Origin of the sequence: Pandoraea commovens (assembly GCF_902459615.1) — a bacterium.
Lineage (GTDB): Bacteria > Pseudomonadota > Gammaproteobacteria > Burkholderiales > Burkholderiaceae > Pandoraea > Pandoraea commovens.
Map to the genome: position 1 here is coordinate 54,989 of NZ_CABPSA010000004.1, position 55,338 is coordinate 110,326.

Sequence of the window (55,338 nt, forward strand, 5' to 3'; positions counted from 1 at the left end):
CGGCGCAAGCGGGGCTTTCTCGCCGGAGGCCTTGCCCGGTGGCGGGAATGCGCTGAGCTGCGCGTTGAGTTGCGCGCGGTCCATCGGTGTCTTGATCGCCGTTTGCGCGCCCCACGGCATGTACATCGCCATCAAGGTGACGAGGCCGGTGTAGGTGATCATCAGATGGAAAGGCAGGCCGAAGACCGATAACGCGTTGTGTGCGTCGAGCCACGAGCGCTGCCCCTTGCCCCATCGGAAGGTGAAGAAGTCGATGAAGATTTTCTTGTGCGTGATCACGCCGCTGACGATCGCCACCAGCATGAACATCGCGCAGAAACCCGCGAGCCAGCGTCCCCACAGGACGGGCAGCGGGTGGAACTGGAAGTGGAATCGGTAGAAGAAGTCGCCGCCGAGGGTTTCGCGCGCTTTGAGCGTCTGACCGGTCGAGGGATCGAACGTCGCTTCTTCGAAGGTGCGGCGCGGGGCGTTCGTGTCACCTTTGGCAGCGCCTTTGGGCGCAGGCGGATTGCGCCAGAAGACGCCCGCGACCGGATTGCGCTCGGTGGGCAGATAAATGCTCCACTGCGGGCTGCCCGCAGCGAGCGTCACGAGTTGATTGCCGACGTTCTGTGCGACCACGGCCGGATCGGGCAACGACTGCTGATGCGGCACCTCGGGGCGCATCCATTGCGACAGTTCGTCCTTGAAGTAACTCACGGTGCCGGTGAGGAACATGGCGTACAGCAGCCAGCCGACGAGCAGGCCGGACCACGTATGCAGATCCGACATCGTCTGGCGGATGCCGCGTGCCTGCGGCCTCGTTTTCGGTGTGGGCGTGGACGTCATGCCGCACCTCCCATTGCAAGGCTCGTCATGTGACCGGACGCCACCGCCCACGCGGCCAGCGCGAGCGGTGCGGCAACGATCAGCAGACCGGCCCAGGCGCGCCACGCACTGCGCACAGCGAACACCCAGACGACCGCACCGGCATAGATGGCGAAGCTCGCCAACTCGCCGGTGATGACCGCCTGGGCCTTGTTCATCGGCAGTGCGAGTACGGCAACGCTTGCGAGGGCAGCCACGGCATAACCGCCGCCGATGGCCGCCACGATGCGTGAGATGAGCGCCCCGATGTTGACGATGCGTTCAGAGAGTCCAGCGTTGCCGACCTTGTCGGTCGGGGCGCGACGAGCCTGAGCCATGATGCGTGTCGCTTACTTGTTGGGCGTGGCGGCCGGGCCAGCCGGGAGCGGTTCGATGCCATCGGCTTGCATGACGGTCGTCGTCGTCACATAGCTCACGCCCTGATAGCGCTCGGCACCCTTGGCACCCGGGCGCTCACCCGGCGTCATGTCCTTGTGACTGACTTCGGCGACATACACACCCTTCCACGGCATATCGAACGTCACGAGTCCCTGTTCGTTCGTATGCGCTTCCTTCGCCCAGCCCGACTGCGTGACGAGCGAGACCTTCGTCTTGGGCAGCGGCTTGCCCTGGAAGAACAACTGGAACTCGCCCTGCTTGCCTGCGGGCACGAGGTCGAGCGTCAGTTGCGGCTTCTGCTTCGAGAAGTCGGTCGCCAGACGCGCCGCAGGGCGGTACCAGTTCGTGACTTCCTGACCATCGCGCTTGAACGTGAAGAGCGGGTATTTCGCTTCTTCGGCGATCAACGATTCACCGGCGGTCGCCTTGAACGGGAGCGCGAAGCCGTTGGCCGTCTTGGTCGCGGCGGCCGTCTTCTCGCCCTGTGCCGAGCTGAGCGTGCCGGTGGGGGCGACGAACTTGTCGAGCAGGCCCGGCGACGCTTCACGCAGGTTCTCGCCGAATTCGCCGAAGCGGATCACGGCGTTCTGACCGGCAGGCTGCTCGATCCAGATCTGGTGTGCTTGCGCAGCACCTGCGAAGGCGATGAGGGCACCGGCGGTGAGCTTGACCAACTGGGGCAGTCGCGTCGTACGGTGGTTGACAGTCGTCTTCATTGCGGTCTCCTTGGAGAGGTGGCGGAACGGATGGAATCGGTGGAGGCGCATCGGCATTTCGTTCGTCATCAGAAGTCGATTTGCGCGGAGAGCAGGAACGTGCGTGGTGCAGCCACGGTGGCGTAGGTGCCGCTCATCAACCAGTAGTTCGAGTTGAAGAGGTTCTCGATGTTGGCGCGGAACACGACCGACTTGCCTGCGACATGCGTGCGATAACGTGCGCCGATGTCGTAGCGTGTCCACGCGGGCAATTCGAGCGTGTTGGCAGCGTTGAAGTACATGCGCGACGTATTGATGATGCGGCCGTTGAGCGAGAGTCCCGGCACCCACGGCGTATCCCAGTCGACGCCAAGGTTGAACGCGCGCTTGGGCACGCCGTTCGCATCGTTGCCGTCGTTGGTGCCGCCGGCGGTCTTGGTGAGCTTGGCGTCGTAGAACGTGGCGCTGGCCATCAGGCGCAGACCCTTGACCACTTCGCCGTACGCCGACAGTTCGATGCCGCGATTACGCTGTTCGCCGTCGAAGCTGTAGAGGTTGGTCGACGGATCGGTCACGGCGTTCGGGCGCTGCACCTGGAACACCGACACCGTCGTCGTCACCGGACCCCAGTCGGTCTTCACACCGGCTTCGTACTGCTTCGATTTGTACGGCGGGAACACTTGTCCGGCGTTGACGGTGCCGACGGGCGCGGTGCTGCCACGAGACAGACCCGAGGTGAAGTTCGCGTACACCGACACGTTCTGGAGCGGCTTGACGACGATGCCCGCGAGCGGCGAGACGGCGCTCTGGTTGTAGGTTCCGGTCAGCGCGCCGGTGGCGGTGCTGTAGTTGTCGAGCGCAACGCGCTGGTGACGCAGACCGCCGGTGAGCAGCACTCGGTCGTTGAAGAACGAGAGGGTGTCGGTTACGGCGATACTTGTCAATGCCGATTCCGACGCCTTCTTGGCTTCGGTGCGCGCCGCGCTGATACCGGGCAGCGGCGACGGGTTGTAGATGTTCGAGGCGACCGACGTCGAGCCAGGCACATAGGCATTGCCCGAGTCCTGTTCCAGACGCGATGCCTGCACCGTCACTGTGTGACCGACGTCGAACGTCTTGAAGTTCACACGCGCGCCTACTTCGCCCGTGCGCGAGCGCGTGTACGAGTCGTAATACGAATTCATGACGGTGAAGTTGCCGAGCGCATCGGCGGGGCCGCTCGGGAACGTCTGATAGGCCGTGGCGTAGTGATAGCCCACGGCACCCCACACCGTCACGTTGCGCAGCACGTCGTATTCGAGGCGCGTGGTCACGGCCGAGTCATGCAGATGCAGCTCGCTGCCGGGGTAGAAGTTGCGGTAGCCCGAGGGGGCGTCCGGAATCTTCTTGACGGAGGACTGGAAGCCGATCTGCGGACGGAAGTTGTCGTCGCCTTCGTGTTGCGTGTAGGCGTCGAGCGTCCAGCGTAGCCGTTGCGTGGTGTAGTCGAGGCCGACCGAGCCGAAGCCGATGCTCTGCTTGCCGTTGTCGAGCGTGGTGTTGCCGTCACGGAACACGCCGTTCAGACGCACGCCCCATTCCTGGTTCTCGCCGAAGCGACGACCCACGTCGGCTTCGACGCCGAGTTGCGATTTGCTCTGGAAGGTGGTCGTCAGGCGCGTGATCGGCTCGCTCGTGGCGCGCTTGGTCACCACGTTGATCGCGCCGCCGATACTGCCGCTCGGGCCGATGCCGTTCATCAGCGTGCCCGGTCCCTTGAGGACTTCGATGCGCTCGACGATGGCCGCAGGCACCCGGCTTGCGGACGCCATGCCGTACAGACCGTTCAGCCCTACGTCGCTGCTGGAGACGGTGTAGCCGCGAATCTGGAAGTCCTCGCCGAAGCCGCCGCTGGAAGTCAGCATGCGCACCGACGATTCGTTGACGACGACGTCGGCTAGCGTGCGCGCCTGCTGGTCGCGCACCATCTGCCCGGTGTAGTTCATCGTGCTGAACGGCACGTCCATGGCATCGGCCGAGCCGAGCATGCCGAGGCTGCCGCCGCGCGCGATCTGGCCGCCCGCGTAGGCCGGTTGCAGACCGTTGTCGTACGTGGCGGTGACGTGGGTCGTGGGCAGGGCGACTGCGTCGTCCGTGCTCGCGGCGCCGCTTGCAGGCGTGATCAGAAAGCTGCCATTCGATTGCGGGACGACTTCCACTCCTGTGCCTGCGACGAGGGCGTCGAGGCCATTACGCGGCGTGTAGGTGCCCTTGAGGCCGTTGCTGTGACGCCCGGCTGTGACTTCGGGCTTGAACGACAGCATGATGCCCGCGTCGCGACCGAAGCGGCTCAGTGCGTCTTCGAGCGAGCCTGCGGGAATGTCGAAGGCGCGCGCGCCCGGTGCGGCTGCGTTCTGGGCCTGTGCTGCGAGCGGCGTGAGGACGACTGCAAGGACCGCGCCCGTGGGGGCGGCAACGGCTGCGCCAAGGGCGATGCGGCCCAGTGCGCAGGCCATCCGCGTGCGGCGATGGACCCAATTTGGTTGGCTGGGGCGCTGTTGCTGCCCACGGACGTGACCCATGATCTGACCTTTCGTGTGGAAGTAGAGCGGTGGTGCTCGACTTCCATGACCCGCGAAAAACAGAAACGGATCACCTTTTTCAAAAAATTTGTTGAGCCGCCTTAATGAGGCTTGAGTGCGGCTGGATTCGGTCGCGCTGTCCTTGCTTCAGGCCGGGACGAGCCGGATTTCCCGGGTGCCCCAGAAGCGGGTGACCGCCTCGGTGCGCACCGCGAGCGTGGTGCCGAGTGTGTCGAGAACCTTGCCGACGTCGTCGAGCGGAAACGTGCCCGACACGCGCAAGTTGGCCACGCTGGCGTCGCACGAGAGAGATGCGTTGCTGTATCGCGCCAACTCGGCTACGAAATCGGCAAGGCGCATGCTGCGCGCAACGATGAAGCCTTCGGCCCACGTCGCGTCGTCCGTGGGCATTTCTGTGGCTTCGGAGATGCTGTCCGTTGTGTAGCGCGCATGGTGCCCGGCCTGCACGATCAGCGACTTGTCGGATGTGGCGCGCGGACGAATCTCCACGGCGCCCTTGAATACGCTGACATGCGTGCCGTCGTCGAACTGACGTACGGTGTAACGCGTACCGAGCGCGCGTGCCGTGCCCTGCGAGGTTTCGATAAGGAACGGGCGCGGCGGCACATGGTTGTCAGGCGCGGTCGTGACCAGCACTTCGCCGCCGATCAGCCTGACGCGACGTTCGTCGTCGTGATAGACGATGTCGATGGCGCTATCGGTGTTGAGCACGAGTTGTGTGCCGTCATCCAGTTGCAACTTGCGACGCTCGCCCACGGCGGTGTGCACGTCAGCCGACCAGTGCTGCCACGGCGACGAATGCAAGACACTCCATGTCCCCGCGCCAGCGAAGAGCAGCACCGCCAGCGACTTCACTGCGCGGCGGCGCTGAGGTGAGGCGGGCGGCGCCAGCGCGGCCTGTGCGACGCCCGCTTCCACGGGCGCGGCGAGCGGTGCGAGCTTGCCTTTGACGGACTCGATGCGTAGCCACGCACTTTCGTGATCGGGGTGCGCGTTGCGCCATGCGTGCCAGTCGGCGACGGTCTGCGGCGAGACGTCGTCGCCTTGCAACTCAATGAGCCACTCGATTGCGCGCTCGGCCACGTCAGCCGGTAGATTGGCGGCGTCGGTGGTGGCGTCGTACCAGCTCGAGCGAATGGCAGGCATGGCGATGTCGGGTTGTCGGGACGGCCGTGTTCGACGTGTCGGCATCAGTCGAGAAACGACAAGTCGGCGAAATAGCAGCGCTGCAAGGCTTTCGCGAGATAACGCTTGACCGTCGGAATCGAGATGCCGAGCGTGGCCGCGATCTGGGCGTGCGTTTGTCCGTCGAGCTGCGAATACAGAAACGCCTGCCGCACCATGGTCGGCAGGCCGTCCAGGAGTCGATCCAGTTCCAGCAGCGTCTCAAGCATGATGGCGCGCGTTTCGGGCGACCATTCGACGTCGCGCGGCACTTGCGCGAGCGCTTCGAGATACGCGCGTTCGAGCTTCTGACGTCGCCAGTGATTCGAGACGAGATTCTGTGCAACCGTCGTGAGATACGCGCGGGGTTCGTCGAACGAGGCGGGGACCCGCTCGCTGCCGAGCAATCGTACGAAGGTGTCGTGCGCGATGTCGGCCGCTTGTTCGGCACTGCCCAGACGTCGATGCAACCAGCCCTTCAACCAGGAATGGTGATGGCTGTACAACATCTCGACGGTAGAGGGGAGGGTGCCCGGGGTTTGCATGATCCAGCCTGATGCTCGGTCTACTCACGACGCTCAGGACCGGCGCGAACGCCGACAACGGTCATGCAGCAGGTGAGACAAATGCCAATAATTTGTTAATGATAATCATTATTAATAACGTATGGGAAATATCCCTGTCAATCGGAAGTGCTTTTGGCGTAGACGATACGTTGGAGTGCCGAATTCGGGGCATCGTCGCTCAGGGCCGTGGGGTGGGCGTGAGCGGTCAGTGCAGGTGTTGTATTAAGGAGAATTCCGAAGATGTTTGCGATGCAGCATTTAATGCTTGACGCTCCAAATTGGCCTCAGTTACCATCCGCCCTGTCTTCAGTTTAAGGGGTTAGTCCGTGAATTCCGATGCCAGTAGTCCTCGATCTTTGATCGATTGATTGCCTGAGGATCCACAGCCTTCCCTGTGCCGCGTCCTCATGCAGGATGCGGTGTCTCGCGCCACTTGAACGCTCGCCCTGAGCGTATGTTTCCGGCGTCATTCCCGCAAAAGTTTCCACTGTCGTGCCTGTGATGGGCGCTGTCGTCTTGCGCATGCGTTTTGTGCCGTGCGTTGCGACGATGCGTTCTCGCGAGCCGGCCGTTCGTGCCGCGCGCTCACATGCGGTACGGACACTTCGCAGCCATGCGAGGAAATCATGCGAGCTTTTCAAACCTTCCAGGCTTTCCAGAGCCAACCGACGCGCACCACACCGGTGTCGCATCTGACCATCGTTTGCCTGGCCGAGGCCCTCGGGGCCTTGCGCAAGCAGATGTTCATCGATCTCACCGCGCTCGGCCTGCGCGCCACGCACGTCAGCATTACCCGCTGGAGCGACCGCGACGAGGCGTCTGCCACCGTCACGCTCGACTGCCCGCAAGGTTCGCGCGCTTCGCTCACGTCGCTCGTCATGCGGCTGTCGGGCGAGCGCAGCGTGCGCCGCGTGTTCTGGTCCGACGACGCCTCGCGTCGCGCGGCCACCACGGGCATGCCCGCGCACGCCTAGTGCCGCGCGGCTGACCGATTCGACCCATCACTGCCGGATGACGCAACGCGCGTTTTCCTGCGTATCGAATCAACGAACCTAAGGAGTCCGAAATGGAAGACGGAAGTAGTCGAATGTGGCCCGTCGGGACCGTACCTTTGACGTATGGCTTCCCGGCGGGCGACCCGATGCCAGAACCCCATACACGTATTTTTGCTTTCACCGACCGCGCGCTGCGCGGCGCGGCTGGGTGCGTTCGCGCTTTTTTCCGGAGAGCTGATCTTCGGTAGCGACTGACGAGACCGGCCGGCCGCCTCGCCCATCAGGGCAAGCGTCAGTTGCGCCAGGAAATCGTCATGACAAATAACCACCGCTCCCGCCATAAGCAGCGCGGCTTCGTCGACAACGCCACAGCGTCCGACCTGCCGCTCTCGGGCCCCGAAGTCGTCGCACGTCTCGCGACCGAACCGCTGCACCAGGTCCTGCACACGCTCGGCACCGATGTCAGCGGCCTGCCGCTGGCCGACGTCGGCCAGCGCCAGACGCGCTACGGGCCCAACGAGATCGCCCACGACAAGCCGCCGCACTGGACGCGCCAGCTCGTCAGTGCCTTCAACAATCCGTTTGTCTTCGTGTTGCTCGCGCTCGTCACGATCAGCTTCTTTACCGACGTCTACTTCGCCGATCCGGGCGATCAGGATTACAAGGGCATCATCATCCTGTCGACGATGGTGACGATCAGCGGCCTGCTGCGCTTCTTCTCCGAGTTCCGGTCGCTTCAGGCGGCCGAAAAGCTCAAGGCGATGGTGCGCACCACCGCCAGCGTGCGCCGCCGTTTGTCGGCGTCGGGCAAGTCTGAGCGTCACGAGGTCGCCATGCGCGAGTTGGTCGTGGGCGACATCGTGACGCTTCAGGCAGGGGACATGATCCCGGCCGATCTGCGTCTGATCGAATCGCGCGACCTGTTCATCAGTCAGGCGGTGCTCACCGGCGAGGCGCTGCCCGTCGAGAAGTACGACACGCTGGGTGCTGTCGCACAGAAATCGGCGTCCATCGCAGCGGGCGAGGGCAATGCGAACCTGCTCGATCTGTCCAACGTCTGCTTCATGGGGACGAACGTCGTGAGCGGCACGGCCGTGGGCGTGGTCGTCGCGACCGGTGGCGACACGTATTTCGGCGCGCTGGCAAAGAATGTCGTCAGCCACAAGCGCGTGGAGACGAGCTTCGACCGTGGCGTGAACAGCGTGAGCTGGCTGCTGATCCGCTTCATGCTGGTGATGGTGCCGATCGTCTTCATGATCAACGGCCTCACCAAGGGCGACTGGGTCAGCGCTTTGACGTTTGCGCTGGCTGTGGCTGTGGGGCTGACGCCTGAAATGCTGCCGATGATCGTGAGCGCCAACCTCGCACGCGGCGCATTGGCGATGTCGCGCCGCAAGGTGGTGGTCAAGCGCCTGAACTCGGTGCAGAACTTCGGTGCGATGGACGTGCTGTGCACCGACAAGACCGGCACGCTCACGCAGGACCGCATCATTCTCGAACAGCATCTGGATGTGGCGGGCGACGAGCAGGAAGACGTGCTGCGTCTGGGCTGGCTCAACAGCTATCACCAGAGCGGCCAGCGCAATCTGATCGACGTGGCGATTATCCGTCGCGCCAATGAGATCGGCGAGTCGGTGCAGCCGCGCGCGTTTGCCAAGATCGATGAACTGCCGTTCGATTTCGTGCGTCGCCGCCTGTCCGTCGTGGTCGCGAACGATCGCGGTGAGCATCAGATGATCACGAAGGGTGCCGTCGAAGAAATGCTGTCCGTCGCCACGCACGTGAAGACCCCGCAGGGTGTGCGTGCGCTCGACAACACGGCTCGCGCCATGCTGATTGCGCGCGCCGAGGCTTACAACGAGGACGGCTTCCGCGTGCTGGTCGTGGCCACCCGCGACATTCCGGCGGGCGAGGCGAAGACGCAGTACAAGACGTCCGACGAACGTGAGCTGACGGTGTGCGGCTTCCTCACCTTCCTCGATCCGCCCAAGGATTCCGCCGCCCCGGCGATTGCCGCACTGCGCGAGCATGGCGTGACGGTCAAGGTGCTCACGGGCGACAACCCTATCGTCACGATCAAGGTGTGCCGTCAGGTCGGACTGGAACCGGGCACGCCGCTGCTCGGCGCCGACATCGAGCCGATGGACGACGCCACGCTGCGCGAAGTCGTGGGCCGCACGACCGTGTTCGCCAAGCTCGCCCCGCTGCACAAGGCGCGTGTGGTCAAGGCGTTGCAGGCCAACGGCCACACGGTGGGCTTCCTCGGCGACGGCATCAACGACGCTCCTGCGCTGCGCGATGCCGACGTGGGCATCTCGGTGGACACCGGTGCGGATATCGCCAAGGAGACTGCCGACATCATCCTGCTTGAAAAGAGCCTGATGGTGCTCGAAGCGGGCGTGATCAAGGGGCGCGAGACGTTCGGCAACATCCTCAAGTACTTGAACATGACGGCCAGCTCGAACTTCGGCAACGTGTTCTCCGTGCTGGTGGCGAGCGCGTTTCTGCCGTGGGAGCCGATGCTGGCGATGCAGTTGCTCATCCAGAACCTGATCTACGACATCTCGCAGATGTTCCTGCCGTGGGACCGCATGGATCCGGAGTTCCTGAAGAAGCCGCGCAAGTGGGACGCCAGCAACATCCGCCGCTTCATGCTGTGGATCGGGCCGACCTCTTCGGTGTTCGACATCACGACCTATGCGCTGATGTGGACGGTCTTCGGTGCGGGTGCGCTGTATCACGCTCATGGCGGCGACGCCGGTCAGGTCATCATGAATTCAGGCTGGTTCATCGAAGGGCTCGTCTCGCAGACGCTGGTCGTGCACTTGCTGCGCACGCAGAAGATTCCGTTCCTGCAAAGCACGCCGGCGCTGCCGATCATGCTCTCGACGTCCGTCGCCATCGCGATCGCTTGCTGGCTGCCGTACTCGCCGTTCGCCGGGGCGCTCGGCTTCGTCAGCCTGCCGTTCTCGTACTTCTACTGGCTCGTGGCAACGATGCTTGGGTACATCGCGCTGGCGCAAATGGTGAAGACGGTCTATATCCGCCGCTTCGGCCGCTGGTTCTGATTCATGAGCGAAGTCTGAAAGCTCGCCTCACACATTGCAGTTGCAATGCCACCCGCCCCGCTGGGGCGGGGGCACTGCCCCCACACACTTTCGTCCTGGCGCGTGCGTTGGCGTGCGGCCCGGGACGGCACACGAAAAAAGAGAACGACTCATGAAGAAGCAACTGATGTATCTCGCGCTGTTCTGCCCGCTCAGCGCGTTCGCAGCACACCCGTTGACCTCCGACGACACGGGCACGCAGGGTGACGGCAACTGGCAGTTCGAGACGAACGGCGAAGTCACGTCGAAGCAGGAGGACATCGGCCGTCAGACGCTTTGGAACAGCACGCTTACGCGCGGTTTCGGCGAAGCGCTCGATCTGTACGTCAATGTGCCTTACACGAATATCCAGAACCGCTCCGAGAGCGCAGGCAGCGGCGTTGGCGACGTGGAGACGGGCGCCAAGTGGCGCATGTACGACGACGGCGCGTTCAGCATCGGCCTCAAGCCGTACCTGACCTTTCCGTCCGGCAACGATCAGCGCGGGCTGGGGACGGGCCGGGTCAATGCCGGAGCGACGCTGCTCGCGCAGTATCAGATCGACGACTGGACCTTCCTGGCCAACGCCGGCGGCGCCTATCAGGCGAACCGTCAGGGGCAGCGGCAGGGGGTGTGGAAGGCGTCGGCAGCGGTGTTGTATCGCGTGTTGCCGTCGACGCAACTGATTCTGGACGTGGGCACGTCGCAAAACCCCGATTTTGCGCAGAAGACGAACCCGGCTTTCATGATTCTCGGGGCCATCTACAGCCCGACATCGTGGATGGATCTTGACGTCGGCTATCGGCGCGGTCTGAACCCGCAAACCTACGACTATTCGTGGATGGGCGGGCTGACGATGCGCTGGTAAGCGTTTGATGGTAAGTCCTTATCGCGAAAAGAAAATTCTCGCGCCGTACGCGCTCGAGCGTTCTGCAAAAAATCGGGGGCGTACGGCATGCACGGGACATAAGATGCATGCCGGGGCCATGTTAAACTGACTCGCAAAATCATCAGAGGCGGCGCGCCGTGCGCCGCCTGATTCGTTCCCGCTTCCAATCCGCTTTTCGCCTACGTCCGCCGTCGATGCGACTTACCGACCATACCGATTACAGTCTGCGCACCCTGATCTACGTCGCGGTTCATCCCGACGAGCTTGTGCATGTGCAGTCCGTGGCGGACGCCTTCGACATTCCCAAGAATCACCTTGTGAAGATCGTGCAGAAGCTCGGCCAGCTGGGCTTTCTGCATACCGTGCGCGGACGCTCGGGCGGGATTCGTCTGGGTCGCGCGCCGGAGCGCATCGGACTAGGGGAAGTCGTGCGTGCGATGGAACCCGATTTCGCGATGGTGGAGTGCTTCCATCAGGGAGACAACGCTTGCGTCATCACGTCGGCGTGCCATCTGCGCGGCGTGCTGGGCGAGGCGCTGCGCTCGTATTTCGCGGTGCTCGACCGCTACACGCTGGCCGATCTCGTCAACCAGCCCAATGTGTTGCGTCGTCTTCTTGGGGATGCGGCGGCTGCCGTGATCCCGGTCGCCGACATCAAAGTGAAGCGGCGCACCGCCGGGGCGTAAGCGGGCGTCGGGCGCTCGAAAAACCGCCGCAATCTCCCCTTTTTCGGCCATCCGATCAGCGTTCGCTATCGACGTCATAGCGCGCGCCAATCACGTTCGTCAGAACTGGACGAATGGTCGCATCTTGCAGACGTCCTGCCGTGCAAGCCGCGCTGTCCTTTCGTAATCTCTAGTCATGCCCGCTAGCGTTCTTCCGGTGAAACGGATGGACGCACAAGGGAAAACGACACACGGCACACGCTGCCGAACGAAAGGAGTTTGATCATGAACGCTCGTATTTTCGCCGCCGCTCTTATCGCCACTGCATCGCTGGCTTCCGCTTCGGCTTTCGCCGAGACGCAAACGGCCGACGCTGGTCAATCCGTCGCGTCGCAAGGTGTGAGCCGCGCGCAAGTGCTTGAAGAATTGCGTGTAGCACGTGCATCGGGCCAGTTGGATCAATCGCTGCAAACGTATCCGTCGCTGCTGCAACAAGGTGCATCGGTTGGCCGCTCGCGCGCTGAAGTGCGTTCGGAAATCGGGACGGCCACGCCGGTGGCTGCTGCCGCCGATAACCGCGCCTGAGCGCGTGTCGGGTGAATGCGTTAGTTGAGCTTCTGCCCAGGCATGGCAAGGGCAAGGAGAGTGGTAAGAAGCGGGGCGAAGGGCGGTCCAAGCAAGGGTTGCGTAAATCCTCCATAATCGGCGCACCGGGTTTTTTCGACGAGTGCGCCATGGACCGGCTCTCCACCCTGATTTCGAATTTCGGCGTTCGCGCCGGTGTGTTTCATAGCGGCGGCATGTGCGGTATCGCCAGCTATGGTGTCGACGCCCACGATGGCGGTCACCTGCACTTGCTGCGCTCGGGCGAAGTTGCACTGGTGACGGAAGATGGTGTGCGGCAACAGATCGCCGAACCGTCGCTGATTTTCTTCCCGCGCCGTAATCATCATCAATTGCTCTCGGGCGAAGCGGACCGCACAGAACTGGTGTGCGGGTCGTTATCGTTCGACGGCGGCCACAACAATCCGCTGGTCGCCGCATTGCCCGAGTTTCTCGTTCTGCCGACGAAATCGCTCTCCACGCTCGAACTCACACTGAACTGGCTGTTCGCGGAAGCGTTCGGGCAGAGCTGCGGACGTCTGGCCGTCATGGACCGCCTGTTCGAGTTGCTCGTGATTCAGTTGCTGCGCCACGTGCTTGAGCATCGTCTGGTGAGCTTCGGCATGCTGGCCGGGCTGGGTGATCCGCGTCTCGCGCGCGCACTGAACGTCATCCACAATCAACCCGGCGAAGCGTGGACGGTCGAGTCGCTGGCGAGCACTGCCAACATGTCGCGCGCGAATTTCGCCGCGCAGTTTCGCGAAGTGGTTGGCCAGTCGCCTGCGGACTATCTGCTGGACTGGCGCATCGGGCTGGCACAAAAGCGTCTGCGCGACGGTCAGCCGATCGCTCGCGTGGCGGAGGAGGTCGGGTACGACAGCGCGTCGGCGCTCGCGCGCGCTTTCCGTCGCAAGACCGGCAGCAGTCCGCGCGACTGGCTGCGGGCGCAGATGCACGCGGTCACGACGTTGCCGCGTCCGCGCGTAGAGATTGTCCCGGCGCTGCCTGCGCAGGCAGCGTAGTCCGATGCCATACGGCATGCGCAGCAACGGCCCGTGAGGGCCGTTGTTCGTATTGCGCCCCTGTTTTAGAACACGTGGCTGACGCCCAATCGCACCACCGTCTGCGAGTTGGTGGCGGACGACATGCCGTTCGCGGCGTCACCGACCGAAGCCGTCGCGTCGATCACGTTACCGAAAGCGTCGAGCGTGCTGCCCGAGGCCTTCTGGTAGCCCGCCAGCGCATACAACTCCGTACGTTTCGACAGGTTGTAAAACGCCGCCAGGTTGAATTGGTGGTACTTCGCACCTGAGACGTTTGCCGCTGGGGCGTTCACCTTCGTGAAGCTATAGCCGCCACCCAGACGGAAGGCGTTCGTGAAGCGATACATCCCCAGCACGCCGACCGTGTCGAACTTCGCCGTGCGCGTGAAGCGCGAGTACGTGCCCGCCGAGTATTCGGTGTGGCTGTAATTCGCGCCCAGCGTCGCGTCGCCGATCTGGTAGGTCATCGATGTGGCGATCACGTCGCGTGCCTTGGCGCTGGCGTAACCGGCGTTGATCGACGAGGCGAATGCCGACTCGGATGAACCCGCCCAGCTACCGATGGTCGTGTCCGTGGCGCTCGCCTTGTCGTTGTTGGCGTGCGAGAAGCCGACGCCCCACGTGAGCGGGCCGTTCGCGTACTGTCCGGCGAGGCCCCAGGTGTTCTGACGTCCCATCGTGCCCGGCTGCCCGCCGAAGCCGTACATTGCCCCGAACGTGAAGCCGCCCCACGTCGGCGAGCGATACTTGACGCTGTTGTTCACGCGCGAGCTGTGGTCGAGATTGTCGACGTCGCCCGGGTGTGCGGCAACGCCCGAGAGCAGCGCGGTGCCACCGACGGAGCCGACGAGATCGATCAGCGGGTCGTACTGACGGCCGAGCGTAACGGTGCCGTACGTTTTGTCCTGCAAGCCGACATACGCATGACGGCCGAACTCTGCGCCCCCCTGACTGGCCGTGCCGTTGCCGAGGTTGAAGCCGTTCTCGAGGCGGAACAACGCCTTCAGGCCACCGCCGAGATCTTCCGTGCCCTGCATGCCCCAGCGGCTGCCTTGCCACGTTCCGCTCTGGAACGCGTAGTTCGACGCGCCGGTCATGGTGGCCGGGCGGCCCGCCGCACCTGCGCGGGTCACGCTGGCGACGTTGCTGGCGTAGCCGACGCCGCCGTCGACAATGCCGTAAAGCGTGATGTTGGACTGGGCGTGCGCGAGCGTAGCGGCGCCGCAGCCGATGACCAGTGCAACGGCACGGGCGAGAGGCGAGTGGACGAAAACCTTCATGGCGTGTTTCCTGAGCGAGGTGAGGCTAAAGGGTGATGCGCGTCCCGGTGTCGTTTCCCGGGATTTCGCGTCACATGAGAAATTAGGAATCCTAAAAATATGAAACTCGACTTCCCGAATGTCTGAGACGAAGGATCGGCGGGAAGTCGGGGGGTGCGTCTGTTATCGACGCGCGTCCCGGGCGCTACGTGGTTACGTTGCTCTGTCGTTAGTGCGCGTATTACTTCGCGGCGTCTTTCCCCTGATTCGCCAGCGCGGCGCGCAAACGCGCCGGAGAGTCCGTCATCACGGCGTCGAAGCCCAGTTGCGACGCGGCTTCGAAGTCCTGCGGCGTTTCGACGCCGAAGGCGACGAGGTGCACGTCGCCGCGCGACTTGAAGCACTGCACGGCGGCCGGTGTCCACCAGTTCGCGACGATCTTCGACACGCCTTCGCCGAGCGTGAAGCGCTCCACCACCTCTACCTGGCGATGGAATTCGATGCCCGCCCACGTGCCCGGGGCGGGCGGCGCGGCGCACTGGCCCGCGAGGGCGGCGGCCACCAGACGGTTGCGTGTGGCGTCGCGCGATTCGAAGAGTTGTGCTTGCGGACGACGGGCGCGCATGCGGTCCGTCGCCTCTGCTTCCGTCGAGTAGAGGCGCACGCGCGACCAGGCGTTCGTGTCGTCGAGCACCTTGATGACGGCCTCGACCAGCGGCGCGGCAGGCGTTTGCTTCATGTCGAGCAGCACGGGCACGTTGGCGGGCACGGCGGCCAGCGCTTCGCGCAGCGTGGGGATCGGCAACGGGTGGTCGCGGAAGGGGTGGACGGTCTGGCCGTTGGCGTCCTTGCGGGAGAAGGCGTAACCGGCGTTCAGCTTCTTCACGTCGGCATAGTCGAGATCGGCGAGCTTGCCACGACCGTCGGTCAGTGCCGAGACATCGGCTGGACGGTACATCACGGGCACACCGTCACGCGTGACCTGCACCGTCATCCACAGCGCCTGGGCGCCGTTTTGCAGCGCGTTGGTGAAGGCTTGCACGGTGTTTTCGGGGGTGTCGCCCGTGCCGCCGCGATGCGCAACGATCAACGGGGCGGCGCTGGCGGCAGACGACGCAAGCGTTCCGAAGACGCAGGCGAAGGCGGCCACGCTAATGGCTGCGAGGCGGACGGTGGAAGCGCGAAACGAAGCGGATGACATGATGTGCGGTCTCTGTCGTGGGCGTGAGCGATGAGTGTCGGAGCGTTCGAAGCGGTCTGATCAAACAACGAGAATTTCGGGCGAGTCCCCGCGAATGCGATTGTTCAGCGAGGCAGGCAGTGGGGCGTCGGTAATGACGAGATCTTGCTCGTCGAGTTGCCCGCCGCGCACGCTGGGCTTGCGGGTGAACTTGTAGGCATCCGCAACAAGAATGCGGTAGCGGCTGGCGTCGCGCAGCGCTTCGCGTGAGGCCGCTTCAACGCGGTCGTAATCGAGGAGCGTGCCGTCGTCGTCGATGCCGCCCACGCTGTACACGCCCACGTCGGCACGGTAAGCGCGAAACAGTCGGTCGGCTTCGTCGCCCAGAATCTCGGGGTTGGGCGAGCGCAGTTCGCCGCCGGGGACGATGACGCGATGTTCCGGGTTGCTCGCGAGCACCAGTGCTGCACGCAGATTGTTCGTGATGACGCACAGACGTTTGCGATGCACGAGTGCCACGGCCACCTGTTCCGGCGTGGTGCCGATGCCGAGCAGAACGGTTGCACCGTCCGGAATGCGTTCAGCCGCAGCGTGACCGATGCGCAGTTTGCCTTCGAGGTTGCGGACCCGCCGCACTTCATAGGGCTGGTTGGCGCCCGGCGTCATCAGACGCGCACCGCCGTGATAACGGCGCAGTACATTCGCGTCGCACAGTGCATTGACGTCGCGACGAATCGTCTGCGTGGCAACGCTGAAGTGCTCGGCGAGGGCGTCGACACTCATTTCGCCGTGCTGGCGGAAGAGGGCGACGATGCGGGTCTGGCGGTCTGAAAGGTCCATCGGACGGTCGTGATGTGCACATTCGTTCTGGAATGGGCGCCACTTTGACAGCCGAGAGTGACATTCAAATGACGATGTCGAATGTTCAAATGAACATTTTCATTTAGCGAGAAGTGTTCGGATGAACTGGCGTGACAGGGGCATTCGCTTCGAACTTCGCGCGACGCGTGGAAAAGAAGGTGCGCACGTTGCGAATGTTGGCCGAGCTTTTGAAGAGCCGTCGTGCAAGTTCGTCATAGGCGGCCATGTCGGGGACTTCGGCGATGACGACGAAGTCAGGCCCCGGCGAGACGCGATAGCACTGCGTGACGGACGGTTCGTCGCAGATGTAGGTCTCGAAGGTGTCGTAATCCTCGGCGGTCTGCCGGTCGAGGCTCACTTCTACGACGGCTGTCAGTGTCGGGCCGAGCTTCGCGGCGTCGACGATGGCGATCTGGCGGGCGATCACACCCGCCTCCCGTAGCGCGCGCACACGTCGCAAGCAGGTCGGGGCTGAGGCGTGCACCCGTCGCGACAGTTCGAGGTTCGAGATCGATGCGTCCAGTTGCAGCGCGCCGAGGATTCGTAAGTCCAGATCGTCGAGGGTGAGGCTTGGCATGGGGTTTCCGGGCAGGCATCCGATGGTGTGAAATTTTATTTCACAATGATGGCTGTGTGAATTTAAATTTCATGAATATAAGAAAATTGATGATTAATTTCAATGCGTCAACTCTACCATCGCTTCACTGGCTGGCAACGACTCATTTCGGAGAAGCGTTATGTGTGGAATCATCGGCGCGGTCGCGCAGCGGGACATCGTTCCCAATCTGGTCGACGGTCTGAAGCGTTTGGAGTATCGCGGGTACGACTCGTGCGGCGTCGCGCTGTATCGCGAGCGTGAGCTGGTGCGTGCGCGCAGTGTCGAGCGCGTGGCGAATCTTCAAGAGGAGGTCGGACGTCTTGGCTTGACGGGTTACACCGGTATTGCCCACACGCGTTGGGCAACGCACGGCAAGCCGGTCACGGACAACGCACATCCGCACTTCTCGCCGAATGCCGAGACTCCGCGTATCGCGCTTTCGCACAACGGCATCATCGAGAACCACGAGGAACTGCACTCGGCGCTTGAGGCGCAAGGCTATGTTTTCGCGAGCCAGACGGACAGCGAAGTCATCGCGCATCTGATCGACCATCTGTACGACGGCGACTTGTTCGAGGCGGTGAAGTCGGCAGCGGCGCGACTGCGCGGCAGCTACGCGATTGCGGTGATCTGTCGCGACGAGCCGCATCGTCTCGTCGGCGCGCGCGATGGCATGCCCTTGATTCTCGGTGTGGGTGACGGCGAGAACTTCATCGCGTCCGACGCGATTGCGCTCGCCAACGTCACCGACCGCATCGTCTATCTGGAGAACGGCGACGTTGCGGACGTGCAACTGCATCGCTATTGGGTCGTGGACGCTCAGGGACAGCGCGTGGAGCGTGCGGTGAACCGGGTGGCAGCGCACAGCGGTGCGGCGGATCTCGGACCGTATCGCTATTACATGCAGAAGGAAATCTTCGAGCAGCCGCGAGCCGTCGCCGACACGCTGCTGGACGTCACGTCGATCATGCCGGAGTTGTTCGGCGATAACGCGTGGCGCGTGTTCAACGCGGTGGACTCTGTGTTGTTGCTCGCTTGCGGCGGCAGCTATCACGCAGCGCTCACGGCGAAGTACTGGATCGAGAGTCTCGCGCAGGTGCCGGTGAATGTGGAGATCGCGAGCGAGTATCGCTACCGCGACAGCGTGGCGAATCCGAAGACGCTGGTCGTCGCGGTCTCGCAGAGCGGGGAGACGGCGGACGTGCTCGGCGCGGTCCACGTCGCCAAGCAACGCGGGATGTTGCACACGCTGGCGATCTGCAACGTGGCGACGAGTGCACTGGCGCGCGAGTGTGCGCTGACGTTTTTCACACGGGCAGGGGTGGAGATCGGTGTGGCGTCGACCAAGGCATTCACGACGCAACTGGTGTCGCTGTTCATTCTGGCGCTGACGCTGGCGCAGAGCCGCAACCGATTGTCGGACGAGGACGAGCAGCAGCATCTGAAAGCGTTGCGTCACTTGCCGGATGCGATTGCCAAGGTGCTCGCGCTGGAGCCGCAGATCATTGCGTGGGCGGAGCAACTGACACGGCGTCAGGACATTCTCTTCCTCGGACGCGGCCTGCACTTTCCGGTGGCGATGGAAGGCGCGCTGAAGATGAAAGAGATCTCGTACATACACGCAGAAGCGTATCCGGCGGGGGAGCTCAAGCACGGGCCGCTGGCGCTGGTGAGCGATGAGATGCCGGTGGTGGCGGTTGCACCGAACGACCGTCTGCTGGAGAAGCTGAAATCGAACATGCACGAAGTGAGCGCGCGCAACGGCAAGCTGTACGTTTTTGCGGACAGCGATTGCGGGTTATCGCCGGGGCCGGATATTGAAGTGATTCGGCTGACCGAACATTACGGTCTGCTGTCCCCGATTCTTCACACCATCCCGATGCAGTTGCTCGCGTATCACGCCGCCGTTGCGCGTGGCACAGACGTGGATAAGCCTCGAAATTTGGCAAAGTCGGTGACGGTGGAGTAGTCATGTGGGGCGTAGCGCCGGGTCCTCACCAAGCAGTTGCCGAGCCCCCAATTGCGAACCCACGTGCGGCTATGCCAGAGCGCTGGAACTCCTATCGATGACAAAAAGCTCATTCACGAATTCACGCGTGCCTGCGGAAGCGGCCAGACTGAGGACGCTCGTTGGCGCGCTTGCCTTGGCCGGTGTCGCATCCTCCCCGACGGTCACATTGACGATTGCCTTCCCCGAAGTGGGGAATGTCGGAAACACGCCTGTAATCTGAGAGTCGCTGACGATGGTGAAGCTGCTCGCAGGGATCTTCCTGGATGCGGAATCGACGAAGTACACCTGTACCGCTTTCGAAAATCCCGTTCCAGTGATGGCGAACTGGGTGCCGCCCGCGCGGTCAACCTGGGTGTTGGAGAGGTTGGTGATGGTCGCCATAATGTCTCTCGATCAGGGATGTGCAAATGACGCTCGCCAAACGACGGTAAGCGTTTCGGACCTGCCGCCGGACGACAAGCTGGCGGCGCTTTCAATCTAGGTGACGCTGGCCAATTGCGCACCTGTCAACCCTGACAGTGGCGCTCAGAAACGACAAAGCCCCGCGCTTGGCGGGGCTTTGTATGATGGCTCGGTCAAACGTGGTCAGTGAGCGCGTTTCCCGACCAACCGTAATCCACTCGCCAGACACCCGGCCGCCGAAAACGCTGCACCCCATGCCAGCGCCCACGTCGAACCGTGCGTGCCGAACAGGCCCAGTGCCAGTGCGACGAGTGCGGCACCCGTCGCCTGCCCCAGTAGGCGTGACGTCCCGACCATCCCGCTCGCGCCACCGCTGCGCTCCGGCGGTGCGCTGTGCATGAATGCCTTCAGGTTCGGCGACTGAAAGAAACCGAAGCCCAGCCCGCACAATCCCATACGCCAGCCGATATCCCATAACTGCGCATGCTCGGGCATGATCGCCAGCAACGCCATGCCCGCACTCAGCATGGCCAGCCCGATCGCACCCAGTGCGCCCGGGGGATATTTGTCCGACAGACGTCCGGCCACTGGCGCAATCGCGGCCACGAAGAACGGCCACGGCGTCATCAGGAAACCCGTTTCGATAGGGCTGCGATGCAGCACGTTCTCGAAGTAGAAGGGCAGCGAGACCAGTCCCAACCCTTGCGTCGCGAAGGCGCAGATGGCTGTGAGCGTCGACAACGCGAACGCGGGCAGACGCATCAGATCGACCGGCAGCATCGGCGCACGATGGCCGCGCTCGCGTCGGATCAACGCCCAGCCGAAGACGAGCGCGCCGATGAAGCAGGCCAGCGTCAGATGCCAGTCGGCCTGCTGCGCACTTTGGCTAAGCGCAAAGATCAGCAGCGAGAACGTCAGCACGTTGAGCAACGCCGCAATCATGTCCGGCTTGTGCTCGCTGCGCGGCGTGTCGGGCAAGTTGCGACGCGAGAATGCCAGCGCCAGCAACGCCGTCGGCACGTTGATCAGGAACAGCCACGGCCAGCTCGCGAATGCCAGCACGAGCGACGCGACCGTCGGCCCGATGGCGAACGAGATGCCGACGATCAGGGCGTTCAGCCCGACACCACGTCCCAACTGCGCCGCCGGATACAGGAAGCGGATCAGCGCAATGTTCACGCTCATGACCGCTGCGGCGCCCACGCCTTGCAGCACACGCGCCCCCGCAAGGAAGCCGAGCGACGGCGAGAGCGCGCACAGCAGCGACGCGGCGAGAAACACCGCCACGCCCCACATGAACACACGCTTGTGGCCAACGCGCTCACCCAGCGATGCGAAGGGCAGCAGCGTTGCGACCATCGCCAACTGGTAGGCGTTGACGATCCAGACAGAGGCGGACGGCGTCGTATTCAGATCGAGCGCCATCTGCGGCAAGGCCGTGTTGGCGATGGCGGTATCGAGACTGGCGAGCGAGACGGCGAGCAAAATCGCCGTCATGGCGAGCCCGCGTCCGGTGGCAGGGAGCTCGTGCAATTGCGCCGCGGCAGGGGCGGGCGGCGCGCTTGCCGCCGATGTGTCGGCGGTCGGAGGCAGCGACGACATGACGGATCAGCCCTCGGCCAGAATCTGACGGATGGCTTGCTCGAAGACTTCCGGCGGCTGTCCGCCGCTCACGAGATGTCGGTTGTTGAAGATGATCGCCGGTACCGAGCTGATGCCGAGATTCTGATAGTGGCGCTCCAGCGCACGCACCTGATCGGCATACTCGTGCGTCGACAGAATCTCGCGCGCGCGAGTGGTGTCGAGACCGGCCTGTTGCGCGGCGTCGACGAGCACTTCGGGATCGCTCGTGCGCTTGCCGTCGACAAAGTACGCGCGGAACAGGGCTTCCTTGAGGGCGAGCTGTTTGTCGTTACCCACGGTCTGCGCCCAGTGCAGCAGTCGATGCGCGTCGAACGTGTTGTAAGCGTGCGTGCGCAACTCCATGCGCATCGGGAAACCTTCGGCGGCAGCACGGGCACTGATGTTCGCCCGGTTCTGCGCCATCTGCTCCGGCGAGAGACCGTACTTGCGCGACATGTAGTCGGCAAGCGGCACGCCCTCGACCGGCATGTCGGGGTTCAACTCGAACGGGCTGAAGTGCAGGTCGGCTTCGACCTCGTTGCCCAGACGGGCGAGCGCGGTCTTCAATGAGGCGAGACCGATGGCGCACCACGGGCAGGCGACATCGGAGACAAAGTCAATCTTGAGAGTGGCAGGCATGATCTGACGGCGCCAAAGCGGCGCGTGCAATGAAAAACGCGTCGCCTTGCGCGACGCAACATGGCAATCGTCGCACAAATCGATAAATCTCGCCGATTCCCACGCCGTCATGTCCGGAACCCTTTGCCCCTGCGCATTTTGGGCTAAGGTGACGGAGCTGCGCGATGCCGATGGATGTTTTGATGACCGGAATCAATGTTTCGTCTGATGAATCGCTTCGCGGATGCCTCCGTTGTCTTCCCCCCAGACTGACCTACAAGGAGTCCGATATGCTGTCTGTTGCCGATCTCGTCGCCTCGCTGGGGCTGATGCCACACCCTGAGGGCGGGCATTACCGCGAGACGTACCGCGCCGCCGGAACGGTCGCCGCCGACGCGCTGTCCGGTGTTTTTTCCGGGCCACGCAGCATTTCCACTGCGATTCTCTATTTGCTCGAAGCAAACGACTTTTCCGCGTTTCATCGCATTCGTAGCGACGAAGTCTGGCACTTTCATCTCGGCGGCACGCTCTGGATTCACGAGATCGATCCGTCCGGCCACCTCACCACAACATATCTCGGACACGATGTCGGGAACGGCGAGCAGTTGCAGCATGTGGTGCCCGCAGGTCACTGGTTCGCCGCGCAGCCCGCACCGTCGACAAGTTTTGCGCTGGTCGGATGCACCGTCGCGCCGGGCTTCGCCTTCGAAGACTTCGAGATGGCCGACCCGGCGGCGCTCGCCGCGCAGTGGCCGTCGCATGGTGAGCTGATCGCGCGACTGGGGCGCGGCGCGTCTGCGTGATCACGGGCTTGAACGCGTTGAAGCGGTCGACGGACGCAACCTCGCAGAGTGCGATAGCATCGACGCAATCCCGCAACACAGCTGATGACTGACGCTATGTCCCATCCCGATGACGTTCACTTCTATGACCCGGCCAAAGGCCACGGCCTGTCTCACGACCCGTTCAAGGCGATTGTCGCGCCGCGCGTGATCGGCTGGATTTCGAGCCGTGACGCGCAAGGTCGCGTCAACCTCGCGCCGTATAGCTTCTTCGGCGCCTTCGCGTCGTTCCCGGCCATCATCGGTTTTTGCAGCGAGGGTTACAAGGACTCGATCGCGAACATCGAAGCCACGCGTGAGTTCGTTTGGAACCTGACGAGCAAGTCGCTCGTCGAGCAAATGAACCGGACGTCTGCCCCCGTGCCGCATGAGGTCGACGAGTTCGAACTGGCTGGCTTGACCAAAGCGCCTGGCGTCAATGTGGACGTGCCGCACGTGGCCGAGTCGCCCGCATCGCTCGAATGCAAGCTGCTGCAAATCGTGCGCATGCACGATCTCGACGGCAAACCGATGAACAACTGGCTTGCGCTGGGGCAGGTGGTCGGCGTGCACATCCGTCGCGAGTTCCTGCGAGAGGACGGTCTCTTCGACACGGCCAAAGCACATCCGGTCATGCGCGCGGGTTATCTCGGCGACTATGCCGAGATCGGTCCGATGTTCGATCTGCGTCGTCCGAAGGCCTGAGCAACGCGCCGCACTGTCCTCAAATTCCACAATGCGTTATTGACGAAATCGGCGCACGCATCGATTGACTTTGTCATGCGTGTGCGCGTTCGGACTGCGGCCCATTGTCGCGCGGCGTTTTCGTCGACGCGACAAGCGCCGACCGGCCGGTCGGACATGATGCTCGCAATCATTTGTAAAATTTGCTGCGATGCAAAATGTATTTCGGACGCGTATGCTTGCCACCTTCGTTGACGCCTCTGCGCCCGGCGTCCCCTCCCGTAGGCATTGAACAGCCTTGATTTGCGCGTTTCGCTCTCGCGATGCGCGCGGGGTAGGTTCGTCCCTGGCGCCGTCAACGTAGCGCATTTGCGCTCGTTTTTTGTTGCGGCACACCAGGACCCCCAATGTTTCCCATCCTGTCCCTTCTGATCTGGCTTCCCATCGTGGCTGGCGCGCTCGTCATGCTGCTCGGCCAGGATCGATTCCCCAATACCGTTCGCTGGGCGTCGCTCGCCGCCGCCGTAATCTCGGCGGCGCCGCTCGTGCCGCTCGTGCGCGGATTCCGGACCAGTGTGTCCAGTTTGCAATTCGTCGAGCGCTTCCGATGGATCGACTCGTTCGACGCGTCGTGGCATGTGGGCATCGACGGCATCTCGCTGTGGCTCGTGGCGCTGACCGGTGTGACGACGATCATCGTTGTGCTCGCGTCGTGGCGCGCCGTGACCACGCGCATGAGTTCGTACTTCGGCAGCTTCCTCGTGCTCTCCGGCCTGATGCAGGGCGTGTTCACGGCGCAGGACGGCATGCTGTTCTTCGTGTTCTTCGAAGCCACGCTGCTGCCGCTGTACTTGCTGATCGGCGTCTACGGCCGGGCTAACAGCACGCGTGCAGCTGTGAAGTTCTTCTTCTTTTCGCTGACCGGTTCGCTAATGATGCTGGTCTCGATGCTCTATCTGTACATGCAGACGCAGAGCTTCGACATCGCACGCTGGCAGGCGCTGCATCTGCCGCTCGTGATACAGGTGATGTTGTTTATCGGCTTTCTCGGGGCGTTCTCGGTCAAGGTGCCGATGTGGCCGGTCCACACGTGGCTGCCCGAGGTGCACCTCGACGGACCGACCGGTGCGGCCGTCATGCTCGGCATGCTGAAGCTGGGCGGTTACGGGCTGCTGCGCTTTAACCTGCCGCTGTTGCCGGACGCCAGCCATTTCCTCGCGCCGCTCATGGTGGTGCTCTCGCTGGTCGCGGTGATCTACGCGAGTCTGGTGGCGCTGGTGCAGACCGATTTGCGCAAGCTGCTGGCGTACTCGGCGGTGGCGCACATGGGGCTGGTGACGCTGGGCCTGTTCCTCTTCTCCGAGATGGGGACCGACGGCGCCGTGATGCAGATGATTTCTTACGGCATCGTGTCGGGCGCCATGCTGTTGTGCACGGGCATGTTGTATGACCGCACCGGTAGCTCGTCCATCGATGCCTATGGCGGTGTGGCCGCAACGATGCCGCGTTTTGCGACCTTCGCAATGCTGTTCTCGATGGCAAACGTCGGTATGCCGGGCACGTCGGGCTTCGTCGGCGAGTTTCTCGTACTGATGGGCGCGATCAAGGCGAACTTCTGGATCGGCGCGCTCGCGTCGCTCACGCTGGTACTGAGCGCGGCTTACACGCTGTGGATGTACAAGCGCGTGATCTTCGGTCGTGTGGGCAACGCCCGTGTGGCGTCGCTCAAGGACGTCAGCCGCCGCGAGTTCGCGCTGCTTGGTGCGATGGCCGTGATGGTGCTGGGTATCGGCCTCGATCCGAAGCCGCTGACCGATGGCATCGACGCTACGGCGATTCAGGTCGTGCAGGACATCGAAAATCACCGTCTGCCCGCTGGCGATCCGGGCAGCAGCGAGATGGCGGGGCGTCGTCACGGCGACGCAGCCGGACACGCAGCGGTCGTGGTGAAGGGCGCGCGTCCGGATGCCTGATCCGTCGTGACGTAATGAAAATGGGCGCTGTGATGCGCCCATTTTCATTTGCCTGCTAGCGAATGAATCGATGAATCATCGTTTGCTACAAACCGCATCGCCGACCGCCGATGCGACCGATTTGCCGTTCAGCGCGATGTCCCACTTGTCGGAAACGCCACCGTCGAAATTCAGTTCGTACAGCGTGCCGTAACCGCGTTCGCAATCCGCCGACGCAATGATGACTTCGTTGTAATCGAAGGTGTTTTCGCGCAGATTGTCGAAGCGCGACAGAATCGACACGGACGGCTTGCCCTTATAGGCGCGCTTACGCGCCGTATCGTTCTTCAGATAAACCTTGTTACCCGAATCCTTGACCGAGGCGATGAACTCCCACGCGTCTTTCTTCTCGGCCAGCGAGATCTGACCTGTCTCGTTGTCCCAGCTCAGGCAGGCCAACGTGCCGATATTGTCAGCGACCGTCGGGCCGAAGCGCACGAACTGATCCTTGCTCACGTACTGACCTTCCATGCCGTTGTAGTACACGAATCCATAACCTTTGCGGCACGATTCGAGCAACACCAGGGCCTGACCGTAGTCGTAAGTGTTGTTGGTCTTATTCTTCTTTTGATAGAGGTACTTGTAGCCGTTGTTCTTCTTGCCATCGACATTGGTTATCGTGCCGCTGCCGCGCTTTCCCTGCCAGACGGACTTCGACGTTTCCGCTGCCGTGATCCAGTCCCCTGCGTCTTCGGCATGCGCCGCGTGCATCATCACCACACCGGCAAGTGTGCCCAGCACTACTTTCACCAACATATAATTTTTCTCCTCGACATCTGACTTGCAAGGCATACCGCTGCCTTCCCCGTGTACCCCGAAGTCGGCTATTCCATCGCCAATCGTTGTTCGCACGACGTCAATGCTCAACTTTTCGGGGTATGAAATCTTTCTTCGGCACCTGAGCCGAAAACTTTAGCGAGTCCGGGCGTCTCGCTTGCCACAATTCTTTAACGATCCCTCGCCAGAATGACGGTCATGCCATGCAAGTGGCATTTTTCAGTGATGAATTTGCACACGTGTGCAAACAAAGCTCGATGCCATCGTCAACCCAGTGAGAGATCGCATGAAACTGTCTATCCGTCTGCGCGCTTTGTCAGCCGCTGTTGCCGCCGCCGTTGGTCTGTTCGTCGTGGCGACGAGCGTGAGCGCGGCCGATCTCGTGATCGCCGGGCGTGACGATATTTACGGCAAGGGCCTCGTCGAAGCCGTCGCTGGCTTCAAGAAGTCGCATCCGTCCGCAGACATCGAGCTGCTGAAGCTGCCGAACGCGAACCTCTATCAGAAGCTGAAACTGTCGATGCGCGAGGGCACGGGCGCCTACGATCTCGTGATGATGGACGACACGTGGTCGCCCGAATTCATGGCCAACGGCTGGCTCAAGCCGCTGCCTGCGACGCTGGTCGACGCCGACATGGTAGCGTCGACCGTGGCGCTCGGCCGCGCGCCGAACGGCAATCTGTACGCGCTGCCGGTGGTCGGCAACGTCGAGATGTTTGCGTATCGTCGCGATCTGCTCGCGAAGCACAAGCTGCAAGCACCGCGCAACTGGGACGACGTGCTGAAGATCGCCCAGACGACCGGCACCGACGCCACCGTGTCCGGCGTGGTGTTTCGCGGCACCAAGGGCAATCCGGTGGTCACGGGGTTTCTTCCGATTCTGTGGGCGTATGGCGGCGACGTGATCGATGCAAACGGTCGCGCCGCCATCGATTCGCCACAGGCGCTCGCGGCATTGAAGATGTTCGTCGCGCTCAAGGCGCATGCGCCGAAGGACGTTGCGGTCTATGGCGCGGCCGAAGTGCGCGATGCCTTGCAAAAGGGCGCGGCGGCGCAAGCCATTGAAGTGTGGCCGGCGTGGGTGCCCGCGCTGGACGATCCGAAGCAGTCGCGCGTGGTGGGCGAGGTCGCCTTGCAGGCGCCACCGGGGCAGGTCAAGGGACCGGCGCCGATGCTCGGTATCTGGCAGATGGCCATTCCGAAGGACGCGCAGCATGCGGCGCTCGCACAGGAATTTCTGGCGTATCTGACGTCGCGCGACACGCAGACGCGTCTGGCCGTCATGGGAATTCCGCCCACGCGCAAGAGCGTGTTCGAAGATCCCACGCTGGTGAAGCAATTCCGCTGGTATCCGGATCAGTTGAAGGCGCTTGAAGCCGGGCGTGCGCGCCCCCGTGTGAAGAACTGGGAGCAGATCGAGAGCTTGTTGGGCGACGCCCTGCAACTCGTGATTACGGGGCAACTCACGCCGGAAGCTGCGCTGCGTCAGGCGTCGCAGAAGATCGCGCCGGTGCTGACGACCGCGGCCAACTAACGTCCCGACGATTCCATGCGTGCTGCACGTCGCTGGTGGCCCCTGATCTGGCTGGTGTGGCCTGCCTTTCTCGTTATCGCTGTGCTGGCGCTGTATCCGGTGCTGCAAGTGCTGTTCGATTCGTTCTTCCAGGTCGACTACGCGTCGGGGCATCGGGCGTTCACCGGGCTGAAGAACTATCGGACGGTGCTCGCCGACGACAACTTCGCCGCGAGTTTCTTCAACACGGTGCATTTCACGATCGTGGCGTCGGTGTGCGAGGTGGTGCTCGGCGCAGCGCTGGCGCTGCTGTTCTCCCGCGCGTTTCGCGGGCGGCGCTTCGTCATGCCGCTGCTGATCCTGCCGATGATGCTCTCTACGCTGGTGTGCTCGGCCATCTGGCGCAACTGGCTGAATTTCAGCGGGTTCCTAAACGCGCTGCTCGCGAAGTTCGGTCTGCCGGGCGTGCAATGGTTGTCCGATCCGGGACTGGCGATCTGGTCGCTGATCCTTGTGGACGTCTGGCAATGGACGCCCATGGCGTTCCTGATCGTGCTCGCGGGTATTCAGTCCATCGATCCGGCGTTGTTCGAAGCGGCGCGCACCGACGGCGCGAGCGAGTGGCAATGTCTGCGCGACATCACGCTGCCGCTGCTCGTGCCCCAGTTCGTGCTGGCCATGCTGTTGCGCTCGATCGATACGTTCAAGCTGTTCGACAAGGTCTATGCGCTGACCGGCGGTGGCCCCGGCAACGCAACGCAGACACTGTCGACATACGTCTACGACACCGGATTTCGCTTTTTCAGTGTGGGCCCCGCGAGTGCGGCGTCGGTGCTGATGTTGCTCGTCGCGTCCGCACTCGTCTCGGTCAATGTCTGGATGTCGATTCGTAAGCCGGGGGCGCGATGAATGCAGGTACGTCGTCCCTCACGTTCCGTCGGTCGGGGCAGAAAGCGTTGCTCTGGACGTTGCGCATCGCTGCGCTGGCGATGTTGCTGTTGCCGTGTGTCTGGATGCTCGGTGCGGCGTTCACGCCGACGCTGGAGCGTCTCGACCATCCGCTGGCGCTGTGGCCGCAGACACCGACCTTGCAGCACTTCCAGACCGTTTGGGAGAGCGGCATCGGGCGTCAGGTGCTCAATTCTCTGCTGGTGAGCTGTGGCACGACATTGCTGTCGCTGACGCTGGCGTTCCCGGCGGCCTACGCGCTAGTGCGCCTGCGCTTTCCGGGGCGGCTCGACGTGGTGTTTCTGATGCTTGTACTGGCGGTCAAGCTGATGCCGCCGATTACCGTCGCGGTGCCGCTGTTTTCGCTGGCGAAGACGTTGCATCTGCTCGACTCGGAAGTCGGGCTGATGCTCGCCTATCAGGTGTACACGCTGCCGCTATCGATCTGGATGCTGCTGTCGTTCGTCCGTGAGATTCCCGTCGATTACGACGAAGCGGCTTGCATCGATGGCGCAGGGCTATTCCGTCGGCTGGTAGACATCATGTTGCCGCTGTGCGCACCGGGATTGGTTGCGACGGCGATCTTCGTGCTGATTGCCGCGTGGAACGAGTTTCTGCTTGCGCTGCTGTTCGTCTCGTCGCCGAGCAAGTTCACGTTGCCGCTCGCGGTGGCGGGCTACGTCACGGAGAACGGCATCGATTGGGGCGATCTGATGAGCGTGGGCATGATCGCGTCGCTGCCGACGTTGGCCGTCGCGGGATACGTGCAGCGTTATTTGCTGCACGGGTTTTCCGGCGGACTCAAGTGATGGGCGAGGTCGAGGTCGAGGTCGTCAGGCGCAAGTTCTGCGCACGACGCTCGTGACCGGGACGATGCGCGTTCGCGAGGCGCCCGAGAACGCGTTCATGCGGTCGATGAGCAGTTCGATGGCGGTGTCCGCCAGCGCATGCGTGTTCTGAACGATGGTCGTGAGCTGGTAGTTGTCGTAGTTCGCGGCGGGGATGTCGTCGAAGCCGACGACGCGCACGTCCTCCGGCACGCGCATGCCGAAGTGCAGACGTGCCGTATCGATGAAGCCGAGCGCGAGCAGATCGGACGAGCAGAACACGCCGTCGGGGCACGGGGCTTGCCCTGGCCGGTTCTGCGGCGAGAGCAGGGCGTGTGCAGCCGCGACGCCGCATTCGTAGGTGTCGCCGGGGGTGCTGTGGGTTTCGACCGGGTGAGCGAGCGTCGGGTTTTCCCTGGCGATGTGTTGCGTCGCACGAAGGAAGCCAGCGCAGCGGGCGCGACCGTTGTAACTGGGTTTGGTCGGACCGACGAAGGCGAGGTGCGTCGCGCCGGCGTCGATCAGGAGCCGGGCCGCGAGTGCGGCGCCTTCGGCGTTGTCGCTCACTGCCACGTCTGCGCCGGGCAGGTTCGACGCGCGGTTGATCATCACGACGGGAATCTCGCCTTCAAGGTACTGGCGGGCGAGTCCGAGCGGAGGAGAGGCCGAGGTCATGATGATGCCGCCGATCCGGTAGCTCAGCAGCATGTCGAGCGACTGCTGAATTTGCACGGGATCTTCCGCGTTCACCACGATGGGGGTGAGTTTGTGACGACCGAGGGCAGCAATGATTTGTGCGAGGAGTTTCGCGCGGAACGGGTTTTCGAAGCCAGCGGTGACAACGCCGACCATGCTGCTGCGCTGCATGATCATCTCGCGGGCGATCAGGTTGACCTGATAGCCGAGCGAGCGTGCGGCTTCCATGACGCGTTCCCGGGTCTCCGGGGCGATGCTGGCGGTCGGCGAGAACGCGCGCGAGACGGCGGAGCGCGACACACCCGCGCGGCGGGCGACATCGGCGGCGGTGACCCAGGACGTTTGTTTCTTCGGCATGGCGTGGCGAGTAAGGGGACGCAAAGCTTGCTTCGCGCAGCGTGCACGACGAAAAGGGCAAGAAGATGACGAACGAACAAGATGCAACGGTAGCACGTGTCGCGAAGGCCGCCTGGATGACGGATCTGCCGGACGACATCCCACTCAACTGCCTGACGTTGCCCGGCAGTCACGACACGTGTGCCTACACCGTGGACGACGCGCTCGCCCGGACGCAGCGTGCGAGTCTGGCTGTTCAACTGGCGCATGGCGTGCGGGTACTCGATATTCGCTGTCGTCACGAGGACGATGTCTTTCACATCAATCATCAGCGCATTGCGTTGGGGCTGATGTTCGACGACGTCATCGCGACGTGTGCGGCGTTTTTCGTGCGCCATCCGGGCGAGTGCATCGTGATGTCGGTGAAGGACGAGTGTGGCGACCGGCACTGCTCGCAGAGCTTCGCGCGGACCTTTGCGTCGTACGTCCAGCGCTATGCGGCGCATGTCCGCTGGTATCTGGGTGACACGATTCCTCGTCTGGGAGATGTGCGCGGGGCGATTGTGTTGTGGCGGCGTTTTGCTTATGCGCCGACGGCGATTGCCCCGATGGGGATCGATCTCGCGGCGTGGCCGGACAACGCCACGTTCGATATTGAGCGCGCCGGTGCGTCGTTCACGATTCAGGATGAGTACCGTGTGCCGGTGGAAGCGTCCATCGATTTCAAGTGGCGGCGGATCGATGCACTGCTCGCTCGCAGCGATGCGCTTGCTGCTGAGCGCTGGGTGGTCAACTTTTGCAGTGGCACCGGCATGGGCGCGAATCCGCATCGTGTGGCATGTGGCGGTGTCAGGCCCGATCAACGCGGCATCAACGACATGCTGAGCGCGCGGCTGACCGCGTTCGAGGGGCCGTGCGGCACGATGATGGTCGACTTTTGCGAGCACGCGGATTGGGCGCTGGTGCGCGAGCTGGCGGCGCGAAATGCGCGCTGGCGGCGCGGCTCGTCCGATGCCGACGATGCTCCGCGTTCAATGGAGACGTGATGCGCCGTCACGCACGCTTGTGTTTCGTTTCATCCCCCGAGCGGCGGTTGTCGTCGCTTTTCATCAGGATTTCGTTCCATGCATCCCATGCTTAATGTCGCGATCCATGCCGCCCTCGGCGCGGCACAGATCATCCATCGCGCTTCGGGCGATCTCAGTCGGCTGACCGTCAGCAAGAAGCAGCACAACGATTTCGTGACGGAGGTGGACAAGGCGTCGGAGGCGTCGATTATCGAGATGCTTCGGCGGGCCTATCCGGATCACGCGATTCTGGCGGAAGAGTCGGGACGGGAGGCTGGCGGTTCCGATTTCGAATGGATCATCGACCCGCTGGACGGGACGACGAACTTCATCCACGGCTTTCCCTATTACTGCGTGTCGATTGCGCTGGCGTATCGGGGCGAGGTGGTTCAGGCGGTGGTCTACGACCCGAACGCGAACGAGTTGTTCACGGCGACGCGTGGTGGCGGGGCGTTTCTGAACGAGCGTCCGATTCGGGTGGGCGCGCGGGCGCAACTGGCCGATGGGCTGATTGGCACTGGCTTCCCATTCCGGGAGACGGACGATGTAGAGACCTACACGCGCTTGTTCGTCGAGATGAGCGGTGCATGTGCGGGGTTGCGACGCCCGGGGGCATGCGCGCTGGATCTCGCGAACGTCGCCGCCGGACGGCTCGACGGTTTCTTCGAGCAGGGCGTGAACGCATGGGACATGGCCGCCGGGAGTCTGCTGATCACCGAGGCCGGTGGCCGGGTGGGCGATTACGCGGGCGGCGGCGATTACTTGCGCCTTGGCGAAATCGTCGCTGGCAACCCGGCGGTGTATGCGCAGATGGTGCCGAAGCTGGCGGGGTATAGCCGAACGGTGCAGTGATTGATGGCGAACCGTCACCGTCGGGACCGTGGGCGACGAAATAGCTTTGGATCGTAGTGGGTCTGAACAGCATCGAAGCGTTGTGACGGCTTCTGAAAGGGACGCTTCGGTCGTTCGGATTCTCCTGAAAGCTCCGAGACCGGTGTCGCTGCAATGATGGGTATGGATCGTCACCAAGTGCATCTGTTGACGCACGTTAATTAATGCCCATACAATAAATCAATGCGAATCGAGTTTGATCCGGTGAAAGACGAAGCCAACCGGAGAAAGCATGGACTGTCGCTGGCTTTTGCAGAGTGGTTCGACTTTGAGTGCGCGATGCTGCAGGCGGACATTCGCCACGAGTACAACGACAAGCGTTTCGTAGCGACCGGCCCGATCGACGAACGTATTCACGTGATGGTGTTCACCGTCAGAAGCGGGGTGATTCGCGTGATAAGCCTCCGCAAAGCCAACAGACGTGAGGTAAGAGTGTATGACGAAGCGTAAGCGTCACCCGATGACCGACGCCGAAGATGCCGCTATCACCAGGGCAGCGAAAGCGGATCCGGATAACCCCCCTTTAACAGAAGCGCAATTGCGCAATATGCGACCCGCGCGCGAGGCGCTCTCCGAAGCGTTGGGGCCAGCCGAGGCCGCCGCGATTCTCAAGCGCCGTGGTCGTCCCGTACTCCCGGAGAATCAGCGAAAAGTCACGCTGAACATGCGAGCGGACCGTGAGGTCATTGACGCTTTCAAGGCCACTGGGACCGGTTGGCAAACGCGAATTAACGAAGTGTTGCGAGCCTATGCCGAGTCACATCACATGATTTCCACATGCTGACTCCAGCTCCGCGTCATTTCTTTTAAGCGAGCCGTCACCATGTCATTCATTTCTGTTGCCGTTGCAGCATTGCGGTCGTCGCCGAAGCCGTTTGTCGGCAGCTTCTTGAAGCGGGGTGTTCAGTTTAGCGCCAGTGCCATCATAGGCGTGCTGGGTTGTGCACATCCCGTCCAGGCGGCGACGTCCAGCGAGCGGGCGCGTCTTGAGGCCCCTGTTAAGGCGGTCGCCGATCAGCGCATTGCCGTCGACACGCCGCACGGCAGCGCTGTGCTGCCTGTCTTTGCTGACCATCCGCTGAATCAGCCTGCGCCTGACGTTACGCGTGTGTTCATCGTCATTCACGGCACACTGCGCAATGCCGATGTGTACTACGCCTCGGGGCTGCAGGTTGTCGAGAAGGCTGACGAGGACCGCAAGAGTACGATGGTCGTAGCACCCCAGTTTCTGACGCCCGCCGATACGCGGGCGTTTTCGTTGTCACCATCGACGCTGGCGTGGTCGCAGGAAGGATGGAAGGGCGGGGAGCCTGCGCGTAAGCCGGGGCCGATCAGCTCGTTCGAGGCGCTCGACGCGTTGCTCGCACATTTCGCCAATCGCAGTTTGTATCCGTCGTTGTCGACGGTGGTCATGATGGGGCACTCGGCCGGCGCGCAGTTGTTGCAACGTTACGCCGTGACGGGGCGCGAAGGCGATGCACTCGCGCGTGCGGGCATTGCGGTGCGTTACGTGGTTGCGAATCCGTCGAGCTATTTGTATTTCGACGACGAGCGGCCGAATGCGCAGGCCATCGCGGACGGCACGTGTCCGCGTGCGACGCAATGGAAGTACGGCCTGAAGTCCGCACCGCCCTACGTGGCCTCGCAGGATGCACGTGACCTCGAAGCGCATTACGTCGCGCGCGATGTCGTGTACCTGCTCGGGCAGGCCGACACGAATCCGTACACGCACTTCATCGATCGGTCATGTGGGGGAATGGCGCAGGGGCCGTACCGGCTCGCGCGTGGGCTGGCGTATTTCGACTACCTGAAAAAGCGCCATCCGGACGGTCTCGCACAGCAGGTCGTAGAAGTCCCGGGCATCGGACATGACGGACTCGGCATGTTCACATCCGCGTGCGGACTCGCCGTACTGTTCGGGCGGGCGTTGCCTCCATCGTGTCCGGTGATCGCGGGCACCGCGCCGAAGGCTCGATGAATTGAATGCCATTCGGTTGGGGAGATATGCGTGGTACCCCCCAACCGAAGCTCACATCACGTCGACACTGTCTCGAGTTGAGATCCCCTGGTTTCTACGCCGAAGCACCAGACACATGCCGCAGCGATGCCGAAGCAGGTCGCCGAAAAGAGAAACACCGCATCGCTCGTCGACCAGGTAACGATGGCGCCCACGAGTGTCGGTCCAAGCAAAGCACCGATTCGACCGCAGAGCGATGCATATCCACAACCGGTGGCGCGCGCTCTGGAGGGAAACAGCTCCGGCGTATAAGCATACAAAACGGCCCACATGCCAAAAGAGAAAAACTGCATGCATGCCCCGGCCGCATAAATTGCCCATTCGGCAGCGGCAATCTGCAACAGTTGCCCGAAGACGTATGTCGCGATTGCACCGCCCACGAGGGTGGCGACGCACGTCAACTTTCGTCCGATCCGCTCCACCGCCCAGGCTGCGGCGAGGAACCCGGGAATGCCACCCAGCGATATGTAGACCGTAAACAACACGGACTTCGTTACCGCGATGCCAGCGGCTTGTTGCAGCGCGCCCAGCCATGTGTTCAACCCATAAAATCCCAGTAGCGCGAAGAACCATAATCCCCCGACCACAAGGGTGCGCACCCGATAGTTTGCCGACCAGATGACGCGTAGGCCGCGCCCGCCTGCGACGGGTTCTACCGGCGTAGGTGAAATCGACGGCAAAGTGTCCAAACCGAGCCTGCGCATCACAGAGCGCTCAATGTTGGCTACGACTTCGTCGGCTTCGGCATATCGCCCCTGAGATTCGAGCCAGCGTGCCGACTCGGGCACATATCGACGAACCGCGAAGAGAAACAGGGCTGGTGCGGCTTCCAGGGCGAACAGGACACGCCAGCTGTGTTGGGCGAGTATCGCGTAGGAAAGGAGGCCTGCGCAGATGAATGCGAGCGGCCAGTTTCCATCCATCAGCGCGAGGTATTTACCGCGCTTTTTGGTCGGAATGAATTCGGACAACAGGGTCTGTGCAAGGGGCAACTCCATCCCCATGCCAATGCCAAGCAAGACCCGGCAAGCGCCGAGCGCTACCGGTCCCGGTGCCAGCGCGCACAGCGCACTTCCGGCACCCCAGACCAGCATGCTGATCTGAAACACCGGCTTTCGTCCGAAGCGGTCAGCGGCAACACCCGAGCAGATGGCGCCGATAGCCATGCCAACGAAGCTCGCGCTACCGATCATGCCTGCCTGCACGTTTGTGAGTGCGAAGTCGGCTTTGATCGAGCCGAGCAGGAACGCCATGGTTGCGAGATCAATGTTGTCGAAGAAAAATGCCAGCGATATCACCAGAAATAACCATCGGTGATATCCACACACTGGCAATCGTTCCAAACGTTGTGCTGCCGAAACTCTGCTCACTTCAATCGATTGCATTTGCATACGACTCTCTCCATTTGCGCGTCTCGTTGAATTCGTCAGCACCGAATTTCGATGCTGGCGGTATCAATGTCGTGCGCCAAAACTCGGGCGGCGCGCTGGAAAATGTCGTGAGCAATCGAAGTTACGCCAATGTGAGTTGTGATACTCCTTTCAAATTTCAGCCGGGCGTGGCTGGTGTTCGTTCGGCTCGTGTGGGAAGACTATTGACTGCGACCGAAACGATGAGGATCGAAGGCTTCCTCGGGTAAGCCGGATACGCACGCACCTCGCTCGAACGCATAGCGAAGATACGGTGCTTTCGGTTGACCGGGCGGTGAGTGCTGGCCGTCGGCCAGAATGCGCTTTTTCGCGCTGAGGCTCTCGATGCGGCAACGGATGGCCATTATCTGATTCGCGGCGGCAGGCTCTATCGCGGTGTAGTCGTTTTCCGGGCGGAACTTCGCCAGCGCTTCATTCTGGTGCGCGATCACGTGATGCGTGTCGAGACTGGTCATCGCCCGACACCGCGCGATAACGCTGTAGTACTCAAGGCTGGTGTTTTGGCCTTTGGGGGCTTTCAGCAGAGCCACGGGACGATCGATAGCGATGACTACGTGAGGATCTTGTTGAATGAGCCTGGAGAATGTCCCGAATCGCGAGCAGTGGATCAGAAACGCGTCACCCGTGAAAGTGAAACTCTGTGGCACCACGTAAGGAAACGGGGTGTCGTTGACTGCCGCACGGCAAATCAGTTCGTCTTGCAAGAAGGCTTCGATGGCGGGCCAGTCGCTCCACGCGAGATCGGTCCGTCGCATTTCAGTGTCGAGGTAATCAGGTGTCATGGCTGAGGTCTCCTTCAGTGATAGGAAGTAGCTGCTCACGGCCGGGTCCAAGGCCGATGCCGACGATGCGGCATGCGGTGAACGCTTGAATTGTCTGGAGCAGTGTCTGCAAGGGGCGCGGAAGCTCATCGAAAGCGCTTGGCGTTGGAGGCAGTGTGTCGAAAGCAGGAAAGTGCCGGAGCTCGGGCGCTGGTGTGCCGTCACTGGCAGCATTCACGAGTACGGGGATCTGGCCGTCGCGTGTCTTCGAGAAAAGGGATAGGCAGTCACATTTGTTCAGATAGAGCTCGTCCACGCCATGTCGCTTCACGACGTCCGCCAACTGGGCAAGATCCAGCCGTCCAAGGCGACGCGGGCGTCCGCTGCCAGTGCCGTACTCGCGCGTCAGAATGCGAAGCGCGGTGCCGACGGAAAAATCGTCGTCTGAACTGAGCAGGGCGTCGGCGTCGAACCGATCCATTTCCTCTCGCCAGCCGATGCCCCGTAGCGCGGCGTCGGCGCAGTATCGCGCGGACCGTGCGCCCCCGAACTCCGAGCGAAACGGACCCGAGCCGACGCGAGAAACGATCGCTTTCGCGACGCCGATCGTCTTGCGGTGATACTTGCAGGGAAGGTCGCCCCCGACAAAAGCAAACGAGGGCGACGTGTGACTGGACGTGACGTAGGGTTGCGCTCCTGCAGTAACATCGAGCATGACTGACTGCGCCCCCTCGAAAAGCACTCTCGCGCCGTTCATGACCTTGCGAGTGATCCACTGGGAGTCCACCACAGTGATCGTGTCTCGCAAGCGCTGCCAGGCTTCGCGCATGGTGGCGATTGTCAATGCCCTGGCCGTCTCGTCTTCCGGGGCGTTTCCGCTCAGGGACGCATACTGCGCCATCTGCGTGAACGTCCAGGCTTCATCCGCAACCAGATCGCGAAGCTGAAGCGCAGTTCGTACACCACGATGCGAACGAAGGGCCAGACCTGCGTAACACGGCCCGACGCCGTTGCCGGTCGTACCGATGTCCGCGCCGTTCCCCGCATCGAATTCCAGATGAGCGGGTTGAATCAGTGCGCATTCCTCGCTGACAAACAGACGGTCATGGAGCCCAATGCCGATGTTGGTCAGCGTATCGATCTCATCAGACAGCTTAGTCAGATTGACCACGCATCCCGATCCGATGTAAAGCAACGTCTTCGGATGAAACACGCCGGAAGGCACTTGGGCAAGTCGGGCACGGCCCTGTGGTGAATCCACTGTATGACCAGCATTTGCGCCGCCATTAAAGCGAGCGAGGATGTCGTAATCGCTGGCAAGTTTGTCGACGATTTTTGCTTTTCCCTCGTCACCATATTGCAGTCCGACGAGTACGTCGGCGTAACCGGTGGTGGGGTTCATGGGGCGAGCACGAACGTGGCCTCGATTTCCACGGGCGCGTTGAACGGAAGGCTTGCGACGCCGATGGCGATCCGTGCATGCTCACCGGCCTCGCCGAAGAGTTGTGTCAGCAGCTCCGATGCTGCGTTCACGATTGACGGTGCATCTGCAAATCCTTCCGACGTCGCGACAAAGCCGCCAACGCGCAGCACATGCTTCACGCGATCCAATTGCCCGTCCGTGGCAACGTGGACCCATCCGAGTACGTTCATGACGCAAAGTCTCGCGGCGTTGCGTGCGTCATCGGTGGACACGTCGGCGGGCACCTTGCCGGTCCAGACAGGTGCGCCATCGCGCACCGGTAATTGTCCCGATACGATCAGTGTGTTTTCGTGCAGCTTGAAAGGTTTGAAGGGCGCGGATGTCACCGAGAGTTGCGGTAGGGTGAGTCCCGCTTCGGCGATGCGTTTGTAGATGCTCATTTGATCTCCAGAAAGGTGCCGCCGCTGCGGCTGTCCATTAATTCTGGAGGATTCAAAAAGGAGAAAATGTGGCGGTGGTGCAGACGTGTGTCGCGATTACGCCAATTCGCATCAGGAGCCGCCGGTTTTGAAAAACTCGGTCGGTGTGCATCCGAGCGCTTTACGGAACATCGCGCTGAACGCGCTTGTGCTGTCATAGCCGAGCGACGATGCAATGTCCGTCACCGAGCGTTGTGCACTGAGCATCTGAACCGCGGCGAGCAGTCGGGCTTGCTGTCGCCATCGTGTGAATGTCATGCCGGTTTGCTCCGGAAACAAGCGAATGATCGTGCGCTCGCTTGCGCCGACGACTTGGCTCCATGCGGCGACGGACGTTTCTTCGGCAGGGTTCGACAGAATCCACCGGCAGATACGGGCAATACGTTCGTCCGATGGCATCGGAAGGTGCAGAGGCTCGATGCGCAACGGTCTGATCTCGTGATACAGCAGCTTCACAACGGCTGCGTCTCTTCCCTCCATATCGTAGTCGACTGGAATTCTTGTGACGGCTTCGATGAGTTCGCGTAGCAGCGGCGAAACCGATATCACACAACAATCGCTGGCGCGAAGCGGTACGTGATCGGCGTCGAAATACAGCGTACGCATCTCGATAGGGCCCACGGCCTGCATGCAGTGCCTCACTTTCGGCGGAACCCAGACCGCGCGCAGTGGAGGGACGACCCAGTTGCCTTGTGCGGTGGTCACGATGATGGAGCCCGAACATGCATAGATCAATTGACCTCGGACATGCTCGTGATGGTCGATGAAGTACCGATCGGGCAGGTCGCGCGCCATGCCCCCCACAGGGCGTTTGATGAGCTGGTAGTCCTCTCGATTTTCACTCTTCCCGAACATGGCGTGACCTCGGCATAGATTGACACTTACTCGCGTGCAGCTGTGGCGCATCCGTCTTAGATTCGCTTTTCGCGCCGGAGAAACGCGGCGGAAGATCAACTTCAATTTCGAATAGTGAGGCTAGCATGACGGTTTACCGTTCATTTGATCAAGAGGCGCTGGATCGTCAATACAACGTTCGCGCAGGCATTCCCGATCATCTCGAAATCTTCTCTCGATGGGCCGGCACCAGTGAAGCATTTCGCCGAGCAAATGCGGTCCGTGAGGATGTGGCGTACGGACCCGACGAGAAGCAGACCTACGACTTGTTCCCTGCCCAACGTACGGGTAGACCCACCCTGGTGTTCATTCATGGCGGCTACTGGCAATCGCTGGATAAGTCGGATTTCAGCGCGCTCGCCGGTCTCTATCAGGCCAACGACATCAACTTCGTGGTCGTGAACTACCGTCTGGCGCCCGCCGTTCGTATGGGGGATATCGTTGAGGACAATCGACAGGCTGTGTTGCACCTGTATAGAAATGCGGCGGACCTTGGGGTCGATGGTGACGCGATCTTTGTATGCGGCAGCTCGGCCGGGGGTCATCTGACGGCGGCATTGGCCGGCACCGACTGGACGTCTTACGATGCGCCGCTCGATTTGATCAAGGGGGCGTGTGCCATTAGCGGACTCTACGATCTCGAGCCGATTCGCCTGTGCTATCTGAACAAGGCGGTGCAACTCGACGAACGCGAAGTCGCCGACTTCAGCCCGATCCGACATCTTCCGCGTGTGCCGTTGCCTTACATTCTCAGCGTGGGCGGAGACGAGTCAGACGAGTTTCATCGGTTGCAAGCGCAGTTTCAGACGCTTCTGGACGATCATGGGCTGGATGTTCAGATCGTGCGTCAGCGTGACGGTCACCACTTCGATGCAGTGGATCGTGTGGGCATCGAAGGGAACGACCTGTCGAACGCGATACTCGCGATGATCAAGCATCGATAATCGATGGTGTGGCGATTATGATGCCTCTGATATTGGATAGAGGCATCGCCTGCACCGAAGCGATGGAAAGTGCGGCGAAGGCAGAAAAGCCCACGCGAGCAAAAAAGAAAAGGGGTTGCGATGACTCGCAACCCCTTGAATTCGTTTGGTAGGCCGTGCGGGATTCGAACCTGCGACCAACGGATTAAAAGTCCGCTGCTCTACCAGCTGAGCTAACGACCCAACGAAGAAAAAGATTATAGCGTCGCGGTCGTTATAGTGTCAAGACTTCTGTGACGCGGATGTGTCCATTTCGAGGCTGTTTCTCGCAGTTGCACGCGAATTACGCTCAAACGCTGCGCTCAATGCGCCACATCTGATACTTGAACGCACAGACGCCGCCCACCAGAATCGCCGCGATGGCGACGAACGAGCCGACCGCCAGCGTCGACACACCCGAGAGCCCCTGTCCGACCGTGCAACCCAGCGCCGTCACGCCACCGAATCCCATCAACGCACCGCCGACCATGTGATTCGCCGTATCTTCCGTCCCGTGGAAACCTTCCCAGCGGAAGTTGCGCGATACGAGTGCGTACACGAACGAACCGGCGATCACGCCCAGCACGCTCGAAATCCCCAGCGTGATGACGTTGCTGGTGTCGCTCCACATCATCAGCCAGTACAGCGTGTAAGCGAGCGGGGAGACGAACGATAGTGCTTCCATCTTGCCGGAGTTCGTCGCAACGAAACTCTCTTCAAGCGTGTTCGGATTCTCGGCGACGTAACCGATCTTGCCCGAGACGTACCAGAGCGCCACGATGATCGTGCCCACCACGAGCCCGCCGAGCAGATTGTCGAACGTCCAGAATTCGCGTCGGGCAACGGCGGCAATCACGAATGCGCCACCGACGATCACGCCGAGCACGAGTTGCGCACGGTGCACGTCGCCACCGAACAGACCGCCAAGGAGCGTGGGCAGATCCTGTGACGTTGCAAACGTCGTCTGCACGCTATCGAGCGCGGCCACGCGCAAGACAGCGAACAAGCCCTTGAGCGTCATGTATGCCGACACGCCGATCATCACGAAGACGAGCAACGATTTCAGATTGCCGCCGCCGATGCGCACGAGCGTCTTGCTGCCGCATCCGGATGCGAGCACCATGCCGAAGCCGAAGAACCAGCCGCCGACGAGATACGAGAGCCAGGTAAAGCGCGGCGTCGTGTAAATGGCCTTGACCGGATCGACGATGCCCTGCGAGGCGAGCACGCCCGTGCCGATGGTCGCGACGCCAATGGCGAGCCACCACATCCGCATGCGATTCCAGTCGCCGATGTTCACGATGTCGGAGAGTGCGCCCATCGTGCAAAAGTGCGTGCGCTGGAGCACAGCGCCAAACACGAAGGCCAGGCCAAAGGTGAGCCACACGACAGTGTGGGAGAGGGCGTTCAGATCGACGTCGGTCATGAGGCGAGAAGACGATAGCGGCCGGACTGGCCGTTCGATACGTTGACGCGAGCCACGGGGCGCGGCAGGCAGTGTTGTTATCAGACGTGATGCGCAACCTGTGCACGATCACATCGCGGGTACGGTCGCCATGACGTGCGGGACACTGACGGTCCACACGCATCCCCTGAGACGCCGCGCCTCGAACGTTTGGAAAGTCCGTATTCTACTTGAGGTCATGCCCATCGCTCGTAAAGTGCGCGCCGGAAACGACAACGCCGCCCAGGGGCGGCGTCGTTCGTTTGACGAGTGACCTCACACGGAAGGTTGGTTCGCTCAACCTCCCAGGGGGCGTCTTACTTCAGCTTGGCCGAGCGCTTCTTGGCCTCCGCTGCCGATTCGGTGTCCGGGTACTTGGCCACCAGATCCTGCAACGTTTTCTTCGCTGCCGCAGTCTGCCCGGATTCCGCCTGGTTGCTGGCAATTGCCAGCATGGCCTCGGCAGCCTTCGGGCTCGTCGGGTACTTCGTCACGATCCCTTGCAGCGTCGCAGTCGAACCCTTCAGATCCTTGTTGGCGTATTGCGCATTGCCAAGCCAGAACTGCGCTTCGGGTTGATACGGGCTGGCGGGATACTTCGCCGTGAAGGTCCGAAAATCCGTTTGCGCACCCTTGTAGTCACCGTTGCGGAATTTCGTCAGCGCGGCGTCGAAAACTTCCTTCTCGCCCGGTTGGACGGTGCCGGTCACGCCGCCGACGGTCATCTGCTGCGGTTCGAATTTCTTCAGACGGCCATCGAGGTCGTTGTAGAAATCCTTTTGACTTTGTTGCAGGTTCGCAAGCTGGTTCTTCAGATCTTCGTTCTGGCCGCGTTGATCGGCCAGATCACGTTGCAACTGCTGGATCTGGTTGTTCAAATCCAGCACGTTGCGCGTGAGCCCCTCGATCCGCTGCTTGTCTGAATCCAGACGGCTGCGGATATCGAGGATCGCTTTGCGCGCCTCGTCGTCGTCGAACAATCCGGCATGCGCAAGCGGGCTCAGCACCGAAGTGCCGAGCGTCACTGCGCAGATCATGTTTTTAAGCAAACGAGACGTCATGACGATTCAATCAATAAGCCAGGTCGACGCGACGGTCTTGGGCCCAGGTGGCTTCGTCGGTACCCGTAGCCTTTTCCTTGCCCAGCGACACGGCTTCCATCTGGTTGGCGTTGGCGCCCAGTGCCGTCATCGTCTTCAGGACGGCTTCAGCACGCTTCTGACCCAGGGCCAGGTTGTACTCGCTCGTACCGCGCGGGTCGGTGTTGCCTTGCAGCAGCACGCGACGTTGCGAGTACTTCGACAGGAAGGCCGAGTGAGCCTGGAGCAGCGGGGTGTATTGCGAATCGACGCTGTACGAATCGAAACCGAAGTACACGCTGCGCTTGGCGAGCGGGCCGTTCGGGTTGTTCAGTTCGTCAGCCGATGCGTCGACGGGGGCGACGGCGCGTGCGTCGGTCGTGGTCTGACCCTTGTTGGCGTTAGCCTGGTCGTCGAGCTTCACACCCGACGAGCAAGCGGCCAGAGCGGCCAGCGAAGAGATGGCGAGGATATTACGAAGCAGGGAACTCATATGAGCCTCCGATTGATGTTGCTGTTGATGTTATTGCATAAAAGGGCCCCAGGAGGGTTCGCGAACTTCCCCTCCTCGAACCTGAAGAATCTGCCGGGTTTGCCCGTCCACCGAGACTGCCGCGAGAACCTTTCGGCCCCCTGACTGCGTTGCATAAAGAATGTACTTGCCGTTCGCGGCAAAACTCGGTGACTCGTCGTGGCTGGTGTCGGTCAGAGCCGTAACATCGCCAGTGCTCATATCCTGCACGCTCAGCTTGAATCCGCCACCCTGACGCGCGATGAACGCGAGCAACTTGCCGTCGGGACTGATTCGCGGGCTGACGTTGTAACTCCCCTTGAAGGTCACGCGCTGCGCGCCGCCTTCACTCTCGCCACCAGCCGGCATCTTGTAGATTTGCGGACCACCTCCACGATCGCTCGTGAAGTAAATCCATTTGCCGTCCGGGGAATACTGCGGTTCGGTGTCGATCGCGCCGCTGCGCGACAGACGTTTGAGGCCACCGCCATTGGCGTTGACCTGATAGATCTGCGTGTTGCCGTCGCGCGAGAGGGCCACGGCCAGCTTGGTGCCGTCCGGCGACCACGACGGTGCCGAGTTGTTGCCTTTCTCGTTCGCGAGCACGGCACGGCGGCCGCTCGGCAGATCGTGGATGTACACGACCGGCTTGCGCTTCTCGAAGGAGACGTAAGCGACCTTGGTGCCGTCCGGCGACCAGGCCGGCGAGATGATCGGCTCGCGGCTGTTCAGGGCGACGCGTGCATCCTGACCGTCCGAGTCGGAAATCTGAAGCTGGTAGTTCGGGCCGTTGTGCAGCACGTACGACAGACGCGTGGCAAACACGCCGCGATCGCCCAGCAACTTCTGGTAGATGTAGTCGGCGATCTTGTGTGCGGTCAGACGCAGGTTGGCTTGCGACGACGTCAGCGCCAGACCGCCGAGCGGCTGGCCATTCACGGCATCGTAAAGACGGAAGCTGACCTGGAAGTTGCCGTTGCCTGCCGGGGCGATGGTGCCGGAGACGAAAGCGTTTGCACCCTTGGCGCGCCACGTACCGAGATCGACCGAATCGTCCACACCGACGGTGGCGCCACCCGTATCGATCTGATTGAAGCGACCGCTATTGCTCAGGTCGGCCTTGACGACGGCGACGATATCCGTCGGCGCCGTGCCTTTGAAAGTCGACACGGCGATCGGGTAACGGTTGGAGCCGACGCCCGTAATGTCGACGGTCAGCGGTGTCTGCGCATGGGCGATCGTGCAAGCCGCGGTGAGCCAGGTGGCCACCAGCGCACGCCATGCATATTGACTGGAAATTCGCATGCGTTCGATTGGTCAGTTACGCGTTGCAAGGGCCATTTTTACCACATTCGAATGAAAATGGACTCGCATCGCTCGGTTTTCGTTCCCGTTTGACAACACACTCAGTTTTTTGGACTGAAGCGCAGGTTGACGGTCGGGGGGGCTTTGCCGTTCGTGTCGCGCGGCAACGGATCGGATTTGGTGATGGCGGCCTGTACGGCGGCGTCCCACGCGGGGTTGCCGCTCGACTTGGCCAACTGCATCGACAGTACGCTGCCATCCGGTGCCAGACGTACCGTCACGACCGCCGTGGGATTGCCCTCGGTGTCGCCACCATAAGCGATATTCGGCTTGACCTTGGCGCGCACCCGGTCGGCGTAACCCGCCGATGCCGTGCCGCCGGCGCCCGAGCCGGTACCGCCCGCCTGCGAGCCCAGACCGTTGCCGGTCGCGCCCGGAGTGCCTCCTGCCATGCCGCGCAACGAGGCCAGACGATCGGCGCGTGCCGCATCCGCCGCCTTCTGCGCAGCCGCTTCCTTCGCAGCCTTGGCCTTGGCCGCCTTGTCTTCCGCAGCCTTCTTCTCGGCATCCGCTTTCTTCTGCGCGTCTGCCAATTGTTGCTGCTTCAGTTGTTCGGCCTTCTTGGCGTCTTCTTCCTTCTGACGTTTCTGTTCGTCAGCCTTCTTCTGATCGGCCAGCTTCTGCTGGCGTGCCGCGTCGTCTGCCGCCTTCTTGCGCGCGAGTTCGGCAGCCGCCTGCTGCTCGGCAAGTTGCTTCTGCTTGAGTGCTTCCTGACGCGCCTTCTCCTGCTGCGCTTCGAGCAGACGCGCCTGTTCGGCGGCTTGCTGTTCCTGCTTGCGCTTTTTCTGCTGGAGGGCGATGTCGGCGTCTTCGGCCGGTGGCGTGGGGGCGGCCACGGCCGGCGGGGCCGGGGTGGGCGGCGGCGTCACGACGGGCGGTGTGGGTTCGGCCACTTCGGTCGGCGTCCACAATTCCGCTTCGGAACCGGCGGGCGAGCTGTTCTGCCAGCGCATGCCGTAGAAGAGCAGGGCGAACAGCAGCGCATGCATGAACAGCGCGAGAAGGAATGCCCGTCCCGTGCCGCGCTCATCTTTGCGCGGACCGATGGGACGGTCGGAGCGAGCTACAGTGCGACTCATTTCTGCTTGACGAGCAGGCCCACGCGTTTCACGCCCTGAGCCTTGAGATCGGACATCACGTTCATGACGATTTCGTACCGCACCGACTTGTCGGCGGCGATGACGACCGGCTGATCCGGATTCGCCGCCTGACGGCCTTGCAGGAAACCGGTCAGATCGCCCGCGCTCATGCGTTGCTCGATGGTGTTTTCACCATCCTTGTAACGCACCAGCATGCGATTGTCCGCTTCGATATTGACGACCACCGGCGGCGTCTGCTGCTGCGGGCTCGCATTGGCGACGCTCGGCAGATTGACGATCGACGGCGCGACCAGCGGGGCAGCCACCATGAAGATGACGAGCAGCACCAGCATCACGTCGATGTACGGTACGACGTTGATGTCCGCCATGGCGCGACGGCCGCGGCGAGCGTTGCGCATAGAACCTGCCATGTCTCGGCGCTCCCGGAATGCTTAGTGAATCTGCCGTTGCAGGATGTTGGAGAATTCTTCGACGAAACTCTCGAAGCGGATCGACAGCCGGTCGATGTCGGTGGCGAAGCGGTTGTAGGCAACCACGGCAGGGATAGCGGCGAACAGACCGATGGCAGTTGCCACCAGCGCTTCCGCGATACCCGGCGCCACGTTGGCGAGCGTTGCCTGTTGCACGTTCGAGAGGCCGCGGAAAGCGTTCATGATACCCCACACCGTACCGAACAGACCAATGTATGGGCTGACCGAACCGACCGACGCGAGGAACGGCAGATTCGCTTCGAGCGAGTCCATTTCACGTTGATAGCAAGCCCGCATGGCGCGGCGCGCACCGTCCAGAATGGCATGCGGATCGTTCAGACCTTTCTCGCTCGCCTTGATGTATTCGCGCATGCCCGATTCGAAGATGCGTTCCAGCGCACCGGTCTGGTGACGGTTGTTCAGCGCGCTTTGATACAGCGCCTGAAGATCGCCGCCGGACCAGAAGTCGCGCTCGAAGCGCTCGGTCTGAGCACGCGCGCGACGGATCGCGAAGATCTTGCGGAAGATGTGCGTCCACGAGAGCAGCGAGAGCAGCAGCAGCAGGCCCATGACTGCCTGGGCGAGCACGCTGGCATGCATGACCAGCGAAATGATGGAAAGGTCTTGATCGGGCATGGTGTGGTTATTGACTGACCGGAATTATTGTCCTGGCTTCAGGCGGCTGCCGATCGGGCAGCTGCATCCGCTAAGGCTTGAGCCGTCCTGGCTGCCGATTGCATGGCGAGGCGCACGTGCGCGGGAATCTTGCCGGGGCGCAACGTGTCTGCGGCCACGCAGCCGATTTTGATGCTGCCGCGCGCCAACAGTTCGCTGCTGCCGTCGGGGGCGTCGCGCCAGGCTTCCTGAAGGAAGTCGACGGAGGCGCCACCAATACGTTCGATGCGGCTCTTGATGACGACGAGATCGTCGAGCCGGGCAGGGCTCAGGTAATCGAGTGCCGTGGCGCGCACAATAAAGATCATTCCGGTATTGCGGGCCAGTTCAAGTTGCTCGATGCCAAGCGAACGGAGCCACTCGGTTCGGGCCCGTTCGAAGAATTTCAGATAGTTGGCGTAGAAGACGACGCCTCCGGCGTCCGTGTCCTCGTAGTAAACGCGAATTGACCAACAGGTATCAAAATCAGCCATGCCGCGCATTGTATCGGAACGCAGCGGTAACGCCAGTCACGGAAACACAATTTTTCAAACAGGCCGGACCCCCTGATTGTTACGAGCGATTATTGGATGTCGTCCGGACGGTCCGGTTAAGCACCAAACTGGGGCGAAATCGTCGCGATGCCCCGTGTGGCGGGGGATGGCGCTAGCGTGCGGGCGGTGGCCGTCTCTATAATGACGGCTCGCAAGCCCCCTGTATTTCAGACAAGACCGCCGTGTGCGCACGCCTGCACTGCGTGCCCTCCGGTCGCTCATAGTGAACCAACCTGCGAGGCCCTTGAATTGACTTCCCCCACAACGCAATCTTCCGCTGCCTCCGCTGCTACCCCCGCCTCTATCTCCCTTCGCGTCGCCTTCCTCGGTCTGGGCGTGATGGGATACCCGATGGCTGGCCATCTGCAACGTGCCGGTCACTCGGTGACGGTCTATAACCGTACGGCGGCCAAGGCGCAGCAATGGGCCAAGGAGTACGGCGGCAATGCAGCAGCCACGCCCGCCGAGGCCGTGCGCGACGCCGACATCGTCGCCGCTTGCGTGGGCAACGACGACGACCTGCGCAGCATCGTGCTCGGCGAGCACGGCGCATTCGCGGGCATGAAGGCGGACGCCGTCTTCGTCGATCACACCACCGCCTCGGCCGATGTGGCGCGCGAGCTCTACGCCGTCGCGCGCGAGAAGGGCCTGCATTTCGTCGACGCCCCGGTCTCCGGCGGCGAAGCCGGCGCCAAGAACGGCGTGCTGACGATCATGTGCGGCGGCGACGCCCCGGCATTCGATCGCGTGTCCGCCACGCTCGGCGCCTACGGTCGTGCCGTCACGCGCATCGGCGAAGCCGGAGCCGGTCAGTTGGCCAAAATGGTCAACCAGATTTGTATTGCAGGACTGGTGCAAGGGTTGTCAGAAGCCATCAACTTCGGTCAGCGCGCCGGGCTGGACATGCCGCTCGTGCTCGACGTCATTAATAAGGGCGCAGCCGCCAGCTGGCAGATGGACAATCGCGGCCAGACGATGATCGACGGCAAGTTCGATTACGGCTTCGCGGTGGACTGGATGCGCAAGGACCTCGGGCTGTGTCTGGCGGAAGCGCAGCGCAACGGCGTTTCGCTGCCGGTCACGGCGCTCGTCGACCAGTTCTATGGCGACGTTCAGGCACTGGGCGGTTCGCGCTGGGACACGTCCAGCCTGATCCACCGTCTGCGCGTGTTGTCGGGCAAGGCGTAACGGTCAGGGGGCAGGGCGTCCCGGTTCGGGCGTCCGGTGCTGCTGCGCTACCAAGCTTCTGTGGGGACGATTTGTGACGCTGGTCGCAGGCCGTCCCGGGCGCGCCATCCCCCCGGTCTCTGGCCGTTGGTATGAAATATCAGGCATCTCTCCGGGTTTATCTCCAATCGTCTGAATAGAAGATTGGCACTAGAATGCGGAAAACGGGACGTCGCGGCGCGACGGCACGGCGACGTGGAGGCTTGGGAGCGGGCTGGCGCGGTGGCGTGTCGATGTGGGACTGGAGGGAGCCGCCGCGAGCGATAACGATCTAGAACACAACTCGAACCCGAGACCCAACCGGCATGAGCAATCAGTCGAACGCCGCGGCCGTCCGCGCATTTCGTATTCTCGAAATCCTCAGCGCCTCAGGCGCCCCGATGACACTCGCGGAGATCGTCGCCGCGATCGGTCTGCCCAAGCAGACAGTGCATCGCATTCTCAAACAACTCGAAGCCGCGTGGCTCGTGACTCGTGAAGCAGGCAGCCGACATTACGAGCCGTCGTCGCGTGTGCGCGCCATGGCCATCAATGCGCTGATGCACGTGGGGCCGGCGGCGGCGCGCCATGCCGTGCTTCAGCAACTGGTCGACAAGCTCGGCGAGACCTGCAATCTGTCGATGCTGTCGGGCGACGACCTCGTCTATCTCGATCGCGTGGAGACCGACTGGTCGCGTCAGCTCAAGCTCTCGCCCGGCTCGCGCGTGCCGCTGCACTGCACCGCCAGCGGCAAGCTGTTGCTGGCGTTCCTGCCCAGAGCGCGACGTGAGAAGCTGATTGCGCACCTGCCGCTGCGTCCCCGCGCGGAGAACACGATCACCGATCTGGAGGATCTGCGCGAGGAACTCGTCGAGACGCGCAAGCGCCGTGTGGGCACCAATAACGAAGAGCACGTGCCGGGCATGATCGCCGTTGCGGTGCCGGTGATGCTCGACCGCAACCGCGCATGTGCGGCCATCGCCGTGCAGGCCAGCGCGCAACACTGCACGCTCGAACAGCTCATGACGTTCCTGCCCGAACTTCAGCGTGCCGCCGAGACCATGGCGGCGACCTTCAACGAGTAATCGTCCGCGTGCAGGCAGGGGCAGGGCGTCGCTTACCTCGCTTACCTCGCTTACCTCGCTTACCTCGCTTACGTCGCTTATTGCCCTGCGCTGCTGGCGGCCTCCGGCACCGATGCCGGTGACGGCACGCCCGGCGCGAGCGCCTCGAACATCTGCTCAAGCTGCTTGGCCCCCTGCGCCGACTCGGCACGCATGCGCGGGCCGATAAAGACCGGATCGAGGATCAGAAACAGCAGATTCGGGGTGCGATACATGAAGTCGCGCTTGAAGCGCGTGCCCGTGCCGTCCGGCGTCAGCGTGTAGCGCACGGCACCCGACGGCCGTCGATTGACCTCACCCTCGATGCGCCATTCGAACGGCGGCTTTGCCTCCACGACCTTCCAGTGAAGGATGCCGTGACGTCCCGCGAGCCGGAATTCTTCTGCGACTTCTTCCCCGACCGTCAGCGGATGATCGGTCATGCCTTGCACGGCAAGCGATGCCGGATGCCATTTCGGCCAGTTCGCCGGTGTCGTCACGTAGTCGTAGACGGCTTGCGGCGGGGCGCGCAGCGTGACCACGGTGACGACATGCGTCTGGCGCTCGAACGGCAGAGGCAACAAAGACAGCAGGGCGACGATGGCCACCGCCCCGAGCAGGAACAGGAAGACTCGCTTCATCGGCGCGCGCTCACGCACCGGGAGGCGAATCGAGTTCGACATCGACCATCAGGTCGTCGGCCAGGCTTTCCAGAACCTCACGCAATGCATCGGTGCTTACGCTCGCAGGCACGTGCAGGCGCGCCGTCGCACGAAACAGTGTGCCGCCGGACATCGAGCCCTCGACACACTCTGTGGCGAGTTCGTCGATGGAGATGCCGCGCGTGAACAACACGTGTGAGATTTCCTTGACGATGCCCGGATGGTCCTGTCCGACCAGATCGAGCTGAAGCGCGCGCGCGCCCGGATCGGCGGCGGCGCTTTGCGCGTGGGTGACGGAGATTTGCAGGCCGTGCGTCTCAAGCGCGTGCATCGCTTTAGTGAGCGCTTCGGTCTGCTCGTCGGGAACCTGAAGATGGATGATGCCGGCGAATTGGCCCGCAAGATTGGCGAGACGGCTTTCCAGCCAGTTGGCGCCGACGGCGGTGGCGCGATCGGCGATCGCATTGACCAGACCCGGGCGATCCGGACCGATCACGTTGAGAATCAGGGACGTCGTCATCACAGGCTCCATCGACACTGAGGGGCAAGAGGCGGCGCATGCCGCGCGCTCGTGATTCAGGATGTGCCGGTCGTGGTCCCTGACGTCGTGGCGATTCAAGGTGAGCCGACCGATACGTTGCGCGCAGCAGGCTCAAGTGTAGTGCAATCGCGGGGTGCGCCGCTACGGCGGGCAATGCCGGATGCGAGAGGACGTTGAAGGGACGGGCTGGCGGTGGCGTATGGGCAGGGGAGAACGGCGAATCAAGGACGATCCGCCGCCATCGCGAGTAAGGCGATAACGGTCGCGTCGTCCGTCTGTGCGAAGTCGCTGTATGCCACGCTGACCGCATAGAACGGCTGCGGTGTTTCCAGACAGACGACGGCGTCGGCCAGCGGGCTCAGACGTGCGATGGCGTCGCGCGCACCCACCGGTGCGCAAGCTACGAGCGGCGTTGCGCCCAGTCGTCGCATCGCGCGCAACGCCGCTGTCATCGTGGCACCCGTCGCGATGCCGTCGTCGACGATGACGACGGGGCGACCCATGACGTGTGGTGCGCCGCGTCCCGGTGTATAGGCCTGACGCCGCTGCTGAATCAACGCTCGCTGGCGGGCGCTCTCATGCGAGAGATACGTACCGGTTGCGCCGAGCGAGAGCGCATGATCGGCAAGAAAGATGCCGCCGAATTCGTCGACTGCGCCGACCGCGAGTTCGGCCTGATGGGGCGCTCGCAGCTTGTGCGCGAGCAACACGTCGAGCGTGCCGTTCAACTGGCGCGCGATCGGCATGGCGACCGGCACACCGCCACGCGGGATGGCGAGCACCAGGGGAGGTGCGCAGCGCGACAGCAACGCGTGCGTGGCGAGCACTTCGGCCAGCGCATTGCCTGCGGCGGCACGATCGAGAAACGAGGCTACGGCAGACATGGCAAGGGCGCGGGGGCGAGCCCGGCAGGCGACGGGAATCATCCCATCGTAACGCCGGGGCCTGATGCTCGTTTGCATCGAATGTGTCCGCGCGCGCGTACTTTCACGCGTTGCGACGGACATTGTCTGTGCGACGTCCGTCTTAACGCGCCAGCAGTTCGGGCACCGTGCCGACGAGCAGCGTCACGCCGGAGCAGGCCAGCAGCGCCAGCACCATGCGCCGGAACATGTGGTCGGAGAGGAACTTGTAAGCCCACGCGCCCGCGAGCGTCGGCAGGATCATCGACGGTACGACAATCGCGAACGCGTGCAGTGTCTGCGCGGTGATCACACCATGCACGGCGTAAAGCGTGATGGTGAGCGTGTGCATGACGATGAAGAAGATCTGCATGACGGCGCGCTGCATGTCCTTGTCCCATCCGCGCAGCGTGCACCACAGCGTGGGCACCACGCCGACGAGCCCTCCGATGCCACCCATCACGCCGCCGATGAAACCGACGACGCCGTCGGCCGCCCGGCCGCCGTGCGCAATGCGTGGCAGGTGCGCCGCGAGCAACAGGATTGAACAATAGATGACAAGGATGGCGCCGATGCCCGCCCGAAACCACACCGGATCGAGGTAGCGCAGAATCCACACGCCAACCGGCACGCCCACCAGTCCGCACAATACGAACGGCGCAAGACGCGCCAGCGGCACCGCCCGGCGCACGGTGCGCAACGCGAGGATCTGGCCGACGAGCGAGCAGAAGGCGGCGAGCGGACCTGCCAGCGTGGGCGGCAACGACCACGCCCAGAACGAAAGCGCTACCAGACTGAACGCAAAGCCGGACAAGCCCTGGACGAAGCCGCCGATGCAGGCACCGGCGATGAGCGGGAGGAGGGGAAGCAGTGGATCGGCGGTCATGTTTTTAGTTTTCCGCCGACATTATGCGGCGATCCCGTGCGCAGATGCACGGGGTCGTGGCATTCGGTAGGCGCTGCTGTCCGCGCTGTCGTACGCCCGGTTCAGGCGCGATGGCCTGCCTGCCAGTGCTGCCAGCCCATGACGAAGAGCGAGCCGACGGCAATACCGAGTGCGGCCCCGGCAAGCGCGTCGCTCGTCCAATGATAGGCGGCGGCGAGTTGTCCGAAGGCCGTCAGTGCAATGGCGATGGCGCACGGTACGCGAAGCACGCGATGACGCAGGGCGAGCACGGTCGTGAACGCGAGGATCACGGTGAGGTGACCGGAGGGAAACGATGCGAAGGCGGCGCTGTTGCCGCCAAAGAGCCGGAATTCGAAAACGCCGTCTCGCAAATACGACGGATTCTCATGGATCCACGTGGCGGGCCAGGTGCGTCCGAAGACGAATTTCAGCGCTTGCTTGGCCAGACTGCCAACGCCGACAGCGCCCGCCGCGAGCCACAACGTGACCGCCCACGACGGCAGCTTGCGGCGGAAGAACAACACCGCGCCGACGATCAGAAACGTCGGCCACGCCAGCACGAACAGCGGCGAGGGCAACTCTGCGATGTGCTGAATCCAGCGAGTGCCTTGTGTGTGCATATGGGCGAAGTCGACGACAGGGCGGTCGACCCAGGGAATCGCGACGAGCGCGAGCAGCAGGCAGGCCAGTGCGCTGAACCACGCGGTGCGCAGGCAAGGCGTCGAAGTGGCAGGGGTGGCCGAGGTGGTGGGGGCGGCGTTCGGAGCGAGTTCGGTCATGACGCGATTTCGGAGAAGAGGGGGCAACCGCCGGAAGTCGGGCGCAATCGGCGCTGAGCGACGTTCGGCGAGATCGCGTCATGGTAGTCGCCATTGGAGTCGCGGAGACGGGCTCGTCCCAAAAGCGGGGTATTCACGCGGCGTTGAGCGGCGTTCGGTACGCGAACCCGCCGACGTACCTCATTGAAGGCTGTTGGCGTTCGCGACCGGCGCGTCGGCCGTCTGCCGGGGGGAGACCGCGATGGCGAGGCTCGACCCCGGAGCTTGCCCGGAAGCGATGGCGGTTTGATGACGATCAGGACGCTGGCGTTGCAACCGTGACATGCTCCGATCTCTTGAGAATCAAAGATTTTTTTGCGGCGAACCGGGGCAACGTCCTACAATCGTCCCCTACGTAATGGTTGGGAATGATCGGAAATTGTCGGCGGTGGATGGTCTGTCCGCATGACGATACCGAGAGAAAGACGGACCGTCCCGGCGCAGCGCAGGCACGGTCTGAGCATGGTCGAGGTACGGCAGTCAGTTCGCTCGTCAAAACAAAATCAAAATTGCATGCGGGGGCAGTAGTGAATCGGGGATTCGAGAGCATCATCGATCGGCTGGCGCGCGAGTTCTGGCGCGCAGCGCACACGCGCGAACAGCAGCACGCACAATCGCAGGCGCGCTCGCTGGCGGAAGTCCGCGCGCTGGATCAGGCGCAACGTGCCTGGGAAGAAGCACCGGCCGCCGACCCGGTCGCAAGCGAGCGCTTGCGGCTGGCATGGCGACAGGCGGACGCCGCCGCGCAGGGTGCGCGCGCGAAGTTCGAAGTGGCGCGACTGGAGCGCCTGCTTGCCGATGGGCTCGCCCGCGACTTGCGCATTCCTCCGGCCGATCTGCGCGCGCGCAATACGCCTCCCGTGCTCGATACGCGACATTTGCCGAAGATTCTGGCGAAGCCCGAGTGGGAGACGTTCGCACCCGAGAAGCCGGGGCGACTGGCGCTGGCAATGCCCGGCGCGTCCGGACGCTATGAGCAGACCGTCGCCAAGGCGCGCAGCGAGTTTGTCCATGCGGAGCGCGAATACGAAGCCTCGAAGATTCGCCGGACCCAGGGGTCGATGATCCTTCAGATCGCCCAACAAAAGGCGACGGAAGCGGCGCGCGCCGAGAGCACCCGTCACAACGCGGCCGTGGCCGATTTCGAAGGCGCGCTGCTACGCGGGGAGGCCGCTGCCGTGACGGGGTACGCGCGCATCGTGCTCAGCCGCAGTCCCTATCCGGAAGCGTTCCAGCAAACGCTCGCCGCACATTACGTCGAGAACCTCAAGCTGTTGGCCATCGGGTACGACGTGCCGACGCTCGACGCTGCCGTGCCGACGGCGCTCGACTATCACTACAACGCGGCGGAAGACGCTGTGCAAGGTACGCCCGCTGGTGACGCCATTCGTGCACAGGC

55 protein-coding genes and 1 tRNA gene (2 of these 56 only partly in view) are annotated in these 55,338 nt (G+C 62.6%); 22 read left to right on the top strand and 34 right to left on the bottom strand.

Going from position 1 to position 55,338, the window contains the following annotated elements:
* The 6 genes from PCO31010_RS13085 to PCO31010_RS13110 all read right to left on the bottom strand — a co-directional run.
* On the bottom strand, window positions 1-828 hold the 5' end (the start) of the coding sequence (locus PCO31010_RS13085; protein WP_150664671.1) for a PepSY-associated TM helix domain-containing protein. 849 nt of this gene lie to the left of the window's left edge; only the first 828 of its 1,677 coding nucleotides appear in the window; the start codon lies at window positions 826-828; its stop codon lies beyond the left edge, outside the window.
* A complete protein-coding gene (locus PCO31010_RS13090; RefSeq protein ID WP_150664672.1) occupies window positions 825-1,184 on the bottom strand; it encodes a DUF3649 domain-containing protein in 360 nt (119 codons plus the stop codon). The genes PCO31010_RS13085 and PCO31010_RS13090 overlap by 4 nt, the downstream gene beginning before the upstream one ends.
* Before the next feature lie 12 nt (window positions 1,185-1,196).
* Window positions 1,197-1,961 (bottom strand): DUF4198 domain-containing protein, encoded by a 765-nt coding sequence (locus PCO31010_RS13095; RefSeq protein ID WP_150664673.1) that lies wholly within the window; start codon window positions 1,959-1,961, stop codon window positions 1,197-1,199.
* Window positions 1,962-2,029: 68 nt separating this feature from the next.
* A complete protein-coding gene (locus tag PCO31010_RS13100) occupies window positions 2,030-4,435 on the bottom strand; it encodes a TonB-dependent receptor (protein ID WP_246184596.1) in 2,406 nt (801 codons plus the stop codon).
* Between the two features lie 213 nt (window positions 4,436-4,648).
* Window positions 4,649-5,668 (bottom strand): FecR domain-containing protein, encoded by a 1,020-nt coding sequence (locus PCO31010_RS13105; protein WP_174984706.1) that lies wholly within the window; start codon window positions 5,666-5,668, stop codon window positions 4,649-4,651.
* A gap of 44 nt (window positions 5,669-5,712) precedes the next feature.
* Window positions 5,713-6,231: a sigma-70 family RNA polymerase sigma factor gene (locus tag PCO31010_RS13110; RefSeq protein WP_150664675.1), complete on the bottom strand. Its 519-nt coding sequence runs from the start codon at window positions 6,229-6,231 to the stop codon at window positions 5,713-5,715.
* Between the two features lie 647 nt (window positions 6,232-6,878).
* On the opposite strand from PCO31010_RS13110, the gene PCO31010_RS13115 reads away from it, so the two are divergent.
* The 6 genes from PCO31010_RS13115 to PCO31010_RS13140 all read left to right on the top strand — a co-directional run bounded on the left by PCO31010_RS13115 (window position 6,879) and on the right by PCO31010_RS13140 (window position 13,512).
* On the top strand, window positions 6,879-7,226 hold the full coding sequence (locus PCO31010_RS13115; protein ID WP_150576584.1) for a hypothetical protein: 348 nt from the start codon (window positions 6,879-6,881) through the stop codon (window positions 7,224-7,226).
* A gap of 335 nt (window positions 7,227-7,561) precedes the next feature.
* A complete protein-coding gene (mgtA, locus tag PCO31010_RS13120; protein WP_150664676.1) occupies window positions 7,562-10,315 on the top strand; it encodes a magnesium-translocating P-type ATPase in 2,754 nt (917 codons plus the stop codon).
* Between the two features lie 151 nt (window positions 10,316-10,466).
* A complete protein-coding gene (locus PCO31010_RS13125; RefSeq protein WP_150664677.1) occupies window positions 10,467-11,201 on the top strand; it encodes a transporter in 735 nt (244 codons plus the stop codon).
* Window positions 11,202-11,416: 215 nt separating this feature from the next.
* Window positions 11,417-11,908: an Rrf2 family transcriptional regulator gene (locus PCO31010_RS13130; protein ID WP_150664678.1), complete on the top strand. Its 492-nt coding sequence runs from the start codon at window positions 11,417-11,419 to the stop codon at window positions 11,906-11,908.
* A gap of 264 nt (window positions 11,909-12,172) precedes the next feature.
* Window positions 12,173-12,472 (top strand): DUF4148 domain-containing protein, encoded by a 300-nt coding sequence (locus tag PCO31010_RS13135; protein WP_150664679.1) that lies wholly within the window; start codon window positions 12,173-12,175, stop codon window positions 12,470-12,472.
* A 149-nt stretch (window positions 12,473-12,621) separates the two neighbouring features.
* A complete protein-coding gene (locus PCO31010_RS13140; RefSeq protein WP_150664680.1) occupies window positions 12,622-13,512 on the top strand; it encodes an AraC family transcriptional regulator in 891 nt (296 codons plus the stop codon).
* Window positions 13,513-13,577: 65 nt separating this feature from the next.
* Here PCO31010_RS13140 and PCO31010_RS13145 read toward each other — a convergent pair whose 3' ends face one another.
* The 4 genes from PCO31010_RS13145 to PCO31010_RS13160 all read right to left on the bottom strand — a co-directional run bounded on the left by PCO31010_RS13145 (window position 13,578) and on the right by PCO31010_RS13160 (window position 17,410).
* On the bottom strand, window positions 13,578-14,813 hold the full coding sequence (locus tag PCO31010_RS13145) for a porin (RefSeq protein ID WP_150664681.1): 1,236 nt from the start codon (window positions 14,811-14,813) through the stop codon (window positions 13,578-13,580).
* Window positions 14,814-15,033: 220 nt separating this feature from the next.
* Window positions 15,034-15,993: a glycerophosphodiester phosphodiesterase family protein gene (locus PCO31010_RS13150; protein ID WP_150664682.1), complete on the bottom strand. Its 960-nt coding sequence runs from the start codon at window positions 15,991-15,993 to the stop codon at window positions 15,034-15,036.
* A gap of 60 nt (window positions 15,994-16,053) precedes the next feature.
* Entirely contained in the window at window positions 16,054-16,812 is a 759-nt protein-coding gene (locus PCO31010_RS13155; protein WP_150664683.1) for a DeoR/GlpR family DNA-binding transcription regulator, read from the bottom strand.
* A 103-nt stretch (window positions 16,813-16,915) separates the two neighbouring features.
* Entirely contained in the window at window positions 16,916-17,410 is a 495-nt protein-coding gene (locus PCO31010_RS13160) for an Lrp/AsnC family transcriptional regulator (protein ID WP_150664684.1), read from the bottom strand.
* 160 nt (window positions 17,411-17,570) lie between these two features.
* Here PCO31010_RS13160 and glmS point away from each other — a divergent pair, with 160 nt between their 5' ends.
* Window positions 17,571-19,400 (top strand): glutamine--fructose-6-phosphate transaminase (isomerizing), encoded by a 1,830-nt coding sequence (glmS, locus tag PCO31010_RS13165; RefSeq protein ID WP_150664685.1) that lies wholly within the window; start codon window positions 17,571-17,573, stop codon window positions 19,398-19,400.
* 69 nt (window positions 19,401-19,469) lie between these two features.
* On the opposite strand, the gene PCO31010_RS13170 is transcribed toward glmS, so the two are convergent.
* The 3 genes from PCO31010_RS13170 to PCO31010_RS13180 all read right to left on the bottom strand — a co-directional run bounded on the left by PCO31010_RS13170 (window position 19,470) and on the right by PCO31010_RS13180 (window position 22,106).
* On the bottom strand, window positions 19,470-19,823 hold the full coding sequence (locus tag PCO31010_RS13170) for an IPT/TIG domain-containing protein (protein WP_150664686.1): 354 nt from the start codon (window positions 19,821-19,823) through the stop codon (window positions 19,470-19,472).
* Between the two features lie 204 nt (window positions 19,824-20,027).
* The gene (locus PCO31010_RS13175) at window positions 20,028-21,446 is read right to left on the bottom strand and encodes an MFS transporter (protein ID WP_150664687.1); all 1,419 of its coding nucleotides are present in this window, start codon (window positions 21,444-21,446) and stop codon (window positions 20,028-20,030) included.
* Between the two features lie 6 nt (window positions 21,447-21,452).
* The gene (locus PCO31010_RS13180) at window positions 21,453-22,106 is read right to left on the bottom strand and encodes a DsbA family oxidoreductase (protein ID WP_150664688.1); all 654 of its coding nucleotides are present in this window, start codon (window positions 22,104-22,106) and stop codon (window positions 21,453-21,455) included.
* A 269-nt stretch (window positions 22,107-22,375) separates the two neighbouring features.
* On the opposite strand from PCO31010_RS13180, the gene PCO31010_RS13185 reads away from it, so the two are divergent.
* The 3 genes from PCO31010_RS13185 (at window position 22,376) to PCO31010_RS13195 (ending at window position 25,563) form a co-directional block, all read left to right on the top strand.
* Window positions 22,376-22,888, top strand: a complete 513-nt coding sequence (locus tag PCO31010_RS13185) for a cupin domain-containing protein (protein WP_150664689.1) — start codon at window positions 22,376-22,378, stop codon at window positions 22,886-22,888.
* A 96-nt stretch (window positions 22,889-22,984) separates the two neighbouring features.
* Window positions 22,985-23,611, top strand: coding sequence for a flavin reductase family protein (locus PCO31010_RS13190; protein WP_150664690.1), 627 nt, complete (start codon window positions 22,985-22,987; stop codon window positions 23,609-23,611).
* Window positions 23,612-23,997: 386 nt separating this feature from the next.
* Window positions 23,998-25,563, top strand: coding sequence for a complex I subunit 4 family protein (locus tag PCO31010_RS13195; protein ID WP_150664691.1), 1,566 nt, complete (start codon window positions 23,998-24,000; stop codon window positions 25,561-25,563).
* A gap of 75 nt (window positions 25,564-25,638) precedes the next feature.
* On the opposite strand, the gene PCO31010_RS13200 is transcribed toward PCO31010_RS13195, so the two are convergent.
* Complete coding sequence (locus tag PCO31010_RS13200; protein ID WP_150664692.1) at window positions 25,639-26,358, bottom strand: hypothetical protein; 720 nt, start codon at window positions 26,356-26,358, stop codon at window positions 25,639-25,641.
* 307 nt (window positions 26,359-26,665) lie between these two features.
* Between PCO31010_RS13200 and PCO31010_RS13205 the strand changes: the two genes are divergently transcribed.
* The 3 genes from PCO31010_RS13205 to PCO31010_RS13215 are packed head-to-tail and all read left to right on the top strand — an operon-like array spanning window position 26,666 to window position 29,649.
* Window positions 26,666-27,913, top strand: a complete 1,248-nt coding sequence (locus PCO31010_RS13205) for an ABC transporter substrate-binding protein (protein ID WP_150664693.1) — start codon at window positions 26,666-26,668, stop codon at window positions 27,911-27,913.
* Between the two features lie 15 nt (window positions 27,914-27,928).
* The gene (locus PCO31010_RS13210) at window positions 27,929-28,801 is read left to right on the top strand and encodes a carbohydrate ABC transporter permease (protein ID WP_150664694.1); all 873 of its coding nucleotides are present in this window, start codon (window positions 27,929-27,931) and stop codon (window positions 28,799-28,801) included.
* Window positions 28,798-29,649 carry a carbohydrate ABC transporter permease gene (locus tag PCO31010_RS13215; protein WP_150664695.1) on the top strand — a complete coding sequence of 284 codons (852 nt, stop codon included), beginning with the start codon at window positions 28,798-28,800 and terminating at the stop codon, window positions 29,647-29,649. The genes PCO31010_RS13210 and PCO31010_RS13215 overlap by 4 nt, the downstream gene beginning before the upstream one ends.
* Before the next feature lie 24 nt (window positions 29,650-29,673).
* Here PCO31010_RS13215 and PCO31010_RS13220 read toward each other — a convergent pair whose 3' ends face one another.
* Complete coding sequence (locus tag PCO31010_RS13220) at window positions 29,674-30,720, bottom strand: LacI family DNA-binding transcriptional regulator (RefSeq protein ID WP_150664696.1); 1,047 nt, start codon at window positions 30,718-30,720, stop codon at window positions 29,674-29,676.
* 65 nt (window positions 30,721-30,785) lie between these two features.
* Between PCO31010_RS13220 and PCO31010_RS13225 the strand changes: the two genes are divergently transcribed.
* The 5 genes from PCO31010_RS13225 to PCO31010_RS13245 all read left to right on the top strand — a co-directional run bounded on the left by PCO31010_RS13225 (window position 30,786) and on the right by PCO31010_RS13245 (window position 34,635).
* Window positions 30,786-31,745 carry a phosphatidylinositol-specific phospholipase C gene (locus tag PCO31010_RS13225; protein ID WP_174984707.1) on the top strand — a complete coding sequence of 320 codons (960 nt, stop codon included), beginning with the start codon at window positions 30,786-30,788 and terminating at the stop codon, window positions 31,743-31,745.
* 78 nt (window positions 31,746-31,823) lie between these two features.
* Window positions 31,824-32,618 (top strand): inositol monophosphatase family protein, encoded by a 795-nt coding sequence (locus tag PCO31010_RS13230; RefSeq protein ID WP_150664697.1) that lies wholly within the window; start codon window positions 31,824-31,826, stop codon window positions 32,616-32,618.
* A gap of 222 nt (window positions 32,619-32,840) precedes the next feature.
* A complete protein-coding gene (locus PCO31010_RS13235) occupies window positions 32,841-33,107 on the top strand; it encodes a BrnT family toxin (protein ID WP_150664698.1) in 267 nt (88 codons plus the stop codon).
* Window positions 33,094-33,441 (top strand): BrnA antitoxin family protein, encoded by a 348-nt coding sequence (locus tag PCO31010_RS13240; RefSeq protein WP_246184597.1) that lies wholly within the window; start codon window positions 33,094-33,096, stop codon window positions 33,439-33,441. The genes PCO31010_RS13235 and PCO31010_RS13240 overlap by 14 nt, the downstream gene beginning before the upstream one ends.
* Before the next feature lie 39 nt (window positions 33,442-33,480).
* Complete coding sequence (locus PCO31010_RS13245; protein WP_150664699.1) at window positions 33,481-34,635, top strand: alpha/beta hydrolase; 1,155 nt, start codon at window positions 33,481-33,483, stop codon at window positions 34,633-34,635.
* A gap of 56 nt (window positions 34,636-34,691) precedes the next feature.
* Here the strand turns inward: PCO31010_RS13245 and PCO31010_RS13250 are convergent, their stop codons facing one another.
* From PCO31010_RS13250 to PCO31010_RS13270, 5 genes are all read right to left on the bottom strand, one after another.
* Entirely contained in the window at window positions 34,692-36,065 is a 1,374-nt protein-coding gene (locus PCO31010_RS13250; protein WP_150664700.1) for an MFS transporter, read from the bottom strand.
* Between the two features lie 200 nt (window positions 36,066-36,265).
* A complete protein-coding gene (locus PCO31010_RS13255; RefSeq protein WP_174984709.1) occupies window positions 36,266-36,886 on the bottom strand; it encodes a pyridoxamine 5'-phosphate oxidase family protein in 621 nt (206 codons plus the stop codon).
* The gene (locus tag PCO31010_RS13260) at window positions 36,876-38,267 is read right to left on the bottom strand and encodes an adenylosuccinate synthetase (RefSeq protein WP_150664701.1); all 1,392 of its coding nucleotides are present in this window, start codon (window positions 38,265-38,267) and stop codon (window positions 36,876-36,878) included. Before PCO31010_RS13260 ends, PCO31010_RS13255 begins: the two co-directional genes overlap by 11 nt.
* Window positions 38,264-38,728: a RidA family protein gene (locus PCO31010_RS13265; RefSeq protein ID WP_150664702.1), complete on the bottom strand. Its 465-nt coding sequence runs from the start codon at window positions 38,726-38,728 to the stop codon at window positions 38,264-38,266. Before PCO31010_RS13265 ends, PCO31010_RS13260 begins: the two co-directional genes overlap by 4 nt.
* Before the next feature lie 111 nt (window positions 38,729-38,839).
* Entirely contained in the window at window positions 38,840-39,562 is a 723-nt protein-coding gene (locus tag PCO31010_RS13270) for an AraC family transcriptional regulator (protein ID WP_343039182.1), read from the bottom strand.
* Between the two features lie 185 nt (window positions 39,563-39,747).
* On the opposite strand from PCO31010_RS13270, the gene PCO31010_RS13275 reads away from it, so the two are divergent.
* Window positions 39,748-40,605 carry an alpha/beta hydrolase gene (locus tag PCO31010_RS13275; protein ID WP_150664703.1) on the top strand — a complete coding sequence of 286 codons (858 nt, stop codon included), beginning with the start codon at window positions 39,748-39,750 and terminating at the stop codon, window positions 40,603-40,605.
* A 146-nt stretch (window positions 40,606-40,751) separates the two neighbouring features.
* Here PCO31010_RS13275 and PCO31010_RS13280 read toward each other — a convergent pair.
* The 9 genes from PCO31010_RS13280 to ybgC all read right to left on the bottom strand — a co-directional run bounded on the left by PCO31010_RS13280 (window position 40,752) and on the right by ybgC (window position 47,749).
* Window positions 40,752-40,827: transfer RNA gene (locus tag PCO31010_RS13280), tRNA-Lys, on the bottom strand.
* A 106-nt stretch (window positions 40,828-40,933) separates the two neighbouring features.
* Window positions 40,934-42,049 carry a YeeE/YedE family protein gene (locus tag PCO31010_RS13285; RefSeq protein ID WP_150664704.1) on the bottom strand — a complete coding sequence of 372 codons (1,116 nt, stop codon included), beginning with the start codon at window positions 42,047-42,049 and terminating at the stop codon, window positions 40,934-40,936.
* Window positions 42,050-42,384: 335 nt separating this feature from the next.
* Window positions 42,385-43,128 carry a tol-pal system protein YbgF gene (gene ybgF, locus PCO31010_RS13290; RefSeq protein WP_246184598.1) on the bottom strand — a complete coding sequence of 248 codons (744 nt, stop codon included), beginning with the start codon at window positions 43,126-43,128 and terminating at the stop codon, window positions 42,385-42,387.
* 10 nt (window positions 43,129-43,138) lie between these two features.
* Complete coding sequence (locus tag PCO31010_RS13295) at window positions 43,139-43,639, bottom strand: OmpA family protein (protein ID WP_174984711.1); 501 nt, start codon at window positions 43,637-43,639, stop codon at window positions 43,139-43,141.
* Window positions 43,640-43,669: 30 nt separating this feature from the next.
* Entirely contained in the window at window positions 43,670-44,962 is a 1,293-nt protein-coding gene (gene tolB, locus PCO31010_RS13300) for a Tol-Pal system beta propeller repeat protein TolB (protein WP_150664705.1), read from the bottom strand.
* Between the two features lie 101 nt (window positions 44,963-45,063).
* Complete coding sequence (gene tolA / locus PCO31010_RS13305; RefSeq protein ID WP_150664706.1) at window positions 45,064-46,101, bottom strand: cell envelope integrity protein TolA; 1,038 nt, start codon at window positions 46,099-46,101, stop codon at window positions 45,064-45,066.
* Complete coding sequence (gene tolR / locus PCO31010_RS13310) at window positions 46,098-46,532, bottom strand: protein TolR (protein ID WP_046291400.1); 435 nt, start codon at window positions 46,530-46,532, stop codon at window positions 46,098-46,100. The genes tolA and tolR overlap by 4 nt, the downstream gene beginning before the upstream one ends.
* Window positions 46,533-46,553: 21 nt before the next feature.
* Complete coding sequence (tolQ, locus tag PCO31010_RS13315; protein WP_039399508.1) at window positions 46,554-47,228, bottom strand: protein TolQ; 675 nt, start codon at window positions 47,226-47,228, stop codon at window positions 46,554-46,556.
* A gap of 38 nt (window positions 47,229-47,266) precedes the next feature.
* On the bottom strand, window positions 47,267-47,749 hold the full coding sequence (ybgC, locus tag PCO31010_RS13320) for a tol-pal system-associated acyl-CoA thioesterase (protein ID WP_150664707.1): 483 nt from the start codon (window positions 47,747-47,749) through the stop codon (window positions 47,267-47,269).
* 354 nt (window positions 47,750-48,103) lie between these two features.
* Here ybgC and PCO31010_RS13325 point away from each other — a divergent pair, with 354 nt between their 5' ends.
* Window positions 48,104-48,988 (top strand): NAD(P)-dependent oxidoreductase, encoded by an 885-nt coding sequence (locus PCO31010_RS13325; protein WP_281357738.1) that lies wholly within the window; start codon window positions 48,104-48,106, stop codon window positions 48,986-48,988.
* 344 nt (window positions 48,989-49,332) lie between these two features.
* Entirely contained in the window at window positions 49,333-50,091 is a 759-nt protein-coding gene (locus tag PCO31010_RS13330) for an IclR family transcriptional regulator (protein ID WP_150664709.1), read from the top strand.
* A 77-nt stretch (window positions 50,092-50,168) separates the two neighbouring features.
* On the opposite strand, the gene PCO31010_RS13335 is transcribed toward PCO31010_RS13330, so the two are convergent.
* From PCO31010_RS13335 to PCO31010_RS13355, 5 genes are all read right to left on the bottom strand, one after another.
* Window positions 50,169-50,792: an SRPBCC family protein gene (locus PCO31010_RS13335; RefSeq protein WP_150664710.1), complete on the bottom strand. Its 624-nt coding sequence runs from the start codon at window positions 50,790-50,792 to the stop codon at window positions 50,169-50,171.
* On the bottom strand, window positions 50,761-51,291 hold the full coding sequence (locus PCO31010_RS13340; protein WP_150664711.1) for a glycine cleavage system transcriptional repressor: 531 nt from the start codon (window positions 51,289-51,291) through the stop codon (window positions 50,761-50,763). The genes PCO31010_RS13335 and PCO31010_RS13340 overlap by 32 nt, the downstream gene beginning before the upstream one ends.
* Window positions 51,292-51,533: 242 nt before the next feature.
* Complete coding sequence (locus PCO31010_RS13345) at window positions 51,534-52,196, bottom strand: phosphoribosyltransferase (protein ID WP_150664712.1); 663 nt, start codon at window positions 52,194-52,196, stop codon at window positions 51,534-51,536.
* A 142-nt stretch (window positions 52,197-52,338) separates the two neighbouring features.
* Entirely contained in the window at window positions 52,339-53,100 is a 762-nt protein-coding gene (locus PCO31010_RS13350; protein WP_150664713.1) for a sulfite exporter TauE/SafE family protein, read from the bottom strand.
* A gap of 101 nt (window positions 53,101-53,201) precedes the next feature.
* On the bottom strand, window positions 53,202-53,900 hold the full coding sequence (locus PCO31010_RS13355; protein ID WP_150664714.1) for a phosphatase PAP2 family protein: 699 nt from the start codon (window positions 53,898-53,900) through the stop codon (window positions 53,202-53,204).
* 566 nt (window positions 53,901-54,466) lie between these two features.
* Between PCO31010_RS13355 and PCO31010_RS13360 the strand changes: the two genes are divergently transcribed.
* Window positions 54,467-55,338, top strand: the 5' portion of a protein-coding gene (locus PCO31010_RS13360) for a restriction endonuclease (protein WP_174984715.1). 751 nt of this gene lie beyond the right edge of the window; 872 of the gene's 1,623 nt are visible here — the first part of the coding sequence; it begins with the start codon at window positions 54,467-54,469; its stop codon lies off the right edge, out of view.

What these genes read in the sequence shown, in the direction of transcription:
- PCO31010_RS13090 (WP_150664672.1), bottom strand. Translation starts at nt 1,184, where the DNA reads ATGGCTCAGGCTCGTCGCGCCCCGACCGACAAGGTCGGCAACGCTGGA.
- PCO31010_RS13095 (WP_150664673.1), bottom strand. Translation starts at nt 1,961, where the DNA reads ATGAAGACGACTGTCAACCACCGTACGACGCGACTGCCCCAGTTGGTC.
- PCO31010_RS13100 (WP_246184596.1), bottom strand. Translation starts at nt 4,435, where the DNA reads ATGGCCTGCGCACTGGGCCGCATCGCCCTTGGCGCAGCCGTTGCCGCC.
- PCO31010_RS13105 (WP_174984706.1), bottom strand. Translation starts at nt 5,668, where the DNA reads ATGCCTGCCATTCGCTCGAGCTGGTACGACGCCACCACCGACGCCGCC.
- PCO31010_RS13110 (WP_150664675.1), bottom strand. Translation starts at nt 6,231, where the DNA reads ATGCAAACCCCGGGCACCCTCCCCTCTACCGTCGAGATGTTGTACAGC.
- PCO31010_RS13115 (WP_150576584.1), top strand. Translation starts at nt 6,879, where the DNA reads ATGCGAGCTTTTCAAACCTTCCAGGCTTTCCAGAGCCAACCGACGCGC.
- mgtA (WP_150664676.1), top strand. Translation starts at nt 7,562, where the DNA reads ATGACAAATAACCACCGCTCCCGCCATAAGCAGCGCGGCTTCGTCGAC.
- PCO31010_RS13125 (WP_150664677.1), top strand. Translation starts at nt 10,467, where the DNA reads ATGAAGAAGCAACTGATGTATCTCGCGCTGTTCTGCCCGCTCAGCGCG.
- PCO31010_RS13130 (WP_150664678.1), top strand. Translation starts at nt 11,417, where the DNA reads ATGCGACTTACCGACCATACCGATTACAGTCTGCGCACCCTGATCTAC.
- PCO31010_RS13135 (WP_150664679.1), top strand. Translation starts at nt 12,173, where the DNA reads ATGAACGCTCGTATTTTCGCCGCCGCTCTTATCGCCACTGCATCGCTG.
- PCO31010_RS13140 (WP_150664680.1), top strand. Translation starts at nt 12,622, where the DNA reads ATGGACCGGCTCTCCACCCTGATTTCGAATTTCGGCGTTCGCGCCGGT.
- PCO31010_RS13145 (WP_150664681.1), bottom strand. Translation starts at nt 14,813, where the DNA reads ATGAAGGTTTTCGTCCACTCGCCTCTCGCCCGTGCCGTTGCACTGGTC.
- PCO31010_RS13150 (WP_150664682.1), bottom strand. Translation starts at nt 15,993, where the DNA reads ATGTCATCCGCTTCGTTTCGCGCTTCCACCGTCCGCCTCGCAGCCATT.
- PCO31010_RS13155 (WP_150664683.1), bottom strand. Translation starts at nt 16,812, where the DNA reads ATGGACCTTTCAGACCGCCAGACCCGCATCGTCGCCCTCTTCCGCCAG.
- PCO31010_RS13160 (WP_150664684.1), bottom strand. Translation starts at nt 17,410, where the DNA reads ATGCCAAGCCTCACCCTCGACGATCTGGACTTACGAATCCTCGGCGCG.
- glmS (WP_150664685.1), top strand. Translation starts at nt 17,571, where the DNA reads ATGTGTGGAATCATCGGCGCGGTCGCGCAGCGGGACATCGTTCCCAAT.
- PCO31010_RS13170 (WP_150664686.1), bottom strand. Translation starts at nt 19,823, where the DNA reads ATGGCGACCATCACCAACCTCTCCAACACCCAGGTTGACCGCGCGGGC.
- PCO31010_RS13175 (WP_150664687.1), bottom strand. Translation starts at nt 21,446, where the DNA reads ATGTCGTCGCTGCCTCCGACCGCCGACACATCGGCGGCAAGCGCGCCG.
- PCO31010_RS13180 (WP_150664688.1), bottom strand. Translation starts at nt 22,106, where the DNA reads ATGCCTGCCACTCTCAAGATTGACTTTGTCTCCGATGTCGCCTGCCCG.
- PCO31010_RS13185 (WP_150664689.1), top strand. Translation starts at nt 22,376, where the DNA reads ATGCTGTCTGTTGCCGATCTCGTCGCCTCGCTGGGGCTGATGCCACAC.
- PCO31010_RS13190 (WP_150664690.1), top strand. Translation starts at nt 22,985, where the DNA reads ATGTCCCATCCCGATGACGTTCACTTCTATGACCCGGCCAAAGGCCAC.
- PCO31010_RS13195 (WP_150664691.1), top strand. Translation starts at nt 23,998, where the DNA reads ATGTTTCCCATCCTGTCCCTTCTGATCTGGCTTCCCATCGTGGCTGGC.
- PCO31010_RS13200 (WP_150664692.1), bottom strand. Translation starts at nt 26,358, where the DNA reads ATGTTGGTGAAAGTAGTGCTGGGCACACTTGCCGGTGTGGTGATGATG.
- PCO31010_RS13205 (WP_150664693.1), top strand. Translation starts at nt 26,666, where the DNA reads ATGAAACTGTCTATCCGTCTGCGCGCTTTGTCAGCCGCTGTTGCCGCC.
- PCO31010_RS13210 (WP_150664694.1), top strand. Translation starts at nt 27,929, where the DNA reads ATGCGTGCTGCACGTCGCTGGTGGCCCCTGATCTGGCTGGTGTGGCCT.
- PCO31010_RS13215 (WP_150664695.1), top strand. Translation starts at nt 28,798, where the DNA reads ATGAATGCAGGTACGTCGTCCCTCACGTTCCGTCGGTCGGGGCAGAAA.
- PCO31010_RS13220 (WP_150664696.1), bottom strand. Translation starts at nt 30,720, where the DNA reads ATGCCGAAGAAACAAACGTCCTGGGTCACCGCCGCCGATGTCGCCCGC.
- PCO31010_RS13225 (WP_174984707.1), top strand. Translation starts at nt 30,786, where the DNA reads ATGACGAACGAACAAGATGCAACGGTAGCACGTGTCGCGAAGGCCGCC.
- PCO31010_RS13230 (WP_150664697.1), top strand. Translation starts at nt 31,824, where the DNA reads ATGCATCCCATGCTTAATGTCGCGATCCATGCCGCCCTCGGCGCGGCA.
- PCO31010_RS13235 (WP_150664698.1), top strand. Translation starts at nt 32,841, where the DNA reads ATGCGAATCGAGTTTGATCCGGTGAAAGACGAAGCCAACCGGAGAAAG.
- PCO31010_RS13240 (WP_246184597.1), top strand. Translation starts at nt 33,094, where the DNA reads ATGACGAAGCGTAAGCGTCACCCGATGACCGACGCCGAAGATGCCGCT.
- PCO31010_RS13245 (WP_150664699.1), top strand. Translation starts at nt 33,481, where the DNA reads ATGTCATTCATTTCTGTTGCCGTTGCAGCATTGCGGTCGTCGCCGAAG.
- PCO31010_RS13250 (WP_150664700.1), bottom strand. Translation starts at nt 36,065, where the DNA reads ATGCAAATGCAATCGATTGAAGTGAGCAGAGTTTCGGCAGCACAACGT.
- PCO31010_RS13255 (WP_174984709.1), bottom strand. Translation starts at nt 36,886, where the DNA reads ATGACACCTGATTACCTCGACACTGAAATGCGACGGACCGATCTCGCG.
- PCO31010_RS13260 (WP_150664701.1), bottom strand. Translation starts at nt 38,267, where the DNA reads ATGAACCCCACCACCGGTTACGCCGACGTACTCGTCGGACTGCAATAT.
- PCO31010_RS13265 (WP_150664702.1), bottom strand. Translation starts at nt 38,728, where the DNA reads ATGAGCATCTACAAACGCATCGCCGAAGCGGGACTCACCCTACCGCAA.
- PCO31010_RS13270 (WP_343039182.1), bottom strand. Translation starts at nt 39,562, where the DNA reads ATGGCGCGCGACCTGCCCGATCGGTACTTCATCGACCATCACGAGCAT.
- PCO31010_RS13275 (WP_150664703.1), top strand. Translation starts at nt 39,748, where the DNA reads ATGACGGTTTACCGTTCATTTGATCAAGAGGCGCTGGATCGTCAATAC.
- PCO31010_RS13285 (WP_150664704.1), bottom strand. Translation starts at nt 42,049, where the DNA reads ATGACCGACGTCGATCTGAACGCCCTCTCCCACACTGTCGTGTGGCTC.
- ybgF (WP_246184598.1), bottom strand. Translation starts at nt 43,128, where the DNA reads ATGACGTCTCGTTTGCTTAAAAACATGATCTGCGCAGTGACGCTCGGC.
- PCO31010_RS13295 (WP_174984711.1), bottom strand. Translation starts at nt 43,639, where the DNA reads ATGAGTTCCCTGCTTCGTAATATCCTCGCCATCTCTTCGCTGGCCGCT.
- tolB (WP_150664705.1), bottom strand. Translation starts at nt 44,962, where the DNA reads ATGCGAATTTCCAGTCAATATGCATGGCGTGCGCTGGTGGCCACCTGG.
- tolA (WP_150664706.1), bottom strand. Translation starts at nt 46,101, where the DNA reads ATGAGTCGCACTGTAGCTCGCTCCGACCGTCCCATCGGTCCGCGCAAA.
- tolR (WP_046291400.1), bottom strand. Translation starts at nt 46,532, where the DNA reads ATGGCAGGTTCTATGCGCAACGCTCGCCGCGGCCGTCGCGCCATGGCG.
- tolQ (WP_039399508.1), bottom strand. Translation starts at nt 47,228, where the DNA reads ATGCCCGATCAAGACCTTTCCATCATTTCGCTGGTCATGCATGCCAGC.
- ybgC (WP_150664707.1), bottom strand. Translation starts at nt 47,749, where the DNA reads ATGCGCGGCATGGCTGATTTTGATACCTGTTGGTCAATTCGCGTTTAC.
- PCO31010_RS13330 (WP_150664709.1), top strand. Translation starts at nt 49,333, where the DNA reads ATGAGCAATCAGTCGAACGCCGCGGCCGTCCGCGCATTTCGTATTCTC.
- PCO31010_RS13335 (WP_150664710.1), bottom strand. Translation starts at nt 50,792, where the DNA reads ATGTCGAACTCGATTCGCCTCCCGGTGCGTGAGCGCGCGCCGATGAAG.
- PCO31010_RS13340 (WP_150664711.1), bottom strand. Translation starts at nt 51,291, where the DNA reads ATGACGACGTCCCTGATTCTCAACGTGATCGGTCCGGATCGCCCGGGT.
- PCO31010_RS13345 (WP_150664712.1), bottom strand. Translation starts at nt 52,196, where the DNA reads ATGTCTGCCGTAGCCTCGTTTCTCGATCGTGCCGCCGCAGGCAATGCG.
- PCO31010_RS13350 (WP_150664713.1), bottom strand. Translation starts at nt 53,100, where the DNA reads ATGACCGCCGATCCACTGCTTCCCCTCCTCCCGCTCATCGCCGGTGCC.
- PCO31010_RS13355 (WP_150664714.1), bottom strand. Translation starts at nt 53,900, where the DNA reads ATGACCGAACTCGCTCCGAACGCCGCCCCCACCACCTCGGCCACCCCT.